The organism is Stackebrandtia albiflava, from assembly GCF_007994225.1.
In the GTDB taxonomy this organism is placed as follows: domain Bacteria; phylum Actinomycetota; class Actinomycetes; order Mycobacteriales; family Micromonosporaceae; genus Stackebrandtia; species Stackebrandtia albiflava.
In genome coordinates, this window is sequence record NZ_VLLL01000005.1 from 1,730,382 (window position 1) to 1,788,052 (window position 57,671).

54 protein-coding genes and 2 pseudogenes (2 of these 56 cut by a window edge) are annotated in these 57,671 nt (G+C 70.4%); 27 read left to right on the forward strand and 29 right to left on the reverse strand.

Going from position 1 to position 57,671, the window contains the following annotated elements:
• A protein-coding gene (locus LX16_RS08895) for an RHS repeat-associated core domain-containing protein (RefSeq protein ID WP_147135857.1) crosses the window boundary here: on the reverse strand, positions 1–6,803 show its 5' portion. 1,906 nt of this gene lie to the left of the window's left edge; 6,803 of the gene's 8,709 nt are visible here — the first part of the coding sequence; its start codon is at positions 6,801–6,803; its stop codon lies off the left edge, out of view.
• Positions 6,804–7,257: 454 nt separating this feature from the next.
• On the opposite strand from LX16_RS08895, the gene LX16_RS08900 reads away from it, so the two are divergent.
• Positions 7,258–7,827: a dihydrofolate reductase family protein gene (locus tag LX16_RS08900; protein WP_147135860.1), complete on the forward strand. Its 570-nt coding sequence runs from the start codon at positions 7,258–7,260 to the stop codon at positions 7,825–7,827.
• An 84-nt stretch (positions 7,828–7,911) separates the two neighbouring features.
• Entirely contained in the window at positions 7,912–8,814 is a 903-nt protein-coding gene (locus tag LX16_RS08905; protein WP_147135863.1) for an ATP-dependent DNA ligase, read from the forward strand.
• Here the strand turns inward: LX16_RS08905 and LX16_RS08910 are convergent.
• Positions 8,789–9,151, reverse strand: a complete 363-nt coding sequence (locus LX16_RS08910; protein ID WP_345740688.1) for a DUF3703 domain-containing protein — start codon at positions 9,149–9,151, stop codon at positions 8,789–8,791. The two genes, LX16_RS08905 and LX16_RS08910, sit on opposite strands and share 26 nt — an antisense overlap.
• A gap of 118 nt (positions 9,152–9,269) precedes the next feature.
• On the opposite strand from LX16_RS08910, the gene LX16_RS08915 reads away from it, so the two are divergent.
• The 5 genes from LX16_RS08915 (at position 9,270) to LX16_RS08935 (ending at position 13,273) form a co-directional block, all read left to right on the forward strand.
• Positions 9,270–9,608 (forward strand): ArsR/SmtB family transcription factor, encoded by a 339-nt coding sequence (locus tag LX16_RS08915; RefSeq protein WP_147135867.1) that lies wholly within the window; start codon positions 9,270–9,272, stop codon positions 9,606–9,608.
• Entirely contained in the window at positions 9,605–10,348 is a 744-nt protein-coding gene (locus tag LX16_RS08920) for a cation efflux transmembrane domain-containing protein (RefSeq protein ID WP_147135870.1), read from the forward strand. Before LX16_RS08915 ends, LX16_RS08920 begins: the two co-directional genes overlap by 4 nt.
• A gap of 35 nt (positions 10,349–10,383) precedes the next feature.
• Positions 10,384–10,908, forward strand: a complete 525-nt coding sequence (locus LX16_RS08925) for an HAD domain-containing protein (protein ID WP_147135873.1) — start codon at positions 10,384–10,386, stop codon at positions 10,906–10,908.
• A gap of 137 nt (positions 10,909–11,045) precedes the next feature.
• Positions 11,046–11,516 (forward strand): MerR family transcriptional regulator, encoded by a 471-nt coding sequence (locus LX16_RS08930; RefSeq protein ID WP_147135876.1) that lies wholly within the window; start codon positions 11,046–11,048, stop codon positions 11,514–11,516.
• Positions 11,517–11,776: 260 nt separating this feature from the next.
• Positions 11,777–13,273, forward strand: a complete 1,497-nt coding sequence (locus LX16_RS08935; protein ID WP_147135879.1) for a SulP family inorganic anion transporter — start codon at positions 11,777–11,779, stop codon at positions 13,271–13,273.
• 59 nt (positions 13,274–13,332) lie between these two features.
• Here the strand turns inward: LX16_RS08935 and LX16_RS08940 are convergent, their stop codons facing one another.
• The 3 genes from LX16_RS08940 to LX16_RS08950 all read right to left on the reverse strand — a co-directional run bounded on the left by LX16_RS08940 (position 13,333) and on the right by LX16_RS08950 (position 15,674).
• Positions 13,333–14,166: an SDR family oxidoreductase gene (locus tag LX16_RS08940; RefSeq protein WP_147135882.1), complete on the reverse strand. Its 834-nt coding sequence runs from the start codon at positions 14,164–14,166 to the stop codon at positions 13,333–13,335.
• A gap of 127 nt (positions 14,167–14,293) precedes the next feature.
• A complete protein-coding gene (locus tag LX16_RS08945; RefSeq protein WP_147135885.1) occupies positions 14,294–14,857 on the reverse strand; it encodes a hemerythrin domain-containing protein in 564 nt (187 codons plus the stop codon).
• Between the two features lie 76 nt (positions 14,858–14,933).
• Complete coding sequence (locus tag LX16_RS08950) at positions 14,934–15,674, reverse strand: SDR family oxidoreductase (RefSeq protein ID WP_147135889.1); 741 nt, start codon at positions 15,672–15,674, stop codon at positions 14,934–14,936.
• A 74-nt stretch (positions 15,675–15,748) separates the two neighbouring features.
• Here LX16_RS08950 and LX16_RS08955 point away from each other — a divergent pair, with 74 nt between their 5' ends.
• On the forward strand, positions 15,749–16,219 hold the full coding sequence (locus LX16_RS08955; RefSeq protein WP_147135892.1) for an RrF2 family transcriptional regulator: 471 nt from the start codon (positions 15,749–15,751) through the stop codon (positions 16,217–16,219).
• 146 nt (positions 16,220–16,365) lie between these two features.
• On the opposite strand, the gene LX16_RS08960 is transcribed toward LX16_RS08955, so the two are convergent.
• Both LX16_RS08960 and LX16_RS08965 read right to left on the reverse strand, forming a co-directional pair.
• Positions 16,366–18,621: a leucine-rich repeat domain-containing protein gene (locus tag LX16_RS08960; protein ID WP_147135897.1), complete on the reverse strand. Its 2,256-nt coding sequence runs from the start codon at positions 18,619–18,621 to the stop codon at positions 16,366–16,368.
• A gap of 89 nt (positions 18,622–18,710) precedes the next feature.
• On the reverse strand, positions 18,711–19,193 hold the full coding sequence (locus LX16_RS08965) for a hypothetical protein (protein ID WP_147135900.1): 483 nt from the start codon (positions 19,191–19,193) through the stop codon (positions 18,711–18,713).
• A gap of 229 nt (positions 19,194–19,422) precedes the next feature.
• On the opposite strand from LX16_RS08965, the gene LX16_RS08970 reads away from it, so the two are divergent.
• The 3 genes from LX16_RS08970 (at position 19,423) to LX16_RS08980 (ending at position 20,701) form a co-directional block, all read left to right on the forward strand.
• Positions 19,423–19,605, forward strand: a complete 183-nt coding sequence (locus LX16_RS08970; protein WP_147135903.1) for a hypothetical protein — start codon at positions 19,423–19,425, stop codon at positions 19,603–19,605.
• A gap of 131 nt (positions 19,606–19,736) precedes the next feature.
• Positions 19,737–20,120 carry a hypothetical protein gene (locus LX16_RS08975; RefSeq protein WP_147135906.1) on the forward strand — a complete coding sequence of 128 codons (384 nt, stop codon included), beginning with the start codon at positions 19,737–19,739 and terminating at the stop codon, positions 20,118–20,120.
• Positions 20,121–20,215: 95 nt separating this feature from the next.
• Positions 20,216–20,701: a hypothetical protein gene (locus LX16_RS08980; protein ID WP_147135910.1), complete on the forward strand. Its 486-nt coding sequence runs from the start codon at positions 20,216–20,218 to the stop codon at positions 20,699–20,701.
• Between the two features lie 85 nt (positions 20,702–20,786).
• Here the strand turns inward: LX16_RS08980 and LX16_RS08985 are convergent, their stop codons facing one another.
• The 3 genes from LX16_RS08985 to LX16_RS08995 form a co-directional block, all read right to left on the reverse strand.
• Entirely contained in the window at positions 20,787–21,377 is a 591-nt protein-coding gene (locus LX16_RS08985) for a Dps family protein (protein WP_345740632.1), read from the reverse strand.
• A 102-nt stretch (positions 21,378–21,479) separates the two neighbouring features.
• Complete coding sequence (locus LX16_RS08990) at positions 21,480–21,830, reverse strand: ribbon-helix-helix protein, CopG family (RefSeq protein WP_147135917.1); 351 nt, start codon at positions 21,828–21,830, stop codon at positions 21,480–21,482.
• Positions 21,827–22,102 carry a hypothetical protein gene (locus LX16_RS08995; RefSeq protein ID WP_158645536.1) on the reverse strand — a complete coding sequence of 92 codons (276 nt, stop codon included), beginning with the start codon at positions 22,100–22,102 and terminating at the stop codon, positions 21,827–21,829. Before LX16_RS08995 ends, LX16_RS08990 begins: the two co-directional genes overlap by 4 nt.
• 126 nt (positions 22,103–22,228) lie before the next feature.
• Here LX16_RS08995 and LX16_RS09000 point away from each other — a divergent pair, with 126 nt between their 5' ends.
• A complete protein-coding gene (locus LX16_RS09000) occupies positions 22,229–22,945 on the forward strand; it encodes a GNAT family N-acetyltransferase (protein WP_158645537.1) in 717 nt (238 codons plus the stop codon).
• A gap of 38 nt (positions 22,946–22,983) precedes the next feature.
• Here the strand turns inward: LX16_RS09000 and LX16_RS09005 are convergent, their stop codons facing one another.
• The 5 genes and pseudogenes from LX16_RS09005 to LX16_RS09020 form a co-directional block, all read right to left on the reverse strand.
• The gene (locus LX16_RS09005; protein WP_147135925.1) at positions 22,984–23,829 is read right to left on the reverse strand and encodes an alpha/beta hydrolase family protein; all 846 of its coding nucleotides are present in this window, start codon (positions 23,827–23,829) and stop codon (positions 22,984–22,986) included.
• The gene (locus tag LX16_RS09010; protein ID WP_147135928.1) at positions 23,826–24,518 is read right to left on the reverse strand and encodes a GyrI-like domain-containing protein; all 693 of its coding nucleotides are present in this window, start codon (positions 24,516–24,518) and stop codon (positions 23,826–23,828) included. The genes LX16_RS09005 and LX16_RS09010 overlap by 4 nt, the downstream gene beginning before the upstream one ends.
• Positions 24,519–24,598: 80 nt before the next feature.
• The gene (locus LX16_RS09015; RefSeq protein WP_211354357.1) at positions 24,599–25,276 is read right to left on the reverse strand and encodes a sigma factor-like helix-turn-helix DNA-binding protein; all 678 of its coding nucleotides are present in this window, start codon (positions 25,274–25,276) and stop codon (positions 24,599–24,601) included.
• 131 nt (positions 25,277–25,407) lie between these two features.
• Positions 25,408–25,512 (reverse strand): annotated as a pseudogene (locus tag LX16_RS28215) (sigma factor); the annotation flags it as partial.
• 20 nt (positions 25,513–25,532) lie between these two features.
• Complete coding sequence (locus LX16_RS09020) at positions 25,533–26,819, reverse strand: RNA-guided endonuclease TnpB family protein (RefSeq protein ID WP_170283853.1); 1,287 nt, start codon at positions 26,817–26,819, stop codon at positions 25,533–25,535.
• Between the two features lie 25 nt (positions 26,820–26,844).
• On the opposite strand from LX16_RS09020, the pseudogene LX16_RS09025 reads away from it, so the two are divergent.
• Positions 26,845–27,135: pseudogene (locus LX16_RS09025) on the forward strand (transposase); the annotation flags it as partial.
• 196 nt (positions 27,136–27,331) lie between these two features.
• On the opposite strand, the gene LX16_RS09030 reads toward LX16_RS09025, so the two are convergent.
• Entirely contained in the window at positions 27,332–28,357 is a 1,026-nt protein-coding gene (locus tag LX16_RS09030; RefSeq protein WP_483263572.1) for an MsnO8 family LLM class oxidoreductase, read from the reverse strand.
• Positions 28,358–28,470: 113 nt separating this feature from the next.
• On the opposite strand from LX16_RS09030, the gene LX16_RS09035 reads away from it, so the two are divergent.
• On the forward strand, positions 28,471–29,484 hold the full coding sequence (locus tag LX16_RS09035) for an Rv2578c family radical SAM protein (RefSeq protein ID WP_147135935.1): 1,014 nt from the start codon (positions 28,471–28,473) through the stop codon (positions 29,482–29,484).
• Between the two features lie 95 nt (positions 29,485–29,579).
• On the opposite strand, the gene LX16_RS09040 is transcribed toward LX16_RS09035, so the two are convergent.
• On the reverse strand, positions 29,580–29,975 hold the full coding sequence (locus tag LX16_RS09040) for an OsmC family protein (RefSeq protein WP_147135938.1): 396 nt from the start codon (positions 29,973–29,975) through the stop codon (positions 29,580–29,582).
• Between the two features lie 137 nt (positions 29,976–30,112).
• On the opposite strand from LX16_RS09040, the gene LX16_RS09045 reads away from it, so the two are divergent.
• The gene (locus tag LX16_RS09045; RefSeq protein ID WP_147135941.1) at positions 30,113–31,189 is read left to right on the forward strand and encodes an NAD(P)-binding domain-containing protein; all 1,077 of its coding nucleotides are present in this window, start codon (positions 30,113–30,115) and stop codon (positions 31,187–31,189) included.
• 51 nt (positions 31,190–31,240) lie between these two features.
• Here the strand turns inward: LX16_RS09045 and LX16_RS09050 are convergent, their stop codons facing one another.
• Positions 31,241–32,194, reverse strand: coding sequence for an alpha/beta hydrolase (locus LX16_RS09050; protein WP_147135944.1), 954 nt, complete (start codon positions 32,192–32,194; stop codon positions 31,241–31,243).
• A gap of 88 nt (positions 32,195–32,282) precedes the next feature.
• Positions 32,283–33,179: a sporulation protein gene (locus tag LX16_RS09055; RefSeq protein ID WP_147135948.1), complete on the reverse strand. Its 897-nt coding sequence runs from the start codon at positions 33,177–33,179 to the stop codon at positions 32,283–32,285.
• A 134-nt stretch (positions 33,180–33,313) separates the two neighbouring features.
• On the opposite strand from LX16_RS09055, the gene LX16_RS09060 reads away from it, so the two are divergent.
• Complete coding sequence (locus tag LX16_RS09060; protein ID WP_158645538.1) at positions 33,314–33,706, forward strand: helix-turn-helix domain-containing protein; 393 nt, start codon at positions 33,314–33,316, stop codon at positions 33,704–33,706.
• 5 nt (positions 33,707–33,711) lie between these two features.
• Here LX16_RS09060 and dnaN read toward each other — a convergent pair whose 3' ends face one another.
• Positions 33,712–34,812 carry a DNA polymerase III subunit beta gene (gene dnaN, locus LX16_RS09065; protein ID WP_147135953.1) on the reverse strand — a complete coding sequence of 367 codons (1,101 nt, stop codon included), beginning with the start codon at positions 34,810–34,812 and terminating at the stop codon, positions 33,712–33,714.
• Positions 34,813–35,245: 433 nt separating this feature from the next.
• Between dnaN and LX16_RS09070 the strand changes: the two genes are divergently transcribed.
• Complete coding sequence (locus LX16_RS09070; RefSeq protein WP_147135956.1) at positions 35,246–36,397, forward strand: hypothetical protein; 1,152 nt, start codon at positions 35,246–35,248, stop codon at positions 36,395–36,397.
• A 124-nt stretch (positions 36,398–36,521) separates the two neighbouring features.
• Here LX16_RS09070 and LX16_RS09075 read toward each other — a convergent pair whose 3' ends face one another.
• Both LX16_RS09075 and LX16_RS09080 read right to left on the reverse strand, forming a co-directional pair.
• Positions 36,522–37,157: an MBL fold metallo-hydrolase gene (locus LX16_RS09075; protein WP_147135959.1), complete on the reverse strand. Its 636-nt coding sequence runs from the start codon at positions 37,155–37,157 to the stop codon at positions 36,522–36,524.
• Positions 37,154–38,239, reverse strand: a complete 1,086-nt coding sequence (locus LX16_RS09080; protein ID WP_147135961.1) for an S-(hydroxymethyl)mycothiol dehydrogenase — start codon at positions 38,237–38,239, stop codon at positions 37,154–37,156. Before LX16_RS09080 ends, LX16_RS09075 begins: the two co-directional genes overlap by 4 nt.
• A gap of 154 nt (positions 38,240–38,393) precedes the next feature.
• Between LX16_RS09080 and LX16_RS27505 the strand changes: the two genes are divergently transcribed.
• Positions 38,394–38,645 (forward strand): hypothetical protein, encoded by a 252-nt coding sequence (locus tag LX16_RS27505; RefSeq protein WP_244615734.1) that lies wholly within the window; start codon positions 38,394–38,396, stop codon positions 38,643–38,645.
• Positions 38,642–39,100, forward strand: a complete 459-nt coding sequence (locus LX16_RS27510) for a peroxiredoxin (protein ID WP_147135964.1) — start codon at positions 38,642–38,644, stop codon at positions 39,098–39,100. Before LX16_RS27505 ends, LX16_RS27510 begins: the two co-directional genes overlap by 4 nt.
• A gap of 9 nt (positions 39,101–39,109) precedes the next feature.
• Here LX16_RS27510 and LX16_RS09095 read toward each other — a convergent pair whose 3' ends face one another.
• From LX16_RS09095 to LX16_RS09120, 6 genes are all read right to left on the reverse strand, one after another.
• Positions 39,110–39,547, reverse strand: coding sequence for an SRPBCC family protein (locus LX16_RS09095; RefSeq protein WP_147135967.1), 438 nt, complete (start codon positions 39,545–39,547; stop codon positions 39,110–39,112).
• The gene (locus LX16_RS09100) at positions 39,544–40,569 is read right to left on the reverse strand and encodes a YihY/virulence factor BrkB family protein (RefSeq protein WP_211354359.1); all 1,026 of its coding nucleotides are present in this window, start codon (positions 40,567–40,569) and stop codon (positions 39,544–39,546) included. The genes LX16_RS09095 and LX16_RS09100 overlap by 4 nt, the downstream gene beginning before the upstream one ends.
• A gap of 34 nt (positions 40,570–40,603) precedes the next feature.
• On the reverse strand, positions 40,604–41,005 hold the full coding sequence (locus LX16_RS09105; protein ID WP_147135973.1) for a DUF3618 domain-containing protein: 402 nt from the start codon (positions 41,003–41,005) through the stop codon (positions 40,604–40,606).
• A complete protein-coding gene (locus LX16_RS09110; protein WP_147135976.1) occupies positions 41,002–41,421 on the reverse strand; it encodes a phage holin family protein in 420 nt (139 codons plus the stop codon). The genes LX16_RS09105 and LX16_RS09110 overlap by 4 nt, the downstream gene beginning before the upstream one ends.
• A 108-nt stretch (positions 41,422–41,529) precedes the next feature.
• Positions 41,530–42,450, reverse strand: a complete 921-nt coding sequence (locus LX16_RS09115) for a hypothetical protein (protein WP_147135979.1) — start codon at positions 42,448–42,450, stop codon at positions 41,530–41,532.
• The gene (locus LX16_RS09120) at positions 42,341–43,186 is read right to left on the reverse strand and encodes a helix-turn-helix domain-containing protein (RefSeq protein WP_211354360.1); all 846 of its coding nucleotides are present in this window, start codon (positions 43,184–43,186) and stop codon (positions 42,341–42,343) included. Before LX16_RS09120 ends, LX16_RS09115 begins: the two co-directional genes overlap by 110 nt.
• A 112-nt stretch (positions 43,187–43,298) precedes the next feature.
• Between LX16_RS09120 and LX16_RS09125 the strand changes: the two genes are divergently transcribed.
• Positions 43,299–44,687: a glycoside hydrolase family 16 protein gene (locus LX16_RS09125; RefSeq protein ID WP_147135982.1), complete on the forward strand. Its 1,389-nt coding sequence runs from the start codon at positions 43,299–43,301 to the stop codon at positions 44,685–44,687.
• Positions 44,688–44,929: 242 nt separating this feature from the next.
• Here LX16_RS09125 and LX16_RS09130 read toward each other — a convergent pair whose 3' ends face one another.
• Complete coding sequence (locus LX16_RS09130) at positions 44,930–46,411, reverse strand: diguanylate cyclase (protein ID WP_158645539.1); 1,482 nt, start codon at positions 46,409–46,411, stop codon at positions 44,930–44,932.
• A 322-nt stretch (positions 46,412–46,733) separates the two neighbouring features.
• On the opposite strand from LX16_RS09130, the gene LX16_RS09135 reads away from it, so the two are divergent.
• The 7 genes from LX16_RS09135 to LX16_RS09165 all read left to right on the forward strand — a co-directional run.
• Positions 46,734–47,846 (forward strand): sensor histidine kinase, encoded by a 1,113-nt coding sequence (locus LX16_RS09135; RefSeq protein WP_147135989.1) that lies wholly within the window; start codon positions 46,734–46,736, stop codon positions 47,844–47,846.
• Positions 47,837–48,496: a response regulator gene (locus LX16_RS09140; protein WP_147135992.1), complete on the forward strand. Its 660-nt coding sequence runs from the start codon at positions 47,837–47,839 to the stop codon at positions 48,494–48,496. The genes LX16_RS09135 and LX16_RS09140 overlap by 10 nt, the downstream gene beginning before the upstream one ends.
• Before the next feature lie 387 nt (positions 48,497–48,883).
• On the forward strand, positions 48,884–51,286 hold the full coding sequence (locus tag LX16_RS09145; protein ID WP_147135995.1) for a type I polyketide synthase: 2,403 nt from the start codon (positions 48,884–48,886) through the stop codon (positions 51,284–51,286).
• The gene (locus LX16_RS09150; protein WP_147135998.1) at positions 51,283–56,688 is read left to right on the forward strand and encodes a non-ribosomal peptide synthetase; all 5,406 of its coding nucleotides are present in this window, start codon (positions 51,283–51,285) and stop codon (positions 56,686–56,688) included. The genes LX16_RS09145 and LX16_RS09150 overlap by 4 nt, the downstream gene beginning before the upstream one ends.
• A 115-nt stretch (positions 56,689–56,803) precedes the next feature.
• The gene (locus LX16_RS09155; RefSeq protein ID WP_147136001.1) at positions 56,804–57,343 is read left to right on the forward strand and encodes a hypothetical protein; all 540 of its coding nucleotides are present in this window, start codon (positions 56,804–56,806) and stop codon (positions 57,341–57,343) included.
• The gene (locus tag LX16_RS09160) at positions 57,327–57,647 is read left to right on the forward strand and encodes a hypothetical protein (RefSeq protein ID WP_147136004.1); all 321 of its coding nucleotides are present in this window, start codon (positions 57,327–57,329) and stop codon (positions 57,645–57,647) included. The genes LX16_RS09155 and LX16_RS09160 overlap by 17 nt, the downstream gene beginning before the upstream one ends.
• A gap of 10 nt (positions 57,648–57,657) precedes the next feature.
• Positions 57,658–57,671, forward strand: the 5' end (the start) of a protein-coding gene (locus LX16_RS09165) for a hypothetical protein (protein WP_147136008.1). Its footprint extends 958 nt past the window's final position; 14 of the gene's 972 nt are visible here — the first part of the coding sequence; it begins with the start codon at positions 57,658–57,660; its stop codon lies off the right edge, out of view.

Sequence of the window (57,671 nt, forward strand, 5' to 3'; positions counted from 1 at the left end):
TAGCCGAAGGTGGTGGTGGACTCGGCGGTGGCGCCGTCGACGCCGTAGCGCACCTCGGTCTTGCGGTCCAGGACGTCGTAGTCGAACTCGGTGACCACGCCGGCCCGGGAGGTGTGCACGGCGAGGTTGCCGTTGCCGTCGTACTCCAGGGTCTCGGTGGCACCCAGCGGGTCGGTGACCGAGTCGACCCTGCCCATGGCGTCGTACGTGAACACGGTCTGTCCGCCACGCGGATCGACGACCTTCGTGTTGTTACCGATGGCGTCGTACTCGTACGAGGTGGTCCGCCCCAACGGGTCGACCACCTCGCTGATCCGGCCGAGTACGTCGTAACCGGTGGTGGTGGTCGCGCCGAGCGGGTCGGTGACCCGGACGGGACGTCCGGCCGCGTCGAACCCGACACGGGTCGTCTCGCCCGCCGCGTCGGTCGCCGCCACCGGGTCACCCAGCAGATACGTCGTCGTGGTCGTGTTCCCCGCCGCATCGGTGGTCTCGGTGACCTGACCGTGGCCGTTGACGGCGAACGTCGTGGTGTTCCCCAACGGGTCGGTGATCGCCGACAACGCACCGTCGGCCCCGTAGTCGTACTCGGTCACCGCACCGAAGTGATCGGTGTAGGACGACAACTGCCCGAACGGCCCGTCCCGAGGCGACGACTCCGTCCGCGCCTCCGAGGTACCGGCCAGCACCGTGGTCGACACCACCTCACCGAACTCGTTGTACTCCAACTCCGTACGCCGACCCAGCTCATCCACATACGCGGTCGGGAGGACACCGGAGTCGTCGCGCTCGATCGTGGTGGTCTGCGCCAGCGACGTCCCGTACCCGAAGGTCTCGGAGGTGGCCTGGCCTTCGGCGTTGAACGTGTACCGGTCGACGTCGCCTTCGGGATGGGTCACGAGGGTTTCGACGATGGCACCGTCGGCGTTCTCGGTGTAGTCGAAGGTGTAGAGGCCCTCGTCGACGACGGTCTGTTCGGCGACCCGGCCCTGCGCGTCGTAGACGTTGGTGAGGAACGTGACACCGCGGGCGTCGGTGATGGTGGTCATCAGGCCGTTGGCGTCGTACGTGTAACCGGTGACACCGCCGTCCGGGTCGGTGACGCTGATCAGGTGGCCCTGATCGTCATAGTCGTACAGGACGGTACGGCCGAGGCTGTCTTCCGCCTTGGTGATGACCTGGTCGAAGTTCGGGTCGTCGTAGGAGAACCTGATCCACTTGCCGTTCGGCGACGTGACCTGCGTCACCTTGCCGTGAGAACGCAGCCTCCCGTCGGAGTCCGGTGGGATCCACTCCCGCGTGACGGTGACGGTGTTCCCGTAGCGGTCCCGGATCGACTGCAGCGGCGCCTCGTCCCCGAGGACGTACACGGTGCCGTCTCTGAGTGTGATGTCCCAACCGTGTCCGTTCCAGGCCATGGTCGACCCGGAGAACATCGTCGGTGTCGGATCGGCGGCGAACGCGGCGTTGACGAACGATCCCGGCCCCTCCCCCGGCGTGATCCGTTCGTAGTGGACCCTGCTGCCGTCCGGCGCGTAGAGGTCCGCCTCCAGGTAGTCGAAGTCGTCGATCTCGCCCGGCGACCACGGGAAGTAGTTGTAGGAGAAGTTCATGCCGACCCCGAACGGCCGCACCTCCACGTCGCCCTGCTGGTAGGTGCGGGTCAGGTCGAGCGGGATCACGTCGTCGAGGAACAGGTCGGTGGACTCGTCCACGAGTAGGCCGGTGGCGACGTCGACCGGGTCGCCCACCTTGACACCGCCCGGCGCGGGCGACCGCACCGGCGGGTTGATGCCGGGCACGGCGGTCATGGCGCCGGTCAGCCGGTAGAACTCCGTGTCGGCGTCGGGCACGACCTGCTTCCCGTCACCGGTGACGGTGCCCTTGCCGTAGATGTGCCAGCCCTTGTTCTCCGGGTCGTAGAACCAGAAGTCCATCCGGGTGCCAGGGGCCTGGTCGGTGTAGTTGGGGTAGACGATCCGGCCGCCGGCGGGGAACAGCGAGCCGCCACCGGGCTGGACGGTGAAGTAGATCGGAACCTGGCTGGCCGGCAGCGGGAACGGCGGCCGGTCGATCGGTATCGGCGTGATCGACAGCTCGGTCGCGACGTTCCCGTCACCGTCGCGGACGGTGGTGCCCGCCGGAATGTGCACCTCCAACCCCGGGATCGCCGGAGTGGTCAGGACGACGTCCTCGGTGGTGGGCGACTCCACCGTCACGGTGGTCTCGGTGTCCAGTTCCGGCAGGTACACGGGGTGGTTCATCCGCCGCGTCTCTCCCCGGGAGACGTCGACGCCGATGTCGAACACCCCGTACGAGGCGCCCTCGGCGTCCGCCGTGGAACCGTCCACGTGGACCACACGCCGGCCCGCCGGGACGTCGGTGACGAGGAACCTGCCGAAGGCGTCGGTCCGGACCGTCTCGTTCTCGACCGTGACGGTCACCCCGGCCAACGGGGCACCGTTGATCGCGGTGACCTGACCGGATACGGCGGTGACTCCGGCGGGCGCGTCCGGGCCGAGGTCGGCGTCGGTGGCGGGTCCGTAGTCGGTGACCCAGTCGGCGCCGTCGAGGTGGTCGGTGTCCGGCTGCCAGCCGTCGGGGTCGCGTGTCCGGACCGAGGACGGCGTCTCACCCTCACCGTCCTCCTCCTTCGGGGGGACACAGTGGGTGGTGAGTTCGGGCAGCACCGCTCCCCATTCGAGCCGCTCGACACGGTCCGGGACCGCCGTCGGTTCCCCCGTTCGGGCGTCGCACGTCGGAACGACCACGTCTCGGGTCTCGGCGGCGACGGCGGTGGTGGCGACACCGACCGAGACGCCGCCGGTGGCCGCGTAGTCGGGGTCGATCACAATGCGGTACGTGCCGTCGCCGGGGAGGGCCGGAACGGGGATCGGTGTCTCTCCGCTGTGGAAGTCGTGGTCGAGTAGCACCGTGCCGTCGGGCGCGATGAGACTGACGTAGTAGTACCGGCCGGTGAAGGTCGGCGCGGCGAAGGTCAGCTCGACCGTGTCTCCGGCGACACCCGTGAACTCCACGACACCGTTCTGTCCGGCGCGGTCCAGTCGCACGGCGACCGGATCACCGTCGACCGTGGCGGTTCCGGCTGCCGACTCGGTGGACAGGTACACGCTCAGCGAGGTGATGTCCGCCAGTGCGGGGTGGAGGGTGACCCGGTACTCACCGGTCTGGGGAAGTTCCGGCAGGTCGGCGTTGGCGTTGCGCTGGTTCAGGAGCTCCGTACCGTCGGGCGCGGTCACCACCACGGAGACGTTCCCGTTGGTGTAGATGTCGTCGGTGCCCAGTGAGAGGCGGTCACCGGCCGCACCGTCGAACGTCAGGTGCACGTTCTGCCACGGATGGGCCAGCGGCACGACCGACGGGTCGCCGTCCACCGCGAGGCTTCCGGCTTCGACGTCGGTGGACAGGTGCACAGTGGCGTGGCCGGTGGCCGACCCCGCCGTCAGCAGCAGGCGGTACGTGCCGTCCAGGGGCAGTTCCGGGATGTCACCCGTGCCGCCGATGGAATCGGTCGCACCGTCCGGGTGGACCAGGGTCGCGCCGGGCAGGTAATCCGTTCCGTCGTACGACAGGTCGGTGTCGCCGTACCCGAGTCCCAGTCGTTGTCCGGTCTGGCCGGTGAAGTCGATCGCGACCTCGCGACCGGGCCGGTCGAACTGCGCGACGACACCGGGACCGTCCACCGTCGTCTCGGTCGTGGTACGGCTCGACAGCCACATGGCCGCCGACGCGGGTTGCCCGTCGACCGTGCCGATGCGGACCCGGTACCTTCCCGCGGACAGTGTCTCGAACGGCAGCGTGTACCGGGGTCCGGCGACGCTCCACGACAACAGGGTGGCCCCGAACGGCTCGAACACGGTGACGCGGTAGCTGTCGTAGCGGTCCGATTCGGCGTCGAAACCGAAGCTCAGCGCCTGTTCCTCGGTCGCGGTGAAGAAGAACTCGTTGTGTTGCCCCGCCCGCGTCACCTCGAAGGCGGCGGCGGCACCGTCGACGTCGAGGGTGCCGGTGGCCGTGGTGGACAGGGTCGCGGTCATCGAACCGGTGAACAAGGAACCCGCGTCGACGACGACCTGGTACACGCCGTCGGAGGGCAGCGGCTCCATGCCCATGGCCATGTTGCGGCCCGACAACTCCTGAGGCTTGTCGTATTCGTTCCTGGCGAAGGTGCCACCGTACGGGTTGAACGTGAAGACCTCGGCGTTCAGCCACCGGTCGGCGGTCAAGCCGAGACTGAGCCGGTCGCCGGCCTCACCTTCGAACCAGAACATCACCGCCCGGCCCGCGGTCGTGAAGGGCAGTTCCACGCCGTCGCCGTCGACGGCCACCCGGCCCGCCGCGGTCAGTTCCGCAGCGCTGTATCCACGTGGCGCGATGGCGAGGTCGGTGTCGGTGACGGCGACTCCGCCGGGGGTGCGCACGGTGACCGGGCCGGTCACGGCGGCCTCCGGGATCTCCACGGTGATGCTGTCCGGGGTGATCGCGGTGATCAGGCCCTGGGTGCGGTGCAGCAGGACGCTCGTGGCCGCCGGGTCGGTGTCGAACCCGCTGCCGGTGACGGTGATCGAGGCGCCGACGTCGGCCGTCTGGGCGGAGACCCCGGTGATCACCGGTTCGGGGTGGAGTTCACCGAGTACGAAGTCGTTGGGGCCGTCCGCCGAGACGTCGGATGCGGTGACGGTCACGGGGCCGGTGGCGGCGTCGGCGGGTACGACGACGGTGAGCCGGTTGGCGGTGGCGGCCGTGACTTCGGCGGCGGCTCCTCCGATGGTGACGGTCTGGCCGGTGGGGTCGGTGGAGAAGCCGGTGCCGGAGACCGTGATCTCGCTGCCGGCCGGTGCCTGTAGCGGCACCGTCGACAACACCGACAGGTCGCCGGAGTCGTAGGTCTGGGTCGACAACAGGTTGCCGGCGGCGTCGTAGCGGTACCGGGCGGTGAGTCCGTCGGGCTGCGATATGCCCACGAGTCGACCGGCCGCGTCGTAGATCAGCTCGTGCGGGCCTCGTGTGATGATCGCCGTGGTGGCGTCGACGGTGAAGGAGCAGTAGTCGCTCCACACTCCGACGGCGTGGTCGTCGACGGTGCGGACCCGCCAACGGTAGGTGCCGTCCGCCAGCTCGGCCGGGGGTGTCCACGACTGCGTGGTACCCGTCGCGGCCGGTTCACCGGTGCCCTCGGCGAGGAGAGTCTCGCCCTGGTACAGCTCGTGCTGCAGCGCCCCGGTTCCGTCGGCGTCCGATACGGTCGCCGACACGATGGGGCTTCGTGTGTCGACCTGGAGGGCGGTGGTGCCGCAGGGCTGCCCGTTGACCGCGGCGTCGGTGGTGGCGCCGGGAACGGTGTTGTACAGCACCTCCAGGGTCGCGGTGGTGTGGTCGTAACGCTTCCACTGCGCGACGGTGGTCTCGTCGACGGCGCGCATGCCGAGACTCACGCTGTAGTTGCCGCTGTCGGCGGCGGCGGCCACCATGGACGTCACGTCGAAACCCACGTCGCCGTATCCGCCGCAGGTCGCCCCGAAGTTGGCGCCGGTGGTGCTGGTGGCCTCGTGCCCGAGCCATCCCGGCTGGTTGTTCCAGGTGTGTTCGGGCTTGATCTGGTAGGAACGCTCCACCAGGGCCTCGGCCTCGTAGCCGCTGCCCGGGCACACCCAGGAGTGCTTCTGCCGGACGGTGAAGTCCGCCGACAGGACCTGGGTGTCGCGGACGCCCTCGGTGTCCAGCCGGTAGTACGTGCGCACGGTCGCCGGCTCACTGACGCAGGTCATGCCGGTGGATTCGTCACAGACCATGCCGACTCCGGCGTCGCCGTACGTCGCGGTGTCACCGACCAGGCCGCCGTCCTGCCAGTAGGAGTCGTCGGGGAAGTTCGACCACACACTCGCCCAGTGCCCCGAACGCGTACCGGCCGTCCAGGTCGGATCGATGGTGACCGGGTAGACGGTCGAGTCGGCGGTGAGGAGTTCCCGGTCCGGCGTCAGGATCAACGTGCCGTCGTCGACGGTGGTGGCGACCCGCGCGGTGGATGAGGAGACCATCGGTTCGGCTCCGGGTACGTCCTGTGAATCGGTGACGGTCGCCGCGGAGTCCCACATCCTGGCGGCACCGGTGGCGAGGAACTCCTCGCCGGTATCCGCGTCCACCACCGTCACGCCCCCACCGGGGTGGACGTCGGCGGTGAGACCGTCCAGAACCAGTCCGAACTCGACCGTGGACAGACTCTCGGCCGCGTCCCGTTCCCGGACCCGCAGTGCGTGCGAGAAGCCCGACGCGGTCGCGGTAACCGTCAGGTCCACACCGGGCAGGACGTCGGCGTACACCGCCGTCGCGCCGCTCAACGTGGGTTCCGGCAACGGTTCCGGCCAGTGCATCTCGAAGCGCCGGCCGGTCGCGGTGACGCTCACCAGTGGTGTGTCACCGCCTTGGGAGAACACCACGGGCGGCGACGTGTTGCCCGGTACGACCCCGTCGGGGGTGGACCGCAGATCGAGGTCGATCGGCGCCCACTCCCCGTCCGCGTCCCGTGCGCGCACCGGCGTGACCCGGGTGACCGACCGCATCCGGCCGTCGGGCTGGGCGTAGACCTCACCGTAGGCGGTACGGGAGGCCAGCACCTCGACGTCCCTGCCGCATTCTCGGGCGATCGCCGCCGCGCCGGCGGCGTCGGCGGCCTCCGATACGCCGGAGGCGCACGCGTCCGGCCGCGCGGACGGCATCGTGGGTTCGTGGAAGGGCAGGGCCAACAGGCCGGCGACCATGACGAGCACCAGGGCATGGCGCACGACAAGGGAGCCTCGGGCAGACCGGGGCATGACGATCTCCAAAATGGGCGTTACATATCCGTGTACCTAAACAACTATCAGTAAGCGCGCGTTTTGCCAAGGCCCCCAGGCGAAGTAGCCCCTTAAGTCGACAATGCACCGGTTGGGTGGAATCGGGCGCTTGGTGGAGTTCGTTGCGGTCCGCCCCGGTCTCGACGGCGTCGGGGCACCCGTCGGAAGGCCCGGAGGACGACGCGACCGACTCCGGCGAAGAACGGGCGCCGGGCGAAGGACGGGCATCGGGGGACGTCGGTGTTCACCGAGTCGATGTCCGTTCGGCGTGTTCGCCCACCCCGTGGGGTGGGCGAACACCGTGGTTCGAAAAAATCGCGTGACCATGTCGATTTCGAGGTCTCCCGTTCGACGTGGTGTCGCAGGATCGAACAACACCCACCACACAGACGGGAAGCGACACATGCGCACTCTGATCGTCACCGCGTTCGTCTCACTCGACGGGGTCATGGAGGCCCCCGGCGGGGAACCCGGTTACCGCAACTCGGGCTGGACGTTCAAGGACATCGAGTTCGACCCGGCCGCCTACGAGATCAAGGAGCGCGAACAGGAGGAGGCGGGCGCGCTGCTGATCGGCCGCCGCTCCTACGAGGCGTTCGCACCGGTGTGGCCGACGATGACCGAGGAGTTCGCCGGATACAACGCGATGCCTCGTTACGTCGTCTCCACGACGTTGGAGGCCGAGGACCCCCGGTGGCCCGCGACCATCCTGCGGTCGACCGACGAGGTCGCGCGGTTGAAGGAGGAGACCGAGGGCGGCCCGATATCGGTGCACGGCAGCGCGACCCTGGGGAAGAGCCTGGCCGACGCCGGGCTGGTCGACCGCTACCACCTGCTGGTGTTCCCGAAGCTGCTCGGCGCCGGGCGACGGCTGTGGAGCGAGGCCGACATGGACGCGGTGAACCTCAGGCTGGTCGAGCACGAGGCGTACTCGAACGGCATCCAGAAGCAGGTCTTCGACGTGGTGCGGTGAGTCACGCACCGCGTCCCGACCACCCCCGGCGTGCCGGACGCCGACCGGCGTCCGGAGGCGACGGCCTTCGGTAACGTCACCGCCATGGCCGGAAGGGTACGGCCGATGTCGGCCACGACCGCCGAGACGGCACCGCGAGGCGGCGAGTGGGTGTACGAGGTCGGTTGGGGTGGTGTGCGGGTACTGGTGTCCACCGACGGTGGGGAACCGACGGTTCTCACCAGGCGAGGGAGGGACGTCTCGGCGTGGTTTCCGGAGTTGTCCGGGTTCGCCGAGGCGGTCGCCGGCGCCGTGCCGGTGACGCTCGACGGCGAGCTGCTGGTCGTGGACGGCACCGCGACCGATCCCGGTCCCGTCGAGGCGAGGTTGCGGATGTCCGCGGCGACGGCGGCACGCGAGGCGCGGCGCCGTCCCGCCACCTTCACCGTCTACGACATCCTGTGCCACCGGGGGCGTGACACCCGCGGCTTCGCGTGGGAGCACCGCCGGACGGTGCTGGAGCGGCTCGACCTGTCGGGTCCGGCGTGGGGCACCGCACCGGTGGCGGACGATCCGGACGAGGCGCGGCGACTGTCCGACGAGTACGGACGTGACGGGATCGTCGCGAAACGACGCGCCTCGACGTACCACGACCGGCGCACCCGCGACTGGGTCGCCGTGAGGCATCGGCACGTCGCGCAGTTGGTCGTCGGCGGCTGGTGGACCGCGCCGGAGGGCACCGCCCTTCTGGTCGGTGAACGCACCGACGACGGACTGGTCCACAGGGGATCGGTACGTCGGGGCGTCGACGCCGTCCCCGACCTGGCGGTCGCGCTCGACGGCCTCGACCGGACCGAGTCGCCGTTCCGTGGCCGGAAACCGTCCGGAGTAGGCCGTGCCCACTGGGTGGATCCGCTGTTGCCGGTGGAGGTGCGGCACGGCGGGATCGACCCGGGCGGCCTGCTCACGGATCCGGAACTCGTCAGGGTCCGGATCGATCTGTTGTAGTGGCGCGGCCCGGTGTGTCGTCGTCCGCGGGTCCCAGTCGGACTCCTGCGTCGGCGAGCAGGGCCGCGATGTCGGCCGGCACGGGCATGGGGGTGCGGATACCGACGCGAGCGCGCCCGGTGTTCCCGTCGGGGTACCGGCCGGTCAGGGAACCGGGAGCCGCGACCACCAGACGGACGAGTTGGCCGGCGATCTCGACCAGGTCGCGGTCACGCATCGCCAGACGGAGCATGACACCGTGGGTGCGCGTGTGGCGCCACGGCCAGGGCTGCGACAGGATGTGGGCGCGTTCGGCGGCGGCCCGGCGTTCGGGGGTCGGGCCGGTTGCGGTGGCCATCGCCGAGTCGAAGGTGGCACGGAACCACCCGTTCATGGTGGGGCGGCGGGACATGGCGGTCCTCCCGGAGCGCAGGTTCACGACTTCCTGAATTCAGGAACATGTGTATCATGACGGCATGTTGACCGCCGCCACCGACATCGAAGTGCTCACCCGCTTCGGCCGGGCCCTGGCCGACCCGATCCGCTGCCGCCTCCTGCTGGCACTGCGGCGATCCCCGGCGCACCCGGCCGACCTGGCCGACCTGCTGGGCATCTCCCGCACCCGCCTGTCGAATCACCTCGCCTGCCTCCGCGACTGCGGCCTGGTGGTGGCGGTGCCGGTCGGGCGGCGGACGAGGTACGAACTGGCCGACGCCCGGCTCGGACACGCACTCGACGGCCTGGCGACGACGGTGCTGGCCGTCGCCGCCGACCGCTCGTGCGTGGAGGCGGACGAGAAGGGTTGCTGCCCATGACGACCCCCCTCCCCCTGACGTCGGGCGTCGTAGCCGCCGGGCCCGATCCGGCGCGACGGGCACGGCTCATCCGGATCGTCCGGCTACTGGTCGCCGCGACCATCACCTACAACGTCGTCGAGGCGGTCGTCGCGATCACGGCGGGAACGATCGCCTCGTCCACCGCGCTTCTCGGCTTCGGGTTGGACTCCGTCATCGAGGTGTCCTCGGCGGCCGCCGTGGCATGGCAGTTCTCGGCCCGCGACCACGCGGTGCGCCAGACCCGGGAGAAGGCGACGTTGCGGATCATCGCGGTGTCGTTCTTCGCGCTCGCCGCCTTCGTCACGGTCGAGGCGGTCCGCACCCTCGTCGGCGCCGAGGCCGCCGATCACTCCACGGTGGGCCTGGTACTGGCTGCGGTGTCACTGGCGGTGATGCCGGGGTTGTCGTACGCGCAGCGCCGCGCGGGCCGGGAACTGGGATCGGCGTCGGCGGTCGCCGACTCCAAACAGACGTTGCTGTGCACCTACCTGTCCGCGGTCCTGCTCGTCGGCCTGGGCGTCAACAGCCTGTTCGGCTGGTGGTGGGCCGATCCGGTGGCCGCATTCGTCATCGCGGCCGTCGCGGTCCGGGAGGGGATCGAGGCGTGGCGCGGCGACGACTGCTGCGCGCCCAACGCCGCCCTCGCCGGCCTGCACCCGACCACACCGACCGAGGCCGACGCCTGCGGCTGCGGGCGGGACTGCGACTGCTGCGGTTGAACCACGCGAGAGCGGCACCGGATACGGTTCGTCCCATGGCCACCGACCCGTCCCGACCACTGCTGTTCCTCGACGTCGACGGAACGCTGCTCCCCTACGGCGGCGCCACACTGCCCTCCTCCACGGCGGAGTGGGAACGTTGGCAGCACCACGCGAATCCGCAACTGGCCAAACTGGTCCCCGCGCACGGGCCACGGCTGCGCGACCTGGGGTGCGAACTGGTGTGGGCCACGGCGTGGATGCACGACGCGAACACCGTGATCGCACCGCTCCTCGGCCTACCGCCGCTGCCGGTCGCGGACCTTCCCGACGCTCCGGAGGTGGATCTGCCGGACGTGCTGCACTGGAAGACGCGGTCCCTGGTCGAGGCGGCGTCCGGTCGGCCGTTCATCTGGCTGGACGACGAGATCGGCCCCCTCGACCGGGAGTGGGTGCGATGGGAACACCCGGGACCGGCGCTCCCGCACCGGGTGGACGCCTCCGTGGGGGTCACCGACGCCGACTTCACCGTGATCTGCGCGTGGCTCGACGAGGTCGGCGTGCCCGAAATGATCACATAGGACGGACCGGTGCGTAGAGGCGGCGGATTCGGCCCACGTCGTGACACTCGCCCCGGATCATGTGGCGGAAGTGGTGGCGGCCGCCGCCGGCCCTGATCGCCGTTACCATTGCCGCCTATCCGGAGGGGCGGTGGCGAATGACCGAAGACGGTCTGATGCAGATCGGTGAGGTGGCGGAACGCACCTACCTGAGCCTGCGCACGATCAGGTACTACGAGGAGATCGGTCTCGTCGTGCCGTCCGCCCGCAGTCAGGGCGGGTTCCGGCTGTACACCGGCACGGACGTCAGGCGACTGTGGTTCATCCGCAGGCTGAAGCCCCTGGAGTTGACTCTGGAGCAGATACGCGACCTCATGGCGGCCGTCGACGCGTGCCGGGGCGGGGAGTATCCGGGTGGGGAGGCCGCGGCGAGGAACACCTTGGCGGCGTACCTGTCGGTGGCCCGGGCGCGCCGGGAGACGCTTCGCGACCAGCTCGCGGGCGTGGAGGAGTTCACGGAGGACCTGTCGGATCTGCTGGCGGAACCCTCGAGCGCGGCGGCGCCGACCGTTCGGGAAACGGGCGAGCTCAAGAGTGACGTCACGTCAGGGTCTCCGGATCCCGGGTGAGCGTGCCGGGCGATCCCCCGATCGCACCGGGCGGCCGATGCGCCACACGACTCCGCGACCGGTACCTGGCCCGACCGAATCCGCAATTCCGGCTGGTGCATCGTGATATTCCGATTCATCACTCTTGTGACCTTCGGCATCTCCGCGTTCTTCTCTTCCGTTACGTGAGGGTTCGGCCGGTAGGGTGAGTGCGTCGCTCGCGCCGCCCGCCGTTGTCGTGGCGCGTCCTCTCCCCCGTACCATCGCCCGAACGGTTGTGCATGTCTTCATTCACCCCGACCGAGCCCATCCGTGCCCGGTTCCGTATGCCCCGGCCACTCGTACCGTTCCTCCGGACCGAGCTGTTGGCCGGCCTGCTGGTCGCCCTGGCGTTGATCCCGGAGGCGATCGCGTTCTCGATCATCGCCGGTGTCGAACCCCAGGTGGGCCTGTTCGCCTCGTTCACGATGGCGGTGTCGATAGCGTTCCTGGGCGGACGGCCCGCGATGATCTCCGCCGCCACCGGGGCGATGGCCCTGGTCGTGGCGCCCCTGGTGGCCTCGCACGGAGTCGGCCACCTGTTGGCGGCGACCGTCGCGGCCGGTGTACTGCAGATCGTGTTGAGCCTGTGCGGTGTCGCCAGACTGATGCGGTTCATCCCACGCAGCGTCCTGACCGGGTTCATCAACGCCCTCGCCATCCTGATCTTCCTGGCCCAGCTCCCCCACCTCATCGGCGCGGCATGGCCGGTATGGGCGTTGGTGGCGGGTGGGCTGGCCGTCATCGTGCTCCTACCCCGGCTCACCAAGGCGATACCCGCCCCGCTGGTGGCGATCGTGGTGCTCAGCGTCATCACCGTCGCCGGGGGCGTGAACGTCCCCACCGTGGGCGACATGGGAACCCTGCCGGACGGTCTGCCACTGCCGGGGCTGCCGGACGTCCCACTGGACCTGGACATGCTGGCCACCATCGCCCCCTACGCACTGGGGCTGGCCGCGGTCGGGCTGTTGGAGTCGCTGATGACCGCCCAGGTCGTCGACGACGCCACCGACACACCCTCCGACAAGACCCGGGAGGCGCGCGGACAGGGCATCGCCAACATCGTCACCGGCTTCTTCGGCGGCATGGCGGGCTGCGCCATGATCGGGCAGACCATGATCAACGTCAAGTCCGGCGCACGCAGCCGGTTGTCCACCTTCGCCGCCGGCGTCTTCCTACTGGTTCTCATCGTCGTCCTGGGTGACGCCGTGGCACTCATCCCGATGGCCGCACTCGTCGCCGTGATGATCTTCGTGTCGGCGGTCACCTTCGACTGGCACAGCATCACTCCCGGGACATTGCGGCGGATGCCGATCGGTGAGACCGTCACCATGGTCATCACCGTCGCGGCCGTGGTCGCCACCCACAACCTCGCCATCGGCGTCGTTGCCGGGGTCGTCGTCGCCGCGATCCTGTTCACCCGGCGCGTCGCCCACATCGTCGACGTCACCGGCGTCACCGACCCCGACGGCGGCACCGTCGTCTACGCGGTCACCGGCGAACTGTTCTTCGCCTCCAGCAACGAACTGGTCACATCGTTCGATTACCACGGCGATCCCGGACACGTCGTCATCGACCTCACCGACGCCCACGTCTGGGACGCCTCGGCCGTGGCCGCGCTCGACAGCGTCACCACCAAGTACGCCAACCGCGGCAAACACGTCGAGATCGTCGGGCTCAACCCGCCCAGCGCCGACCTCCACACCACGTTGAGCGGCGCGGCGACCGGTTCGCACTGAGGGCCGGCTTCCGGTCCGTCCGGTACCCGCGTGGGATCACCGGACGGACCGGCTCGCCGTCAACGGCGGAAGGCGTCGGCGTTCTCCCTCGCCCAGCGGGCGAAGTCGTAGGCCGGGCGACCGGTCAGCCTCTCGACGACGGCGGCACCCTCCAGCGGATAGGGCTCGGTCGGCAACCCGCCGAACACCTCGATCTTGAAGTCGATCATGTGGCGCGGCACGCCGTTCTCGACGTCGCGTCGCCGGGACTGCTCGGGCGTCAGCTCCACGAACTCGATGTCCTGCCCGACGGCCTCGGCCAGCACACGCACCTTCTCCCGCATCGATATCGACGTGGGCGCCCCGATCTGGTAGGTCTGGGCGTGGTGGCCGTCGCCGGTCAACGCCACCGCGGCCACCGCCGCGATGTCGGCCTCGTGGCTCATGGGACTGTGGGCGTCTCCGAAGGGCTCGCTGATGCGGCCGGTGGCACGCACGGTCTCGGCCCAGTCGCGCGCGTTCGACATGAACTCGCCCGGCATGAGGCGGGTCCACTCCAGGGTGCTCGACTCCACGGCCTCGTCGACGCTTCCCCGGTCCCAACCCGACAGCAGGGTGACCTTCCGGACGCCGGACGCGACGGCCAGTCTCACGATGTCATCGCCGTTGGGGAGTATCGCGTAGTCGTCACCACCGAAGTTGATGAGGTGGGCAGCGGTGACCCCCTGGAACGCGGTGGTCAGTGTCGCGGTGTCCGCGAGATCGCCTTCGACGACGTCCACACCGCGCGGCAGGCGGGCGGCGGCCCGTCCGGCGTCACGCGTCAGTGCCCGCACCGGGTGGCCCGCCTCGTGCAGCTCCCTGACGAGATGGTGTCCGACGTTGCCGGTGGCTCCGGTGACGAGAATGGTCATGGTGTCGCTCCTTCATCCGTTGTCGATGTCAGAGACGACGCTACGGACGATCGAGGACGATTCCGGTCCTCGATCACGCGGGGTCGGAAGTGATGCCGACCACCGACGACGGGCGGCCGGCGTCCGGTCAGTCGCCGGCCCGGTCCGGCAGATGCGCGCGGATCCGGTCGATGAGGCCGGGTCCGGCGTCGACCCGCGTCGGTGCCGAGCGGGGCGGCTCGGGGAAGTCGGGGTGGGGCGGCACCGACACGTGTCGCTCCGTCTCCACCACCTTCTCACCCAGCTCGTCCAGTCGTTCCGGACCGCAGGCGGCCGACAGTTTCGGCAGCACCTCGGTCTGCTGCTCCTCGATGTGACGCCGGACCATCCGGGCGAGTTCGGCGAGGATGTCGTCGAACCGGGGGTCGGTCGCGGGCATGTCCTCCAGTTGCCGCATCAGTTCCTCGGCCCGGGCGACCTCGGTGTGCTCGTGCTCCGCCAAGTCGTCACCGGCGGCCATGTGCCGCCGCACGGCGGGGTACAGGTACAGGTCCTCCACGACCGCGTGCGTCACCAGCAGCCCGATGGCGTGATCGAGCAGCTTCCGCCGACGGTCCTCGTCGTGGTCGCCCTCGGCGGTCAAGCGCGCGAACACCGCCTCGATGTCCCGATGCCGCTCGGTGATCACGTCCACCATGTCGGTGTAACCCATCGCGCCCCCTTCGTGTCTCCACCGTCCTTACCCGGGGCGCTCCGGGATCACACCGGCGCGCCACCACCCGGCGGTCTCACAGTTCCGCCAACCACCGGTCGAACGTCGTCGGGCAGATCCGGGCGTCCGGCCCGGGCAGTAGCACCTCCCCCGCCATCGCCGAGTCGAAGACACCCGACCAGGTCGGCACCAGCCGCACCGTGCGTCCCCGGGCCAGATGGGTGCGCCGGGCCATGTCCACCAGATCCTGTGTCTCCGGGCCGGCGATGTCGACGTGGCGGCCACCCGGCGCCCCGGCGGCCACCTCGGCCAGCACGTCCGCGACGTCGGCGGGCGCGATCGGCTGGAGCAGCAGCGGTGCCACGGTGGCGGCACCGTCCTGTTCGGTCCAGCCGGCGACCATCTCCGCGAAGTCGTGGAACTGGGTCGCCGGAACGATCGTCCACGGCACGGGACCTTCGGAGACGAGTCGTTCCTGCTCGCGTTTCCCGAGATAGTGGGCGTTGCCCTCCACCCGGTGTATGCCCACGATCGACAGCAGGACGTGGTGCCGGACCCCGGCACGTGCCTCGGCCGCCAACAGGTTGGCGGTCGCGGTGCCGAAGAACGCGACCGCCTCGCCGCGGTCGACGGCCGCGGAGTTGGTGACGTCGACGACCGCCTCCACACCCGACAGCGCGTCGTCCAGCCCGTCACCGGTGATCAGGTCGACGCCCAGCCCCCGGCTCATTCTCACCACCTCGTGGCCGGCACGCTCCAGCGCCGCCACCGTCAGTCCTCCTATGTTGCCGGTCGCCCCGGCCACCGCGATGCGCATGACTTCTTCCCTTCTTCGCCGAAAACTCATCTCGGACTATACACATCCGGGATGTCTACGATAAGGTGGAGGGCGTGAAGCTTCCGACGAGCACCGAATGGGCACTGCACTGCGCGACGACCCTGGCGCAACTGCCGGCGGAACAGACGGTCTCCGCCGCGCAACTCGCCGCGTACTACGACCTCCCCCCGGCCTACCTCGCGAAGCAGATGCAACTACTCGTCAAGGCGGGTGTCCTGACCGCCACGACCGGCCCACGCGGCGGATTCCGGCTCGGACGCCCACCGGCGCGGATCAGCCTCCTGCACATCGTGGAGGCCGTCGACGGCACCTCCCCGCCCTACGAGTGCCGGGAGATCAGACAACGCGGACTCGGGGCGCTGTCACCCGAGGAGTGCCGGAACACCTGCATCCTCGCCGCCAAGATGGCCGCCGCACACCGCGCGTGGCGTGACAGCCTGGCAGGGGTGTCACTCGCCGACATCCTGGCCGAACTGCCCGCGCACGCACCGGAACGGACCCGCGACAAGCTCGCCGGCAGGTGAGCGGTCGACGCGACCACCGCCGGCCCGACGGTCCGCACCGGTCACTCAAGGACCGGGCGGGCTCCCGACCCGCGGCCGAAGCCCGACACCTGACCCTCCAGGCCGAACCATGCCTCAGGTCATGGCCTTCCAGGCCGAACCATGCCTCAAGACTCGGCCTTCCAGGCCGAGTAGTGCTCATCGAACCGCAGGTCCTGGAGGTCGTCGAAGTCGGGATCGTGGGTCAGGACACGGTCGAGGAGGGTGTAGGCGGCGTCGGTGTCACCCATGTGGAGAAGCACCCGGATGCGGGTGTCGTAGATGAAACCGTGTTCCGAGGGGTCCGCCACCGCCAGGCCACGCTCCAGTTCGGACAGGGCGTCGTCGTAGCGCCCCTCCTCCATCGCGTACCAGCCGAGCGCGTTCGAGGCGTGACGGGTCGCCTCCTCCTGAAACGCGCCCTCGTCGGTGTAGTGCCAGACGGCTTCCGGTTCGGGTACCGACTCCAGTACCGCCCGGGCGTGATGCCGGCACCGCTCCACGACCTCGGCACGGCGGTCGCCCTCGGTGCGCTGCGCGAGCCTGCCCAAGGCGCCGATGAGGCCGTAGCGGGCGTAGAGGGCGTCGTACTCGGAGAAGATCGCGGTGTCACCGCACCGTTCCAGGGCCGACTCCAGTAGCCCGATCGCATGGTCGTCGTCGCCGACCAACGCGGCGGCCCCCTCTGCGACCAGCCGGTGTACCTCGCGCCAGTTCGGATCGTCGACGTCGAACCGGGTCGTGACGTTGCGTAGATCGACCCTCACCTTCGGAAGTTCGGCCCCGAGCCGATCGACGGCGGCCCGGTCGAGATGGGTGTACTCCAGGTTCAGGTACGCCAACTCCGGCAGCCGGTAGAGCGACTCCGGCAGCGAGCTCAGCTCGATGAACGACAGGTCGAGGCGACACAGTCTCGGCAGGCCGGCGAACAGGTCGTCCGGCAGCGACGTGAGTGCCGGTCGCACCTCCACGTGGTCGTCGACCGTCGGGTCGTATGCGGTCTCCCGCCCGAACCGGTCGGCGTGCAGCTCGGTCAGGCCCGACATCCGCCACACCGGGGCCAACAGGTCGAACGACGGATACCGATTGCCCGAGGCGGTGAGCCCGTTGAGTTCCAACCGGGTGAGGCGTGGCAGTCCGGTCAGCGCCTCCAGGTCGGGGAGGAACGTCAGTGCCGAGTCCAGCCGCAGGCGCTCGAGGAGCGTCAGGCGAGCCAGCTCGTTCGGGAGCGCGGTGAACCGGGTGGCGGTGAGGTCGAGCGAGGTCAACCCGGTCAACCGCGTGAGTACCATCGGGAAGGGGTACGGTTCCGCGTCCCGGCGCCAGTACGAGAGGTCCAGTTCCGCGAGCCCGTCCAGGGCGGCCAGCGAGTCCGGAAGGGCGCAGTCGAGCATCGACAGGTTCAGCACGCGCAGACGCGTCAGGTCGCCGAGTGCCTCGGGCAGGCACGTCAGGTTCCCCAGGCCCTCCAGTTCCAACGTCGTGAGCGCGTCGAGGCGTCCGATGTGGTCGGGCAGGGTCTCGAATGCGTTGTGGGAGAGGTTCAGGTGTGCCAGCTTCGTGAGTCTCGTCGACTCCACGGGCAACACCGTGATCTCGTTGTGCGACAGGTCGAGTCGCCGCAACTCCGTCAACTCGAACACCTGCGGCGGGATCTCGGTGAGCCGGCGGTGCGACAGGTCGAGTTCCGTGACACCACCCTCCGCGACCAGTGCGTCCAACTGCTCCACGGTGAGGGCGTGGAGGGTCTTGACGCCTTGACGGATCACGGAGCGACCGTCCCGCAGCGCCTTCGCCAGCTCCACCACTTCGATGGAATCGCCGTCCAGGAATTCGGGCAGGATCACCCGGACGGCCTCCGCCTCGTCGAAGTCGACCGGGCAGTCGATCCGGTCGGCGTCGGCGACGACCAGGCCGTCCGGTTTGTCCCCCAGGGTCATTCCGAAGTACATGGTGGCTATGGTCAGCGGCGCGGTCGTGGTGCCGTCGACGAGGAGTTCTCCGCCGTCGTCACCGTGGAAGCCGAGGATCGCCCCGGAGACGGAGAGGTCGCCGTACACCGCGACGGTGGGGCAACCCTGCAGGAACACGTTTCGCGCCCGCACGTTACCCGTCACCAGCAGGAAGTTCCCGTTTCCGTAGTCGTGCCAGTCGATGTCGCCCGCCACGATGAGGTCGCCGTCAACGACGGTGTTGAAGGGCACCCAGTCCACCTCGGACGGGCTCGCGAAGTCTCCGGAGACGTGGAGGTCACCGTCGTAACAACGGATCTCCTGCTCGTCCGCGAACTCGTCGAAGGGATAAACGACGCGGGCCGAGACCCGGAACCGGCGTTCGGCCGTCTCGGCGTCGATGAGGCGATAGGCGGGCTGTGCGTCTGTCACAGCCGTGCACGATAGCCTGCCGGTCGGACATCGGCGCGAGGTGAACCCCCAGGTGATCGCGTCCGCAAAACAATTTGCACGTCAGAGTGTCACCCGAGTGCCGTGAACCGATGTCGCGAATCGTTCGGATGGTCGGGATCCCCGTTCAGCCACAGCACGCGATCACCCACCTCGCCGCCCAACCTGACGCCGTTCGACGAGTCGACCTCCTCGGTCCGGCCGCCCACCACGACCGTCTCCGCGTGCAACTTCAACCGGGCGAACCCGTGCCGGACGTCGCCGTCGCATTCAGGACCGGTCGCGTTCCCGCACGTTCGCCACCGGCCGTACACCGACACGTCAACAGAGGCGGAGAACTCCGAACTCCAAGCGTTCCCGGGAGCGCTCGACAGGTTGAACTCCCCGTCGGACCGGAAGTGGAACCAGGCTCCGGTACCGGAGACCCACACGCCGACCAGTTCGCCGCGCGACCACTCCGGGACGTTCCGCCGGTTCTCGTCCAGGATCGCGGCGCCATGGAGGAGGAGGCCGAGCAGGATCAATCCGATCACCGTGCCGACCACGGGCTTCACGCGAAACCTCGGCACGAGATCGTCGAGAGACGACGGGATCACGTCCCGATCATGCCTCGTGCCGTTCCACGGCGTGCGACCCGGACACCCGTGACCGCGGCACGTCCCGGCCCCTGGGGGCGGCACGCACGGCGGGCGGTGACGTCATTGGCCATCGACGCCCTTCCATGTCCGAGGGCTGCCAGGATGGCGGGGACACGTCGAACCGGGATGGACGAAGGGAATCGACATGACCTCACGACTGCGCACACTCGCCGACGCGGTACTCGACCGGATGGTGACCGGCGGCCGCGCACAGGCCGGCGCCGACTGCTGGAAGGCCCCGTGCCGCCTGCGGACCGGCCGCTGTGAGCAGACCTGCTGCCGCAACGGCGACGGCACGGTCACCTGCGACAACGACTGCGTCTGCTGAACCACCGGCCCGGCGCGCCACGTCGCGCCGGGCCACACACGGGCTCCGGCTCCCCTGATGGTTCGATGGCCGTCGAGGGAGGACGCCTTGGGAGCCACCGGCTGGGAGTAGTCACAGCTCATCGGACGGACGTGTCCGCGGCGCTGCAGGAACTACGGCGGGCCGTGCTCGCCTCCGGCGCCTACACCTGGGCGTCGTCCGCGCCACGACCGGATTCCATCGAGGCGTTGGCCGCCTGCCGCGACCCCGACGTGTGGGAGACGGGATTCCACTCCATTCTCGACGTGTTCACCGTCGTCGACGCAGACACTCCACCCGACGACGCCGATTCCTTCGGCGCGGTACGGCCCGTGACGGCCGACGAACTCGACACCCTCGGTCTCGTCATGCCGACCGAGGCGGACACCGCGACCCTGTTCCGGCTGGCGACCACGCGCCAATGCGGGCGGGTCGCGACGCTGTACCGCGACGGTTCGCCACACCTGCTGTACTTCTTCGGCTTCCCCGGGGACTGACGGCGTCACGGCTGTCACATCATGTGGGCGGGTGTCCGGTTCGGCCGTGCGGAAACCGCATTGCCGGTAGCGTCGCCGGGAAGGAGGTGCGAACGTTGAGCGCAGCACGCGATGAGGAGTTCTTCTCGGCAAGCGAGGAAGGCGAGATGGACATCGTCGACGACGATGCCATCTCCGAGGACGAGCTGGAGGACGAGATCCTGTTGGCCGACGGCTACCGGGCGGCCAACAGTTACGGCACCACCCCCGAGGAGGCGCGGGAGGGCGAGAGCCTCGACCGGCAACTCGCCGCCGAACGACCCGACACCCCGGACACCTGGGTGGACGACGAGTGGCGGGACGGCCCCAACCCCCGGGCCGAACAACTCGTCGCCGACGGCGAGGACGCGGCGGTGGAGACCGGCGGCGAGGACTACACCGACCCCGACGCCGAGGAGACCGCCGTGCACATCCGGGGCCAGGACGCCGACCAGGACGCGGAACTGGGCGACGCCACCCCGAAGGAGTCGTTGGCCGAGGCGGAGGAGTACACCGATCTCGACCAGAGCCGCGACGGCGGACGGCACGACGACTACCGGTGAGCCGCACCGGTTCCCCGGTCAGGACATGACCGTGCCGGGCCGTCTCGGAGGCGGCCCGGCACGGTTCACCGTCGTTCTGGGCGGTTCACGCACGCACCAGTGGCGTGTCCACCAGGTGCTCGGCCAGGAACCACGCCTGCAGTTCCCCGGTGCGGATCACCTCGGACACCAGCAGGTCGTTCGTGCCGTCGTCCCCCATCTCGTCGGCACGGGCGGCGGCGTCGTGGCAGGAGTTGAGGATGGTCTCGTGAGCCTCCAGCAGCCGGGAGATCATCGCGGGCACCTCCTCGGCGCCGTCCGGTGGCCTGGGCACGGTGGTGATCTCCGCGACGTGCCGGGGGTCGCCCACCGCGATGCCGCCGAGGGTCTGGATTCGCTCGGCGATGGTGTCGATGAGGGCGACCTGTTCTCCGGCGTGCTTGTCCAGCAACAGGTGCAGTTGGTAGAACGTCGGGCCGCGCATCAGCCAGTGGTGCTTCTTGTACAGTCCGTAAAGGATCTGGGTGTCGGCGAGGACCTGGTTCAGCCGCTCGCACGAGTACATCCGGGTGTCGTGCGACAGGCCCACCGGGAACTGCCGCACCGTACCGAACTGCTGAATCTCCGCCCCCGTCTGGTGCAGCCACGGCTGGCTGCCCGTCGGCGCGTGTTTACGATCGCCGGATTTGGTCACCAAGGCCGATCCCCCCATTGCACTCGGTATGTCACAGGTACTGACCGTGCCCGATGCTATCCGCCGCGACGGGGACCGCGACCCGAAATGTCCGAATCCGCCGGTTCAGGCGGCGTGGGGAAGTCCGCCACCGAGGCCGCGCATCGGACGCAGCATCCGCAGCAGTTTGACGGCCTCCGCCTTGGAGATCGGCTGGTCCTCCTCCTCAAGCGACTCCAGTTCCAGCTCGATCGCCTGCCGCATGAGTGTCGAGGCGGGTATACCGCGTCTGTCGGCCACCGCGTTCAGGCGCCGGTGCAACTCCACGGGCAGCCGCAGTGATCGGACGACCATCGGTTCGCCCGGTTCGGGAGGCGGGGCCGTGCCGGCCTCGGCGTGGATCAGGTCGGTGAAGTCCTCGGCGGCCACCGACTCGGCCATGTCGACCCAGTCGTCGCCGGTACGGTCGCGGTTCATGACTGTTCCTCCTCCCAGGCCCGGTGGGCCTGCGCCTCGCTGGTCGTCGCCTCACGCGCCCACAGGATCTGCGAGTCGAAGCTCGGCCTCGGCCGGATGATCACCAGCAGTATCCGGCCCTCCCTGGTGCGGCCGAACACCAGCAACAGCCGGGCGCCCTGCCGCTCGACGGGGATCGCGTGCAGCGGTCGGCCGTTGAGCACCTGATGCACCTCGGCCGGCTCGACACCGGTCAGCCGCGCCAGTGCGGCGGGGAGCCATTCCATCGGCACGTCTCCCATCGTAATACGCGCGTAACCCGTCGGCAAGCGCTCGGCGCGGATCACCCAGGGATGCCTCCCCCGCCGGTAAGCTGCGGCGGTCCGTACCACCGCGACCGGTACCAGGGGGAAACACCGATGGACTTCGTGACGGTCGATCCGACGACGGAACTGTGGGACGAGGTGTATCGAGAGCTGCTGCGGCCCTCGTTCCCCGACAACGAGCTGAGTCCCGCCGACGTCCTCGCGCAACGTCTGCAACACGAGACGGCCGCCGCCACCGCCGCGGTGGATCCCGACTCCGGGAAGCCGGTCGCGGTGGCCCTGGGCGAGTGGTCGGAGCGGAGCCGGGTGCAGTTGCTGTCCTACCTGGCGGTGTCCCGGGGGCAACGCGGAACCGGCATCGGCGGCAGGCTGCTGACGGCGGTTCGGGAGGACTGGCGGGAGCGTTTCCGGCCGTGTGCCGTTCTCGCCGAGGTGGAACATCCGTCCGATCACGACGGATCGCGCGCGCACGGCGATCCCGACGCGCGTGTCCGGTTCTACGAACGACAGGGCGCGAAGGCACTGGAGTTGCCGCACTTCCAGCCCGCGCTGAGCGAGGCGACCCCGCGCACCTACGGGATGCTGTTGTTGTGCCTGGATCTGGACTCCGCACTGCGGGGTCCCGAACCGGGCACCATGGACCCCTCGGCGCTGCACGAGTTCCTCGCCGAGTACCTGCGGGAGAACGAGGGCGAGGTCGGCGACGACAAGCCGACGAAGGCGTTGTTCAAGGCGCTCGACCGGGAGTCGGGCATCCCGTTGCGCCCGCTGTCGGAGATCGAGTCGATTCCGCGCTCGGCGAAGCCGTGACGTCACCGCCCGAAGCCGGGGGTCTCGGCGGATACGGGTCAGGTCAGGTGGGTCGTGAAGAAGGCGACGGCGTCGGCGGCGACCTCGGCCCGCACGGCCGCGCCGACGGGTTCGGTGTGCAGGAACCAGTAGTGCCCGACCTCCTCCCCCACCTGCCGGCCGTCGGCTCCCGGGATCAGGTTCGCGTACAGTTCGGCGTTCTCACCGGCCGGGGTGACGTCGTCGGCCCCGCCCCACCGCACCGCGACCGGGCGGTCGATCTCCGTGAGGCTCCGCGGATCCAGGAGCGGGCCGATCGCCGGTGCCACCAGGAAGGCCGCCGACACCCGGGCGTCGGATTGGTCGCCCTCGGCCGAAGTGGGCCATCGGGCGCGCACCGACTCCGGCACCTCGGCGTCGACGGCGGCGACCAGGTCCGGCAGTTCCGGTGTCGGTGGTACCGGAACCGTTCCCGACAGCATGACGGCGAACCGGTCGCGGTCACCTCGCGCACCCACCAGGGCGGCGGCGGTGTATCCGCCGATCGAGAAACCCGCCGCGCCGATGCGGCCGACCGGTCCGGTCTCGGCCAAGTGGTCCATGACGACGGTGAAGTCCCGTGGCCGGTCCCAGAAGGCGGCGAATCCGCCCGCCCGGTACCCGTCGACGTAGTTGTTCCCGTGGTGGTCGACGGACACGGCGAGGAAACCGGCCCGGGACAGCGTCTCGGCGAGCCAGGTCATCTGCTCCGCGGCACCACCGGTCCCGTGCGATACCAGCACCACCGGAGCATCCGGCAGCGGTCGGGCGGGCCGCCACAGGTGTACACGCACCGGTCGCGCCCCGGGGCCGTCCCAGCGGGTGCGGGACGGGTCCGACAACTGGACGACTTCTTTACGGATCACGTGTCCATCCTATGGCGGCCCGGCGACTCAGAGCTCCTGAATTGTTGGCGTCTGATCAGGGAGGGGCGCATCAGGTGGATGAATGGCAAGGCGGAGGGTCTTCTGCGTACCGGTGTTGTACGCGGAAGACCCGACAACGCCGCCAGTCGCCGCCTGAGCGTTCCGAGCCAGACAGTCCAATGATTCAGGAGCTCTAATAAGTCGGCCAACCGGTACGCCACCTCGGTACGCCACTCGTCGAGGTCCGGTGTGACGGCGGGATCGGTGTGGAAGAACTCGAAACGGCCGCCCCAGTACTCGCGCCCGTCCCGAACCCGCACGTCCCAGCGCCGGCCCTCCCCTGCGGCGGTCTCACGGAGTTCCGCCTCGACACCGAACAGACCGTCCGGGTGGCCGTGGTGGGTGGCGACGACGTACCGCCCCGCCGGGATCTCGGCCACGACCACCTCACCGTCGGGTGCGACGTCGGCGGTGACCGATACGCCCACGTGGACCTCGTACTCGCCGTCCCCCTCCGGGACGCTCAGATACCGGTACAGCAGGGGCCCGGCCGGGCTCACACCCCGCTCGTCGAGCCAGCCGAACACCCGGGGCACCAGCGCGTTCACCACTCCCCACTCGGCCAGCCGCACCCACGCCGGGATACCGACGTAACGGCGGGCGTCCCATCGCCGTGTCTCCATCTCCATGTGTGCGTCCTCCTCGGTTCGATGTCGCACGTGTCGGGAGGGGTTACGACGGAGCCCGCCGGAGACGACCGGTGTGTGAGTCACGTCACGGCGGACAGTCGGTCCGGCAGGCCGAAGTCGCCGAACCGGTCCGTCATGTCGAGGAAGGTCACCACCTCCGCGATTCCGCCGTCACGTATCCCCAGTACGACGAGCGCCCATGGAACGTGACCGCCCTCCACCGGGTCGGGCCGGTACTGTCCGAAACCGGGCGCGCCGTTGACGGCGGCGGGTACCAGCCGGGCGTTCCGGCAGAACTCGGTGCCGGCCACGGCTTCGGCGATGAGCCGGCCGCCGCGCCACCACGCGGCGAACGGCGGCATCGACATGACGGCGTCGTCGCGCAGCAGTCCGACCAGCGACTCGACGTCGTGCGCGGTGAACGCGGCGACGTAGTCGTCCAGCAGGCGGCGTTGCGCCGGGTCGAGCGGCATGGCGGGTTCCACGGGGAGGTCGCGGTACCGGGCGAGCGTCTGACGGGCACGCCGCAGCACGCCCGCCACGGCGGTCGAGGTGGTGGCGAGCAGTCCGGCGATCTCGTCCGTGCGCCACGCCAGTACGTCGGCGAGGATGACGACGGCACGTTGCCGTGCGGGCAGGCGCTGAAGCGCCGCGACGAACGCCAGGGTGATCGACTCCCGTGCCGCCACCGCGTCGGCCGGATCCCGGTACTCCGGCAGTACGGCAGTACGGCGGAGTCCGGCACCGGCGTGATCCACCGCTCCGGCGGTGCGGGGGCTCCCAGCGGTGCGTCGAGGGCGACGGGACCGCCCAGGTCCACCGGACGTGCCCGCCTGCCCCGGCGGCGCAGCACGTCCCGGCTCAGATTCGTCGCGATGGCGAACAACCAGGTGCGGGCGGAGCCGCGCAAGGGCTCGAAGTCGGCGTGGCGGCGCCACGCCCTGGTGAACGTCTCCTGGACGACGTCCTCCGCGTCGGGAAGTGAACCGAGCATCCGTTGGCATCCTCACTGCCCTATAGGGCGGTGGTTCCTACGGTGTCTTCGATGCGGGTGTCGGCCCGGTTGTCGAGGTCACTTCGGTGGGTTCCTGTTTCACGGCGCGGTGCCGGAATGTCCGGTCTTATCTGCGCTCCACAGGCGTTTAGGCTCTCCGCCTGCCCGGCGGCGAGGTCGGCGAGTATGCGCCTGCCCTCGTTCCTGATGTTGATCTGGGCGTTGACATCCCGGTCGTGGTGTGTCCCGCACGGGCATGTCCATTGGCGCACCGACAGTCCCGTAAGACCCTTCGGCCCGGTGATGGCCGCGCACGCGCTGCACATCCGGGTGGAGGGGAACCACCGGTCGACGCGGGCGAAGCCGCGCCCGTACCGGGCGCACTTCGTCTCCAGGGCGCGCAGGAACGCGCCCAGGGCCTGGTCGTGGACGGATTTGCCGCGCCTGCCCTTTCTGGTGGCCATGCCCTTGACGTTCAGGTCCTCGACATAGACCGCTTGGTTCTCACGGACTATCGCGGTGGTCGCCTGCTCGATGAAGTCGCGTCGCCGGTTGGCGATGCGGGCATGCACTTTAGCGAGCGTGACACGGGCTTTCGCGCGGTTCTTTGAGCCTTGCTGCTTGCGTGACAGTTCGCGGGACGCTTTGCGAAGTTTCCGTTCGGCCTGCCGGAAGAACTTCGGGGACGTGATGACACGGCCTTTAAGGACAGCGAAACTGGACAACCCGAGGTCGATACCCGTGTCATCAGCGACGTCGGGCAACGGCTCGGGTTCACCGATGTCGACCACGAACGAAGCGAAGTACTTGCCGGTGCTGTCCTTGACCACGGTCACACTCGACGGTTCGGCCGGAAGCCGACGCGACCACCGGACGTCCAGGTCACCGATCTTCGGCAGACGCAGCCTCTTGTTGTCCAAGACCCGGAACCGGGCGTTGCGGGTGAACCGGATCGACTGCCGGGCCGAGCGTTTCTTAAACCTCGGCGGACCCAGTTTCGCGCCCTTACGCTTCCCCTTCACCGAGTCGAAGAAATTCCGGTGCGCCCTATCGCAATCGGCCAGGGCCTGTTGCAGCACCACGGCCGACACCTCTGCCAAGAACTCCCGACCAGGTGTCTTCTTCGCCTCAGTGATCAGCTTCTTCGACAGCTCACCGGTAGTCGGGTACGGCGACCCGGACCGGTACGCCTGCTTGCGTGCCGCCACCGCGTCGTTGAACACCACACGGGCACACCCGAACGCCTTGGCCAACGCGATGCGCTGCCCCGGCGACGGATACACACGGTACCGGTAGCGAAGCTGCACAAGACACAATGTAAACCCTTGGTTAATGCCCGAACACTCCGACATACGTACAGGCCGTCACCGTGCAAACCTCACACACGCCCACTCGGTAACCGTCACGAAGCACCGACACCAAGATATTCACCGACACCCACCTGTCCCGGATGCAAGACATCACACGATACGTGTGCGCCGATATAAAGGAGTGTCATCCCGCCGCTTGCGTCAAGAGTCCCCCGACCTCATACGACACTACTGGCGCGCCAAAAGCCTCCGGCCGGGATCCTACTTCGCCGCATCAGTCGACGGCGCACCAATATCCAACGTTCAGCAGTACATCGAACAACAGAACCATCCCACCCAGCCCCTAGACCCGTCCCACCACCACCCTAAAGACAGTGCACTACGGCAGAAGTCGGTAGCAGTAGCCCAGCAGTTCACGCCGGTGGGCCGCCGTCCAGCGGCTCACGTCGTCCGCAGCCCGTGTCGTCACCCGTCCGATTCTGGCCGAGACCGGTGACGTTTCCGGTGGTTCAGGCGGACGTGGGCAGGTCGGCGGCGAGGTCGACCAGGCGGGCGTGCGAGTCCAACTGGCGTTCCCGGTCGAACGCGGCGGTGGTGATCAACAGTTCGTCGGCCCCCGAGGTGGACACGACGTCGGTGAGTGCCCGCCTCACCTGGGCCGCCGTACCGGCTATGCCGCCCCGCATCGCCTGGTCGAGGTATCGCCGTTGCCGTTCCGTCATCCGCACCGCGTGGACGTCGGCGGGGTCCCACAGGGGCGGGAACTCGCCACCGGTGCGGGACGTCGCGGTGGACCACGCCTCCGAGATCAACAGGTCACGGGCTCGGGTCTCGGAGTCGGCCACCGCGACCGACGCCGAGACGACGACGTGGGAACGGCTCGACCAGTCCGACGGCACGAAGGCGGAACGGTAGGCGTCGATGTGTTCCCGCATGGCGGACGCGCCCCGTACCGGCGCGATCACCAGCGGCAACCCGAGTTCGGCCGCCAGTGCGGCACCGGCGCCGGTGGCGAGTAGGAACGGTCGCGGCCGGCTGCCCTCACCGGGGCGGGCGCGGACGCCGGGGAAGGCGGTCTGGTCACCGCGCAGGTAGCCGAGGAGTTCGGTGACCCGTTCGGCGTGGTCGTCGGCGTCGGTGCCGCGCAGCGCGGCGCGGACGGCCGGGGTGAAACCGGTGGACCGGCCCAGGCCGAGGTCGATCCGGCCCGGGTACAGGGCCTCCAGTACGCCGAACTGTTCGGCCACCACCAGCGGCGAGTGGTTGGGGAGCATGACCCCTCCGGTGCCGACCCTGATCCGTGAGGTGCGCGCGGCCACGGCGGCGGCGAGCACGGTCGGTGCCGATCCGGCGATACCGGGCACACTGTGGTGTTCCGACACCCAGAACCGGTGGAAGCCGAGTCGTTCGACGGCCTCGGCCATGGCGACGGTGGCGCGCAGTGCGGCCTCGGGTGTCTCTCCGGCACGCACGCCCGAACGATCCAGTATGGAGAGCGGAATGGGGGTCACATCGACGACAACGTCCCGCCGCACGGCCGAATTTCGGCCGGTGTCGGTCGTCACCCGCGCACTGCGGCACCAGGTCTCCCCCGCGGCGTGGTCGGCACCACGATGCGGAATGCGAACACGTGTTCTACACTCGGGCGATGCGTTGGGAACAGTTGAGCCCGGTCGAGGCCGATTCGGGCCCCACGCCGCCGCTGATCCCCCGAGCAGCGGTGGCACGTACGTTCGACACGCCTGAGTTCGCCGGCCTGACGTTCTACGAGATCCACGCCCGCTCGATCATCAACCGGGTCCCCGCCGAGTCACGGATGCCGTTCCGGCACACGGTGAACCCGTATCGCGGTTGCAGCCACGCGTGCCGCTACTGTTTCGCCCGCAACACTCACCGATACCTGGATCTTGACAGCGGCGCCGACTTCGACTCCAAGGTCGTCGTCAAGGTCAACGCGGCGGAGTTGCTGCGCCGCGAACTGCGGGCACCCCGGTGGCGCGGTGAGCACGTCGCCATGGGAACCAATGTGGACTGCTATCAGCGGGCCGAGGGCCGGTACCGGCTCATGCCCGGGATAATCTCGGCGCTCACCGAAGCCGCCAACCCGTTCTCCATCCTCACCAAGGGGACGCTGATACTGCGTGACCTGCCGCTGTTGACCGAGGCCGCGATCCGCACCTCGGTGCACACCTCGGTGTCGGTCGGCTTCCTCGACACCGAGGTGTGGCGGCAGGTGGAACCGGGGACGCCCCGTCCCACCGCCCGGTTGGACGCGTGCGCGAGACTCACGGACGCCGGCGTGGAGTGCGGCGTCCTCATCGCACCGGTGCTGCCGTTCCTGACCGACTCCGACGCCCAGCTGCGCGAGACGGTCGCGGCCTGCGCCGAGGCCGGAGCCACCAGCGTCACCGCGATCACGCTCCATCTGCGCCCCGGCGCACGCGAGTGGTACCTGGCATGGCTGCGCGAGGCGCACCCCGACCTGCTGCCGCGCTACCGGCGGTTGTACTCCGGCGGGTCCTACGCCGCCGCGAGCTACCGTCGCCGCATCTCCGACACGGTCAGGGAGCTGGCCGAACGGCACGGCGTCCGCCGCCGGCCCCATCGCGGTACCCCCGCGCCGCCCGTGGTGGCGCCACCGGCGCAGCCCAGGCTGTTCTGACCGTCTCCGGTTTCGACGCGTGAGAGCCGCCTCGGGTGGCCGGCGAGCCCGGAAGGCGTGCACGGGCCCGGACCACCCGAGACGGGAAGGGCGGGTCACGTGACGATGCCGACCTCGGTGCCCTGTGACAGCGACCGGCTCACGGTGCACGCACGGGTGTGCACCCGCTCGGCCACCGCCTCGTACACCGCGGCGGCCTCGGGGTCGTCGGCCGGGAGTTCGACGTCGTAGTCGACGGTCACCGGCCCCAGCAACGTCGGTGCGACCTTCTCGGCGGTCACGTCCATCGCCAACCGGGTCAGCCGGTGGCCCCGTTGCGCCGTCAGCGGTTCGACGGTGACGATGTTGCAGCCGCCGACCGCCGCGAGCAGCAGCTCCACCGGGGTGAATCCACCGGGGAGGTCCGTGCCTCCGATCACGACCTCACCACCCCGGTCGTTGCGCGCGATGAAACCGCCGTCGTCCGTCCGTTCCACTCGTACCGAGGCCATCGGCCCGCTCCTTCTGTCGATTCAGGTGAAGACGTCGGCGGAAACCCGGCCGCGTCGCCGGGTATTCCATTCCCGGCGCGGACCAGTGTCACACCCGTCGGCGGAATCCCCCGCGCGCGCCGACCGTTGTGCCGGACGTGAACCGTGACGTGGACGTGGTGGTGGTCGGAGCCGGGCAGGCCGGGCTCTCGGCCGCGTACTTCCTGCGCAAGGCGGGTCTCGTCCCCGATGAGGACTTCGTCGTCCTCGACCGCTACAACGGGCCGGGCGGTGCGTGGCGCCACCGGTGGCCGTCGCTGACCTTCACCACGGTCCACGGGATCCACCAGCTCCCCGGCATGGCCGTTCCCGAACCGGATCCGGCCGAGTCGGTCGCGCCGGTGGTGTCGGCGTACTTCGGTGAGTACGAACGCCGGTTCGCGCTTCCGGTCCACCGGCCCGTCGACGTCCGTGAGGTCCGTGACCTCCCGGACGGGCGGCTCGTCGTGACGACCGACGACGGGGAGTGGCGGACCAGGGCACTGGTGAACGCCACCGGCACGTGGGAGAAACCCTTCTGGCCGTACTACCCCGGGCAGGAGCGGTTCTCCGGCCGCCAACTCCACACCGCCGATTACCGGGACCGGGAGGAGTTCCGCGACCGGCGGGTCCTGGTGGTGGGCGGAGGGGCCTCCGGTATCCAACTGTTGATGGAGATCGCGGAGGTCGCCTCGCGCACGTACTGGGTCACGCGGCGGGAACCGGTGTTCGTCGACCGGCCGTTCGACCGGGACTGGGGTCGGGAGGTCGTGGCACGTGTGGCCGACCGCGTCAGCCGTGGACTGCCTCCCGAGAGCGTCGTCAAGGCCACCGGATACCGGCTCACACCACAGATCGAGGCCGCGCGCCGAGACGGTCCCCTGCGCCGGCTCCCGATGTTCGACCGGATCGAACCCACCGGCGTGCGGTGGCGGGACGGCCGCTTCGCGGAGGTGGACGTGATCCTGTGGGCCACCGGCTTCCGCGCGGCGTTGGACCACCTCGCGCCGCTGCGGTTGCGCGGGCCGGGCGGCGGGATCGTCATGGACGGCACCCGAGTCGCCGCCGACCCCCGGATCCACCTGGTCGGATACGGCCCCTCCGCCAGCACGATCGGCGCCAATCGGGCGGGACGCGATGCGGTCCGGGAACTGCGGAGGTTCCTGGCGCGACGGCCGCAGCCGGTGGCCGCCTGACGGGCTTCGGCCGAACGGTCTCACCACAGTGGGAACGGCCGCCCGGCGGGTCTACCGCGACGGCATCAGTCCGTGCCGGCTGAGCCACGCGTCCATCTCGGCGAAGAACAGCTTCCGCGCCGGTAGCTGTGACAGAGCCAGATCGTGACGGCCACCGCGTATCCGGACCACCTCCACGTCGTCACCGATCCGGTCGGCCGCCGCCACGATGCCGTCGGCGTTGAGCACGGCGTCGGCGGTGTGGGCCGACTCGTCCCAGCCGGTCTGGGAGTAGGACTCCGTCGCCGCGGCGACCAGCACCGGCACCCCGACGTTCAGGCCGCGCCTGACGAGTTTCTGCGCCCGGTCGACGGCGCGCAACCACCCCAGTCTCACCGGGGTGCCCTCCAGCGGTTTCCACGTCATGTCGAAGTCCCACTCGCCGTAGTGGTCGCGGTGGAGGCTCTGCACGTTGATTCCCGGCCCACCGCCCGGAAGGGCGTGCTTGGGGGCGAACAGTCCGGCGATGTCGAGCGGCGGCGAGGTGACCAGGTACCCGAGCCGGTCGATGTTCATGGCGAAGAACGGACTGTTGAGGATGAGACCGGTCAGCCACGGGTGCCGGCGCATCCGGTGTGTCCACAGGGTACCGGTCAGGCCGCCGGTGGAATGTCCGTAGAGGATGACGGAGTCGTGTCCACGGTCGCGGACCGCTGTCGTGGCGGCGTCCAGGTCGGCGAAGTACTCCGGGATGTGCCGCACGAAGTGCGGCGTCTGGTGCGGCCGGAGACTGCGACCGGCCTTCCGCAGGTCCACGGCGTAGAAGCCGAACCCGCGCTCGACGAAGAAGTCCGCGACGTGCGGGTGGAAGAAGTAGTCGGAGAACCCGTGGACGTACAACACCGCGGGGCCGTCGACCGGTGCGTCGACCCGGCTCACGAGCGTGGCGACGACCTCGCCCTCGTCGTCGGCACCGAGCGGGATGGTGCTGCGCCGGTACTGCTCACCGAGCAGATCAGGTTCCATAACGACCATTGATACCGCACGCGGCGGCGGATCCCGGGTGACCCGCCGCCGAATGTGGCGTATTACCCGCCGGTAGCAACCGGCCGGGTCACTCCTCGCCGAACAGCTCCTCGCCGACCTCGTCGAAGACCTCGCCCAGCACCATCCCACCGACGACACCGGCGGCGGCACCGGCGACCACGCCGCCCATACCGCCGTGGTGGCCTCCGTGGTGCGACTGGTGCGGGATCCGGTCCGCCAGTTCGGAGACCCAGCCGCCCACGAGCGACGGCCAGTCGGCGGACTCGGCCTCCTCATGGGACATCCGGAATCGGCCGAAGGCGTCGCCGCCGCTTCGGCCGTCGGCCTCCAACACGACCTCGATCTCACGCGGATCGGCGACGAAGGTCAGCTCCACCTCGCCGACCCGCCCGCGGTACTGCGACGGCGCGATGTACTCGATCTCCTGGTAGAACGGCAACTGCTGCGCCACACCGTGGATCCTGCCGTGTTCGAGGTCGGCACTGCGGAACTGGAAACCCAGGCCCTCGAAGGCCTCCAACACCGCCTCCTGGCAGCCCAGCGGATGCACGTTGACCGGGTCGAGGTCGCCCTTGTCGACGGCCTTGGCCACGGCGAGCTCGGTGCGCACTCCCACGGCCATGCCCCGCAACGGCTTCCCGTAGAACATGGTCACCGGGGTCTCCCACGGCACCGGCAACTCGAAGTCGATGCGGCGTTCCTCGCCGGCGGCCAGGCCGAACTCGCCGGACACGACCGACCGGGCGAACTCGACCACCGCGCCGCCCTCGGCGTCACCCATCTCCACCTCGGCCCTGGTGACCAGCGACAACACCACCTCCTGGATCACCACGTCGTGGTCTCCGCCGGTGATCTCGACCGTGCCGGTGAGCGTGCGTCCGGGCTGCGTGTCGGCACGGTGGAGGACCGTGTCGACGCCGGGGCCGCCGACGCCGAACGCCCGCATGAGCTTCTTGAAGACCAAAGGACACTCCTTGTTCGAAGAGCCGGAGACACCCGCACGAGACCACGCCACTGTGGACGGCGGCGCCAAAGGAACGACAGACTATCACGTGGCACTGTATGGTTACCGTTCTGCCGGACACGGAGGAGACACGGATGGCGGTGGAACTGCTGAGAATCGGGGAACTGGCAACCGCCGCCGGAGTCAGCCCCCGCACCGTCGACTTCTACACACGACTAGGGATCCTCACCCCGGCGGAACGTACCCGGGGCGGATTCCGGATGTACGATCGCCGCGCGGTGGCACGGATCGCCGCCGTGCGACGACTGGAACAGTGCGGGATCGGCCTGGGCGTGATCGCCGCCTCGCTACAGGCCGGGGAGACCTCCCCCACCGCCGTACTGGCGGGCATCGCCCGCGACACCGAGGCACTGGAATCGGCCGCCCCCACCGGGGACCCGGCGACGGACCGGCTCATAGTGGCCGTGTTGGAACGCTCTCATCACCTGATCACCACCGCCGCCGAACTGATGGGCGTCCTGTCCTGACCGGTTCACCGCAACGGCTGCAGGACATACCGGAAACCGGTCGCGTCGGCGGCGTCGGTCAGGCACACCCGGCCGCCGACCGGGTCCACCGAGATCCGGGTGACCGCCGACCCGACCGCCCGCAGGCCGTCCATCACGTAACCGGAGTGGAAGTCCATCGAACCCTCGCCTCCGGTCGATCGGACCGGAATCGACTCACGCGCACCCGCCGCGTCACCGCCTCCCGCCGAAACCGCGAGTTCGCCGTCCCGGCAGGCGAGTGTGATCCGTGAGGTGCCACCGGCCACGAGCGACACCCGCCGTACCGCCGACGCCAGATCATCGGTCCGGGTGTCGACCAGGGGCAGATACTCCGCCGACAACAGCGGCTCCACCGGTGGCGGCCGCCCGTCCAGCACCCGGCACACCATCAGCCGCTCCGACACCGTCAACCCGAAGCCTCCCGTCTCCCTCGGAAGACGCAACTCCATCTCCCGGGCGGGGTCGTCGACCGCCCGGGCCGCCGCGTCGAGGGATCCCGCCGGTACGACCACGTCACCTGGCGCGCGGCCGGATCCGGCCCGCCACGGGACACGTGCGACGGCGAGGCGGTAACGGTCGGTGGCGAACAGGGTCACCGCGTCCGCGTCGAATCGGCACCGCACTCCGGTGAGCACCGGCACCGCGCTGTCACGAGCCGCCGCGGGCACCACCCTGGCTACGGCGGCGGCGAACGGACCCGCCGTCACCGTTCCGGCGACCTCGGGCGCCCGAGGAACGGCCGGATAGTCCGCGGCCGGCATGGTGGGCAGCAGGAAGCGCGCGGCGCCACAGGTCAGCTCCACCAGCGGCCCCGTGGCGGTCACGACGACCTCGGAGGCGGGGAGCGCCTTCACGATCTGACCGAGCAGCCTGCCGGACACCAGCGCGGCACCGTCGCGGTGCCGCCGTACCGGATGCGACGCCCTGGCGAGTACGTCGTGGTCGTAGCCGGTGACGTGCAACCGGCCGTCCGACACCGTCAACAGGACCCCCGCCAGCACCGGCACCGTCGGATGGGTGGCCACCCCCTGCCCCGCCCAGGTCATCGCCGCGGCCAGTTCTCGGCGGTCGATGGTGAACTGCATGGTGCCTCCGTCGCGGTGCGGTACGCGGCCGTGGACGCCGTCCCGGCGCGGTCGGTGGCGCGTATGGGACGGCCACCGGCCGTGATGTCACCGTATGGGGCGGGTGTGACGGTTTCGGTGCGCCGGTACGGCTACCGGCCTTCGGACACACGCCACGACGTGTCCAAGCGGGGAATCCGCTCCCAACGAGGGGGTCATTGCCTATTCTGGAACTGGCCGCTCCCCGCCGACTCGAACGAAGATCGAAATGTATTGTCGCTGGTTTGGTACACCTCGGTTTCACAGATCGGCCCCCGCCCGTCTGACCGGTCCGGACCCGTCCGCCACGTGGGCGAGACGGCGGCCACCGCGTTGCCGTGATGTCACACATCGGCTATTGTCCGCCGCGCAAGGTGTCGATACAGTCACCCTGGGCGACCAACGGGAGGGCGACATGGTTGATCCCGACGATCTGGACGGGGCACTCGCCGCGTGCCCGGCATGCGACGGCCTGGGCATCCGGCTGTCACGGTGCTCCGGGTGTGCCCCCGTACCCGACGGCGGCTGCGGAGACTGTGGTGGCACGGGTTACTCCCAGGCGATGTGCGACACCTGCGACCACACCGGCATGGTGTGCGCGCAGTTGGTCATATCCGTCATCAACGTGGACCTCGCAACGGTCGCGTCCACTCAGGTCGTCGCCGGGGCGCATCAGCCCCGGCGGTTGCCGCACGGCGGGTGGGGCATCGACTGCGCGGCGATCGTCGCGGACCTGGCCAGCCAGGTGAGCGCGCCCGGCCTGAGCCCGGCCGACTCGATCACCGAGGTGATCCCGCTTCCCTCCGACTACCACCCGGAACTGCCTGCGGCGGTCCGGTGGGAGATGGAGGCCAACGCGATCGCGGTGGCGGCCGGGGAGTCGCGTTGGCGGGTGCTGCGCGGTGCGTCGTTGGCGACGCAGGTCGCCGCCCACACCATGGAACGGCCCGGCTGCGACTGCGCGGGCTCGGCCCCGCCGACCGGCCCGGCACCACACGACACGCTGTGCGCGCACTGCCGCGACCAGAGTGGTGGCGCACCGGCGATGACGATCCCGTCCGGGCGGCGCCCGGCCGTGGGACCGGCACGGCACGGCACGGGACGCTGGACGGTGGGGCACCTGACCCAGCTCGGCTTCGGACTGGGCCTGGCGATCGACGTCACCTGCCGGGCGGTGTCCCCCACCTCCGCGGAGGTGAAGACCCTGTGGAGCGTCACCTGGACGGCCCCCGACGCCCCGCCTGACACCGAGGCCGAACCGCTTCCGGAGTTCGAACAGGCGGTGGCGGCGGCGGCCGACCGGCTCGCCCACATTCCGGGGCGCCTGTACCCGGCGGGAGAGATGATCCCAGTGCCGCGACAGGCCCTGCCTCCGGTGGTCGGGCTGGCCCGGATGGAGCCCACGCTGTCGGCCCTGACGTCGTACCTGTCGTCCTCCGTCGACACGACCGTGCGCTGCAGGGTCGAACCGGGCCGTTGCACGATCCACCTGTGTGCCGACGGCCGCCGCCGGCAGCTCGCGGACGGCACCGACTTCGAGTCGGCGATGGCCGCCATCGGCCTGTAGGAACACGCGGGCGTCCCCCGGCCACCACCTTCGCGCCGCGGAACCGAGCCCCGGGCCCGACGAGTCGTCCGGTTCGTGGTGTGCCGCCGCCGGCCGCGGAACCCCGTGCCGGGCTTCGGCGGTGCTATCCGGACGTTCCGAGGGCGGCGGCCTCCGCGGCGATGGTGGTGTCCGGCCCGTGTCCGGTGTGGACCACCGTGTCACCGGGAAGCGTGAACAGTACCCGCCGTATCGAGTCCACGATGGTGTCGTGGTCGCTGTAGGACCGCCCGGTGGCACCGGGACCGCCCTGGAACAGGGTGTCGCCGGTGAAGACCACTCCCGCGGCCGGGACGTACAGGCACACCGCGCCCGGCGCGTGGCCCGGCGTGTGCAGGACCCGCACCTCCACACCGGCGACCGTCAACACCTGACCGTCCGCCAGCTCCGCGTCGGGCGCCCGGTCGGGGTGGGTCATCCGCCACAGCACCAGGTCGTCGGGATGCAACATGACCGGGGGCCGCGCCCCCTCGCGCGCGGCGAGCTCCGACAACCGCGGCGCGGCGTTGACGTGGTCGTTGTGAGCGTGGGTGGACACGATCGCGGTGACGCGGCGCCCGGCCAGCGCCCGAAGGATCGCCTCGGCGTCGTGGGCGGCGTCGACGACCAGCACCTCCTCGTCGTCGCCGACGAGCCAGACGTTGTTGTCGACCTGCCAGCTTCCGCCGTCGAGTGTGAACTCGCCGGAGGTCACGACCCTTTCGATGCGAAGCCCCGTCACAGCAGCACCACCGATCGCAACACCTCGCCGCGCGTCATCCTCCCGAACGCCTCCTCCACAGCGGACAGCTCGATCGTCTCGGACACGAACGCGTCCAGGTCCAGTCTGCCTCGCAGATAAAGGTCGATGAGCATCGGGAAGTCGCGCGACGGCAGGCAGTCCCCGTACCAGGAAGACTTCAGCGCCCCGCCCCGGCCGAACACGTCCAGCAGCGGCAGCTCCAGCCGCATCTCCGGTGTGGGCACACCCACCAGGACGACCGTCCCTGCCAGGTCACGGGCGTAGAACGCCTGCCGGTACGTCTCCGGACGGCCCACGGCCTCCACCACCACGTCGGCGCCGAACCCACCGGTGAGGTCCTTGATCGCCTCCACCACGTCCGCGTCACGGGCGTCGATCACGTCGGTGGCGCCCAGCCGCCTGGCCCATTCCAGCTTGCGCGGATCGACGTCCACGGCGATGACCGGCGCCGCGCCCGCCAACACCGCACCAGCCACCGCCGCGTTGCCGACCCCACCGCAACCGATGACCGCCACCGAGTCGCCCCGGGACGCCCCGGCGGTGTTGAGGACGGCTCCCAGGCCGGCCATCACCCCGCAGCCCAGTAGTCCCGCCACCGCCGCCGGTGCGCGTGAGTCGACCTTGGTGCACTGTCCGGCCGCGACGAGTGTCTTGGCGGCGAACGCGCCGATGCCCAGTGCCGGCGTCAGCGGGGTGCCGTCGGCAAGGGTCATCCTGCCCGTGGCGTTGCGGGAGTCGAAGCAGTACCACGGGCGTCCACGTGCGCACGCCCGGCAGCGACCGCAGACCGCGCGCCAGTTGAGGATCACGAAGTCCCCCGGCGCCACCTCGGTCACCCCCGGGCCGACCGCCTCCACGACACCGGCGGCCTCGTGGCCGAGCAGGAACGGGAACTCGTCGTTGATGCCGCCCTCCCGGTAGTGGAGATCGGTGTGGCAGACGCCACAGGCGCGCACCGCGACCAACGCCTCGCCCGGACCCGGGTCCGGGACGCCGATGGTCTCCAACCGGACCGGTTCGCCCCTTCCCGGCGCCACGATCGCCTGAACCTCATGCACCATGCCGGCTCCCTTCCGCGTGGTATGCGCGGGCCCCGCACGTCGTGAGACGGCGGTCACACCGCGCCGGTCTCGACCCTACCCACGAACCGGCCGTCGCGGAAGCCCACCCGTCTCCGTCATGACGGGGGTGGCGGCGGGATGGCAACATGGAGGGGTGAGCGACGCACCGGACACCCCCAACGACGACGGCGAATCGCAGGGCGGCGGGAATCCACGCCTGGCGACGGGCATCTCGATGGGCCTGTCACTCGGCCTCGGCCTCGGCATCGTGTTCGGCGTGACCCTGCTCGACGATCTCGCGCTGGGAATGGCGCTGGGAATGGCCATGGGCGTGGGCATCGGGGCGGCGCTCGGATCCGTCAAGCCCTCCGCCGGCGCCGACGAGCGGACGGAGGAGTCGCCGTGACCCTCGCGGTCGGCGACACCGTCCCGGACTTCACGCTTCCGGATCAGACCGGTTCGCCGCGATCACTGAGCGGCCTCCTCACGAACGGGCCCGTGGTCCTGTTCTTCTACCCGGCGGCCATGACCCGGGGTTGCACCGCCGAGAGCTGTCACTTCCGTGACCTGGCGGCGGAGTTCGCCGAGGCCGGTGCGCAGCGGGTGGGAATCAGCCGCGACGACGTCGCCCGGCAGCGGGAGTTCGCCGACCGTTACGACTTCGACTACCCCCTGCTGTCCGATGTGGCCGGCGAGGTCGCCGGACTGATGGGGGTGAAGCGGTCGCTTCCGTTGGGACCGTTGGCGATCCGGCGTACGACCTTCGTCATCGGGACCGACCGGAGGGTCCTGGCGGTCATCCGCAGCGAGCTGAACATGCGACAGCACGCCGACGAGGCACTGCGGGTGCTCCGGGGCTGACGACCGTCGTCACCCCTCCGGCGGGGGCTGCCGCAACAGGCCCTCCACGTGCCGCTTGAAGTCCTTGAGGTCTCGTTTGACCCACAAGCCGATGATGCCGAAACGGTCACCGACGTTCTCGAAGAATCCGGTGGGTTCGAGCACCAGTGCCGCGGTGACCCGGGTCGTGGTGGCGTCCAGGGGCTCGAACTCCATGACACCCACGTGTCCGGCGCCCTCGACCGCCCGCCACGTGATGCGCTTGTTGGGCACGCGGTCGACGACCTCGGCCTCGAAACTCCGTGTCACACCGGCGATGTCGACCGTCCACCGGGAACGTTCGGGGTCCAGCCTCTCTATCGCCACCACGTTCTCGGTCACCTCGGGCAGCCGCTCGTACCGCTCCCACTCGGTGAAGGTCGTCTGCACCGGCGCCTCCACTGTGACGGATTCGGTGATCGTGCTCATCGGTTCGCTCCCTCGCGTGACGTGGCGGGACCACCGGCCTCACCGGCGGCCGGCTTCTTCGCGGTACTCCGCAGCGGGGTGAAGGGCTCCACGTCCGCAGGGTGCCCTCTCACGATGGCCCTGCCACGCGCCACCTCGGCGTCGAACTGCGCCCCCAGCAGGACGGCGATGTTGCTGATCCACAACCAGACCAGGAAGACGATCACACCGCCGAGGGTGCCGTAGGTGCGGTTGTAGGAGCTGAAGTTGGCGACGTACAGCGCGAACCCGGCCGAGGCCAGCGCCCACAGGACCACCGCCAGAAGGCCGCCCAGGCTCGGGATCCTGAACCGGCCCACGACGGCGTTGGGCGCGCCCCAGTACAACAGGGCGAGGATGAGACTCACCAGGACCACCAGAACGGGCCATTTGGCGACGTCCCACACCGACGCGAACGTGCCACCGGCACCGATGAACCGGCCGAGTGCCTCGGCGAGGCGGCCGGTGAACACCACCAGGAAGCTGCACACGATCAGAACGACTCCACTCACCACGGTCAATGCCAGTCGTACCGGCCACACCCACCAGAACGGACGGCCCTCCGGGACGCCGTACACGACGTTGGACGCCCGGATGAAGGCGCCGACATACCCCGAGGCCGACCACAGTGCCGCCGCCACACCCACGATCGCCACCAGCGAGGCCGACGACCGCGACTCCTGCAGGTTGCGGATTCCGTCGGTCAGGATGTCCCCGACCGCTCCGGGGGCCAGTGTGGTGATCTGGTCGACGAGGGCGCGCGTGGTGTCCTGGCCCAGCATGCCCAGCACCGACACCAGCACCAACAATCCGGGGAAGATCGACAACACCGCGTAGTACGTCAGCGCCGCCGCCCAGTCGAGCAGGTCGTGCGCCAGGAACCGCGTGACGGTTCGGCGGAGCACCGCAGGCCAGGCCAGTTCCCGCAGCCGCACCTTGCGAGGCGGGTCCTGCGCGTGGGACCCGGGCTGGTGAACCGGGTCGGGGGCACGGTCGGTGTGCACGTCATACCTCCGGAGAGCGAACGGCGCCGGAGGCTCAGTGGCGGCACCCGGCGGAATGGTGTTCCCGGCGGGCATGCCAGAGCAACAGCCCGGTCAGAGTGATCGACACACTCGCCAATACCGCGATGAGCGGTCCACGACGGCGGAGGGCCACACGCGACAACTCCGACATCCGTTGCCGGGCCCGGTCGGCGGCCTCACGGGTGCGGGTCGCCGGGTTGACGCGGTCGGCGAGCAGTTCCACGGTGCGGCCGAGCGCCTGCCGGGTCGCGAGTATGTCCGCCCGGATCGCCGCCTGGTCGTCCTTGGCCGGCGGTTCCACCGGCAGCGCCGCGGGAACCGGGTGCTCGGTCTCGGGCGGCCCGCCGGGTGAGGCGACCGTCGAGGCCGCCGCGCCCGCCTCCACCGCGCGCGCCCGATCCTCCTTGAGTGTCATCGCTGCATCGCCCTCCTGACCTCTGCCACGTCGGCCTTGAGACCGTCGACCGTCTCCTGCCCGATGGGGCCGCCGGCGCGCCGCATCCGCGACCTTCCGGCGAGCGCCAACACGAGCGCGACCAGCAGCAGGACGCCCGCCACCACGAGAGCGGCGGCCCAGCCCGGCATGATCAACGCCAACGCGATGACGCCGGCGGTGACGAGGCAGCCGAACGCGAAGAAACCGAGGAACGCCGCCCCACCGAGCAGCCCGGCCCCCGAGGCGGCCTGTCTGCCCTTGGCGGTCAGTTCCGCGCGCGCCAGCGCGATCTCGTCACGGACCAGCCGCGACGTCTGCTCCACGGCACGGTGAACCAGCTCCGCCGTGGAGGGCTTCACCGGCTCGACGACGGCCTTGTCCATCAGCCCGGTCATGCGGACAACCTCCCTACGGGTCGTGGCGTGGCTTCTACCCTGACGGGCTTCGACTCAAACATTCCACAGTCACCGGAGGTTCGTGCCGGTTCGCCGGATCCGAAGCGCTCAGCCCGGATTGGTCCCCAGCACCCGGATCGCCCGCAACGTCACGACGCCGCGCCATTCCAGGACCGACGCCCCGTGCGGCGGCGTCCAGGTGAGCGGCCAGCCGCCGTCGTCCTGCTGGGTGTCGAGGAGCCGGCGCAGGTGGGCGGTCACCGCGTCCTCGGGGAACAGCGCGCGGTCGGGATGCCCGGCCTCCGGTGCGAGGTCCAGCGGGGTGACGCCGTAGTCGTCACCGGGCCGGAGCTGGAAGTACGGCATCTCCGGCCACCGTTCGACCAGTGCCGCGCGGATCCGTCCGGCCCAGGCGGTGTCGGGGTGGTCGGCCAGGAAACGCAGTATGTTCCCGGCGGTGTGCCCGTCGAGCCCGTCGTCGGCCGCCAGGCGGTCTATCCCCTCGACGCAGAACCGTTCCGCCGACTCGAACCAGCCGGCGTCGGCTCCCAGCCGCCGCAACCGGGCCAGTATGCCCGCGGTCGGGTTGAGTCCGGGCGGGAAGTCGCCGTCGCCCCAGTGGGCCGCCCGGGGATACCGGGCCACGCTCGGCAGCACGATGGGCAGGCCGCCCGAGGGTGTCACGTGCGCGGCGAGGTGGTCGGCGACGCCCTGCGCCAGCGCGGTGAGCCGGTCGGCGACCGGCGGCAGCCCGCCCACGCGTGTGTCGGCCAACCGCTCGGCGATCTCCAGGGCGAAGTCGGCCGCCAGCGGTTGGCTCTCCGGTGTACGTGCGTCGGGTTCGAGCGCCCATCCGAAGCCGCCGTCGGGGTTGCGGTGGCCGCACAGCGCGTCGATCACCGCGAGCACGTCGGCGGTCTCACCTCCGCCGAACCACACCTGTGCGAGTCGCCGTTCGAGGATGCGGGCGTTGCCGGTGATGAATGCGAGTCCGCGCCGGACGGCCGCCTCGTGTAGGTCTTCGGTCATCCGGGCAGGTTAACCGGCCGCCGGGGACGCCGGATTGAACGAAACGGTCGGCGAGCAGGACGCGGGGGGTCTGTCCGGTGAGCACGCGGCACTCCCGGGTCAGGTGCGCCTGGTCCGCGTACCCGGCGCGGAATGCCAGCTCGGCGAGTCCGTATCGGCCGGGTTCGGCCAGCCGCAGGAACCTCTGGAGTCTGGCCACCCGCCGGAACCGGGCCGGGCCGTAGCCGACGGCGGCGGTGAAGCGGCGGCGCAGTTGGCGGGGCCCGAGGTCGCTGTCGGGTACCGGTGCGCCGGACTCCAGGGCGGCGGCCAGGCGGCGGACGTCGACGTCGAGTCCGGGCCGCAACCGGGCTCTCACCACGTCCAACGGGCCGGTCTCACCGGCGAGGAGCCGTTCGGTGACGTCACGGCCGGGTACTCCCCACAGCGCTTCGAGGTCGGGCCGTAGGTCGGTGATCCGGTCGGCGGGCGTTCCCAGTACGGCGGGCGCGGCGCCGGGATGGAATCGGACACCGTGGACGGGGCCGGGACGCCGGGGACCCGAGGGCCGGTAGGCGACGGTGTCGGCTCCGGCGACGAAGACGGTGTCGGGCGTCAGGATCAGGTCCAGGCAGCCGTCCGGGAGGATGGCGCGGCCGCCGGTGGCGTCGGTCCGCCATACGCAGCGGACCACGCCCGACAACTCCGGTGGCGGTGGCTTCTCCTCGTACACGCGGTTCACCATGCCACGAGACACGTCATATTGACCTCCTTCAATTTAATTGAGAGAATCGAGCCACTTACCGACTCGTCAGTAAGTGATTCGGCGGTCGCATCGCGACCGTCCTCAGCCCGTGAAATGGGGAACCATGACCATCACGACACCCGTCACCCGATCCGGCACCCGGCCGGCCCGCCGACTCCTCGGCCTCGCGACCGCCGCCGCCCTCGCCGTCGGCCTCCTCACCGCCACCGCACCCGCGGCACAGGCGGCGATCCCCGACCGGCCGGAATGGACCCTCCAGTTCGGCGACGACTTCGACGGCGCGTCCGGCACCCTTCCCGACACCGCGAACTGGCGTTTCAGCATCGGACACGGCTACCCCGGCGGCCCCGCCAACTGGGGAACCGGTGAGATCGCCTACCACACCGACGATCCCGCGAACGTCAGCCTCGACGGCACCGGCAACCTCCGCATCACCCCCCGCCGTGACGCGGCCGGCAACTGGACGTCGGCCCGCATCGAGACCAACCGGCAGGACTTCCGCCCACCCGCCGACGGCGTCCTGCGCATCGAGAGCCGCCTCCAGATGCCGAACGTCACGGGAGAGGCCGCCATGGGCTACTGGCCCGCGTTCTGGGCACTCGGATCACCGTACCGGGGCAACTGGTGGAACTGGCCGGGCATCGGCGAGTACGACATCATGGAGAACGTCAACGGGATCGACTCCACCTGGGCGGTGCTCCACTGCGGAGTCGCACCGGGCGGGCCGTGCAACGAGAACAACGGAATCGGTGCCAGCCGCACCTGCCCGGGAAGCCCCTGCCAGGGGAACTTCCACACCTTCACCTTCGAATGGGACGCGTCGAGCTCGCCACAGGAACTGCGCTGGTACGTCGACGGTCAGCAGTACCACTCGGTCGATCAGTCCCAACTGCCGGCCGACACGTGGTCGCAGATGACGTCCCACGCCGGATACTTCATCATCCTCAACGTCGCGATCGGCGGCGCGTTCCCCGACGGCGTCGCGGGCCGGGTCACCCCCACGGCGGCCACCCGGCCCGGCCACCCGATGGTGGTCGACTACGTCGCGGTCTGGACCCGCCCCGGCGACGGCGGCGGCGACCCCGATCCGGGCGACCCGCAACGCGACGCCTACTCCCCCATCCAGGCCGAGAGCCTCGACGGCCACCGGGGAGTGGTCGTCGAGGGCGGTCACATCGGTTACCTGGCCTCCGGGGACTGGGCGCGCTTCGACGGCGTCGACTTCGGCGCCACTCCCCCGGTCGACTTCCTCGCCCGGGTCGCCTCCGGAGCACCACCGGGAGTGAGCGGACTCGTCGAGATCCGGTTGGACTCACCCGGCAACCCACCGATCGGCGCGTTCGCGGTCGGGACGACGGGCGGGTGGACGTCCTGGCGTGACATCCCCGGCAACGTGTCGGCGGTGACCGGGGTCCACACCGTCTTCGTCACGTTCACCAGTGGACAACCGGCCGACTTCGTCAACCTCGACCGGTTCCACTTCAGGAGGTGATACGGGGACATGCCGAGGGCCGGTCCTGGGAGACGTGGCACCACCCAGGGCCGGCCCTCGCCCCCCGATGATTCGCCGCATCCGACACAGGTGGGTAGTCGAATGACTGCGAACAGTGACGACACTAGCGGCCGCCCGCCGGTTTCGCACCGGTTCGGGCGAACTCGTCCGCTCTCGGTGGTTTCCGCTCCCGTCCGCGAACGCTCCGGCAGCCGTCGCGGGTGAGTCCGAGACGCCGGTACTCAGTGCGAACAGGGCTGCCGGCGGGACCGCTTGACCCGGTACATCGCCTGGTCGGCCTCGTGAAGGGCATCCGCGACCCCCACGAACCCCCGCTTCAGCGGCGCCCATCCGATGCTGATGGACACCGGGATGTCGATGACCATGCGCTGCCAGTCGTCGCCCATGACCGCCTGATTGATCCGTTCCCCGATACGACCGGCGTCGGCGAGACTCGTCTCGGGCAGGACCACGACGAACTCGTCACCCCCGGCCCGGGCCAACAGGTCACCGATGCGCACGTTACGGGCGAGGATGCCGGCGACCCGCTGGAGCACCTGGTCTCCGGTCGCATGACCGTAGGTGTCGTTTATCGCCTTGAAGCCGTCGAGGTCGAGGACGCCCACCATGGCTTCGGAGGATCGTGCGGCCAACTCCCGGATGAACCGCTCCAGCCGCCGCCGGTTCGGCAGGCCGGTCAACGGGTCGGTCATGGCGGCGTCGGCGTAACGCGCCACCGTGCGGCGCAGGTGCTCGTGATCGAGCAGGGCGCCGACGCTGTCGAGCAGCAACGGCCGCAGCCGTTCGCTCTGCCGACTGATGTGACTGGCCGCCCGCCGCTCGGCCTCCAGGGCCTCGGCGAACCGGCCCAACCCGCTCAACGCCAGCGAACGGAGCCGCAACGGCTCGGCGGCGCCGGCCGTCTCCACGCCCACCCCGGGACCGTCGAGCAACTTCAGCGCGGCGCGTTCCCGGCGCGCGACGATATCGGCGCACACCCGCGACAGGATCCGCATCTCCCGGAACACCGGCAGGTCGATGTCGGGAGCGGTCGTCGGCGCCGGCTCGGGTCCCCCCAACACGGCGCGGCGGTGGGCCGCGAACCGCAGCCACGCGACGGCGGCGGGTTCCAGGTCCGGTGCCGGCGGGACCCCGATCAACAGGTCGTCGAGCATCTTGCGGCAGGCGTCGCCGTCGCCCCGATGGTCCAGGGAGACCGCGTGCCGTACCACGGCCTGTATCCGGCCCTTCTCCCAGATCGAGGAGTCCGACACCGTCAGGACCCGGTCGAACGCCTCCCGGGCCTGCTCGTGGAAACCGAGGATCGTGTACGTCAGGCCGAGGTTCCCCCAGGCCGTGGCGGCCGGTTCCCCGGTCTCGGTCATCTGGCTGAGTGCCCGCTCGCTGGTGATCAGATGGATGCCGCAGTTCTTCAGCGAGCCGGTCTGGTGTGCCGACCATGCGGCCAGGGCGTGGAAGTTGCCCACCAGCCGTGGATCGGGGCAGGCCTCCAGGGCGTCGGACGCGCGTGCCAGGGCCGCCGCGACCCCCGGTCGGTCCCGCAGGTTCATGTTGGCCGCGAGGATGAACTGCCGCGCCTGCGCCACGCGCATCGGATCGGCGACCGCACCGGCGATCTCCTCGCCCGCCTTGATCACCTGGTGCGGAGTGCCGGACTGCATGAGGGCGCGGAGCCGCGCGTAGTCCTCCTGCCATGTCGGCACCGAGGTACCTTGCTGCGATGACGGCATCTCACCACCCTGCCAGTCCGCTCTGCACCGCTGTCGCCGCGCGATCACGCGACTACCCACCATAATCCGTCGCAGCGCCGGGGGAAAGCCGACGAGTTCCGTCGCGGCACGTACAGACGTCAATCGATGTGATCATAGCCACGCGCTACGAGGTCGAACGTGGGAGTGGTGCTCCCCGCCCGCCGTCCAGGTGTGGCCGGAAGCCCTGGGGCGCACCGAGAACGCACGGAACGGCCGCCGGCCGCCACCGAATCGGCTCCGGCGTTCCGGGACCCCCGCGGCTAGAGTGGCCTGCGTGTCCGACCCCCGGCCGATCACCGTCGCCGCCCGCGGCCTCGCCGGCCTGCTGGCCGGTGCGGCGACGGCGGTGCCTCAACTGTGCGGTCTCGTCGTCACGGCCGTGGTGCCCTCCTCCGGGTGGCGCCGCCGCACGGTCGAGGCCGGCGCCCGGCTGCACGTGGCCAGGATGCGATGGGCTCGCCCCGGTTGGGAGGCCGGTGCGCCACGCCGCCCGTTGTTGTTCCTGTGGGTGGTCACCGCGCTGGGACTCATGACGACGGCGATCGTCGTCCTCATCGTGGCCGGGGCGGGCGTGTCGCTGAACGCCGGAGTGAGCTGGGCCATGGGCCGCACGATCGACGACATACCTCCGTCTCCGGGCAACATCGCCTATCTGGGGCTGCTGGCGGCGGTGCTGGCGTTCCTGGCGGTACAGGGTCTGGTGGGGGTGGCGGCCCTGGAGTACCGCGTCGGCGACCGCCTTCTGAACCCACATCCGGACCGGGTGCTGCGGGAACGGATCGACAGCCTGACGTCGAGCCGGGCGGCCATCGTGGCGGCGGTGGACGCCGAGCGCCGCCGCATCGAACGCGACCTGCACGACGGAGTCCAGCAGCACGTTCTGGCACTGGGGATGCTGATCGGCCGCGCGCGGCGGCGCGGCGGGACGGACGACCCGGTCCTCGCACAGGCTCAGGAGACCACCGCACGGCTGCTCACCGAACTGCGGCAGGTGAGCTGGCGGGTGTTCCCCGCCGAGTTGGACGCCGCGGGCCTGGCGGCGGCGCTGGAGGGTCTGCGGGACCGCGCGGCCGTGGACGTGGTGCTGCGTCACCACGCGACCGGCGAGCTTCCCGACGCTGTCGAGACGGCCGCGTACTTCCTGGTGAGCGAGGCGGTCACCAATGCGGCGAAGCACTCCGGCGCCGACCGTGTCACGGTCACGGTCGACCGCGGTGACGGTGAACTGGTGGTGACGGTGGTCGACGACGGGTGTGGTGGCGCGGATCCGGCGGGCGGCGGCCTGGCCGGGCTGGCGCGCCGGATCGCGGCGTTGGACGGTGAACTGGTGGTGGACAGCCCGGTGGGGGGTCCCACCACGGTGGTGGGGAGGATCCCGTGCGACTGATGCTGGTGGACGATTCGGTGCTGCTGCGGGAGGGCCTGGCCCGCCTGCTCGCCGACGAGGGGCACGAGATCGTGGCGTCGCTGGGCGACACCGAGGGGCTCCCCGACCGGGTCGCGGCCGTCCGGCCGGACGTGGTGGTCCTCGACGTGCGGATGCCCCCCACTCACACCGACGAGGGACTCCGGGCGGCGACGGCGATCCGGGAGCGACTGCCCCGGCAACCGGTCATGGTGTTGTCCCAGTACGTCGAGCGGCGGCTGGCCGGCGAACTGCTCGGCGACGACGCGTCCGGTGTCGGTTACCTGCTCAAGGACCGGGTGATGCAGGTGGACGACTTCCTCTCCGCCCTGCACCGGGTCGCCGAGGGGGGAAGCGCGCTGGATCCCGAGGTGGTCCGGCGGTTGCTGGACCGCCGGGCCGACCCGCTGGCCCGGTTGTCCGGACGGGAGCGGGAGGTGTTGGCGTTGATGGCCGAGGGCCACACCAACGCCGGGATCGCCGCCTGCCTGCACGTGTCGCGAAGCGCGGTGGAGAAGCACGTCGCCTCGGTGTTCGGCAAGCTGGGTCTGTCCCAGGTGGACGGATACAGTAGACGGGTACTCGCGGTGCTGCGGCACCTGGCGGCCGCCGACTCATCCACGATGGAGTGACGTCGGGCACGCCCTCCGCAATCGCTTACCCACTGGTCGGATCGCCGTCGCCCCGTCGCGCACGGTGACCGTCGCGGCGGACGGACGGCGGCGAGGGCAGCGGGCTACCATCACGCTCGTGGTGCGGCGGACCGTCCGACCGAGGGCGGTGCCGGCATCACACGGCCGACCAGGTTGAGTCGTCCCCCCTCGCGAAGGAGGCCACCGTGATCCTGCACGCCCGCAAGGCGACGGAATGACCGCCTTCCGGTTCCTCGACACCGTCGCCGCACCGGGCACCTCCGGAACGCGGCCGATCCGGTTCCGCCGCCGGGCGACCCGTATCGCGCCACACGGGTGCGCCCGCTCCGACCGGCGTGTCACCCGGTGCCCGGGCGGAGGCCGCGGATGAGCCATGAGGACGCCATCGCGATCATCGGCATGTCGGTGCGCCTGCCGGGTGCCGACACCGTCGCCGACTACTGGCGGGACGCGTTCCACGGCACCGTACACATCAGGCGATTCACCGCCGCGGAGCTGGTGGCGGCCGGCATCCCGCCGGAGGACGCCGCCGATCCCGCGTTCGTCGCCGCCACCGCGCCGTTGGACGACGTCACCGGTTTCGACGCGGCGGCGTTCGAGATGAGCCCACGCGAGGCCGCGATCACCGACCCGCAACACCGGCTGTTCCTGGAGGTATGCCGTCACGCGCTGGAGGAGTCCGGCTACTCCGGCGCCGACGGCCGCGTCGCGCTGTACGGCAACACGGGATACCACCTGCATCCCCTGCAGGGCTACCTGCGCCGGCGACTCGACGGGCGGGTGTTCGACGACGCCTTCCCCTACAACGCGGTCAACGGCCTTCAGGTGGCGTTCGGCAATCACACCGACTTCGTCGCGACCCGGGCGGCGTTCCGGCTCGGGCTGACCGGCCCGGTGATGACCGTCCAGAGTGGTTGCTCAAGCGGCCTGGTGGCCGTACAGGCCGCCGGACACGCCCTACGTGCCGGCGAGGCCGACCTGGCGGTGGTGGCCACCGCAGCCGTCCACATTCCACAGATCATCGGCCACCGTCACGTACGGGGTTCCATCCACTCCCGATCCGGCGTGTGCCGGGTGTTCGACGCGGAGTCCGACGGGATGGTGACGGGCAACGGCGCGGCGGCGGTGGTGCTGAAACGGCTCGACCGCGCGCTCGCCGACGGCGACACCGTCGACGCGGTGATCCTGGCGACCGCCGTCAACAACGACGGCGACCGCAAGTCCGCCTACCCGGCACCGAGCGTGCCCGGCCAGGTCGAGGCCGTCACCTCGGCCCTCCACGCCGCCGGGGTCTCGGCGGACCGCATCGGCTATGTGGAGGCCCACGGCACGGGCACCTTCAAGGGCGATCCGATCGAGTTCGACGCGCTCACCGAGGCGTTCCGTCGCCACACCGACCGGATCGGGTACTGCGCGCTCGGTTCGGCGAAGGCGAACATCGGACACCTGGACTCCGGTGCCGCGCTTCCCAGCCTGATCCGCGCGGTCGGGGTGGTGAAGAACGGTCTGATACCGCCGCTGGCGGGTCACACCGCGCCCAATCCGCGTCTGGCGCTGGACGAAAGCCCGTTCTACCTGCCCCGCGAGGTCACGCCCTGGCCGGGACCGGGGCCGCGGCTGGCGGGCGTGACCGCCCTCGCCGTGGGCGGCACGAACGCGCACCTGGTGTTGTCGTCTCCGCCGCCTCGTCCCCCCAGACGCCCGTCCCGGCTCGCCCCCGGGCCGCTCGTCCTGTCGGCCGCCGATCCCGCCGGGCTCAGGGCCACGGCGGAGGCGTGGCTCCGACGACTCCGCCGGGTGCCCACACCGGACCCGGCGAGGACGGCGATGACCGCGGCACGGGGGCGTCGCCACCACGCACACCGACTGGCGATCACCGGACGCACCGTCGCCCGATGGCGGGACGGGCTGGCCGACTATCTCGCCGGCCGGCCCGGCGGCTACGTCTGCACGGACGTGACGACGCCGACGACGGTCGACGATCCCCCGGCGACCCGATACGTCGACGACGGCACGACCGACTGGGCGGCCGCCGAGTCGGGACGGGAACGGCTGCCGGGATACCCGTTCCGGCGTTCCCGCCACTGGATCGGCCCACCACCACACGAGACACCCGAAACGCACGATCACGATCGAGGAGGACACATGCCGGCCCCGGGCGTACTGACCCACATCCAGGAGGCGACCGCCGCGAGGCTGGGACACCCCGTGGAGGCGGTGGCCCCGTCCGCCACCTTCCTCTCACTGGGCGCCGATTCACTGTCCATGGTGGATCTCGCACGTTCCGTCGAGCAACGGTTCGGCGTCAGGATCTCCATGCGGGAACTCTTCGAACAGGGTGACACCCCCGCGGGTCTCGCCGCGCTGGTGGCGGACCGGCTGCCGGAACCGACGCCGACCACCGCCGGGCACGCGGTTCCGGATCCGCAGGCCGCTCCGGCGGCACCGGCGGCCCAGCCCGCTCCGGCTCCGGCGCAAACGCCCGTACCACCCCCCGTTCCCCCCGCGGCGCCATCGAGCGCTGCGGCTCCGGCCCACCTGCCGCCGACCGTGCCGCCTCCGGAGGCGTCGGCGCCCGCGTGGCACGCCGCGCCGCCGTATCCGGTGATGCCGTACCAGGTGCCGGTCGCCGATCCCGGATACGAGCACCGCACCGTCGCGGCGCTGACCGGTCAGATCCAGCAACTCATCACCATCAACCAGTCGCTGGTGAACCAGGTGGCGCACCTGACCGCCCTGCTGCACGCGAGAGACGGCGGCGCCCGATGACCGCCGTCAACCCGCCACCGGACTTCGGGCTGTACTTCTTCGGGGACTACCCCGGCGGCACCGGTGCCGCCGACGCCTACGACACCATGCTCACGGCGGCCCGATTCGCCGACCGGCACGACTTCTCGTCGGTGTGGATACCCGAACGGCACTTCCACTCCTTCGGCGGCATCTTCCCCAACCCCTCGGTGCTCGCCGCGGCCCTGGCACGCGAGACCCGGAACGTACGGATCAACTCCGGAAGCGTCGTACTCCCGCTGCACGACCCGATCCGGGTCGCCGAGGAGTGGTCCGTCGTGGACAACCTCTCCGGCGGCCGGGTGGGCATCGGCTGCGCGAGCGGCTGGAACTCCAACGACTTCGTCTTCTACCCCGACCGGTACGGACGGCACCGGGAACTCATGTACGAGCAGGTCGAGGAGATACGGCGGCTGTGGGCCGGCGCGTCGACCACCCGCACCGGCGGAACCGGAGAACCCACGACGGTCTCACTGCACCCCCGGCCCGTCCAACGGACCGTGCCGATGTACACCGCCGTGGTGGGACGCCGGGAGTCGTTCGCACTGGCGGCCCGGCACGACCTGGGCATCGTCACCAACCTGATGACCCAGGACATCGACGCCCTCGCCGACAACATCGCCTACTACCGGGCCGCCCGCGCCGAGGCCGGGCTGGACCCGGCGGCCGGAACGGTGACCGTGTTGGTGCACACCTACCTGGCCGCGGACGCCAGGCGGGCCCGCGAGGCCGCGTTCGGTCCGCTGACCGGGTACATGCGCGCGTCGTTGTCGCTGTTCGGGCAGGTCACCAACAGTCTCGGCTTCAACATCGACCTGGCCGAGGCCGACGAGGACGACCTCACCTACCTGTTCTCCCGCGCCTACGACCGCTACTGCGACTCGCGCGCCCTCATCGGGTCCCCGGAGTCGTGCGCCGAGACCGTCGCGCGCCTGCGCGACGCCGGTGTCGACGAGATCGCCGCCCTGGTCGACTTCGGAATGCCCGCCGACCTGTTGACGGCGGGACTGCCCCACCTCGACGCGCTACGCCGCCGCAGCCTCACCGCCACCGCCTACCCGGTCACGCCCGGACAGCGGCGCATGTGGTTCCTCGAACGGCTCTCCCCCGGTGACTCGCAGAACGAACCCAAGGCGATCCGGCTCACCGGCCCCATCGACCACGCGGCCCTCCATCGCGCGGTGCGACGGCTCGGAGAACGGCATCCCGGCCTACGCAGCGTGTACCGGGAAGCCGACGGTGACGCGATACGCCTCGTCCAACCCCATCAGGCGATCCCGGTGGAGGTCGGCGACCACACCGGACAGGACGAGGCGACCGTGGTCGCGGACGTGATCCGGCAGGAGAGTCACCACCGGTTCGACCTGGCCGAAGGCCCGCTGTTCCGGATACGGCTCCTCCGGCTGGCACCCGAACACCACGTGCTGGTGTTCTCCCTCCACCACATCACCGTGGACGCGGCCTCGGCCACGATCCTCACGCGTGACCTGTCGGAGCTGTACCGGGCCGAACTCGCCGGACGGACCCCACGGCTGCCCATGCTGCCCCGACGCCCCGCGACGCCGGTCGCCGAGACCGACGCCGGCCTCGCGTACTGGGTCGAACGGCTCGGCGGTGAACCACCGGTACTGCGCCTGCCCGCCGACCGTCCCCGGCCGGCGGTGCAGACCTTCGCCGGCCGTGCCCGCTTCGACCGGCTCGACGCCGAGGCCACCGCCGCCCTGGTCCGGCTCGGCACCGACAACGGCGCGACACTGTTCATGACACTGCTGACCGGACTGGCCGCGACGATCCACCGGATGTCGGGACAGGACGACATGATCGTCGGCGTTCCGGTCTCACAGCGGTCGCCGGGACAGCGGGACGTCGTGGACTTCCTGGTGAACACGCTGCCGCTGCGGTTCGACACCTCCGGCGACCCGACGTTCGGTGAGTTGCTCGGGCGGGTGCGATCCGTCACGCTCGACGGTCTCGACCACGCGACCGTACCCTTCGAGACCGTCGTCGCCGCCGTCTCACCGCCGCGCGACACCTCACGGACCCCGGTCTTCCAGATCATGGCGGAGTTCAAGCCGGGCGAGGCGTTCACCCTGGACCTCCCCGGGGTCGTGGCCACACCGTTGGACGCCGGACGGGACGTGTCGGTCACCGACATGTCGCTGCACCTGCTCCATCGCGACGGCGAGGTGGTCGTCCACCTGGAGTACAACACCGACCTGTTCGACGACGCGACCGCCGCCCGGTTCTCACGGCTGTTCCTCGCCGTCCTGGCCACCGCCGGACGTCGCCCGGCCGCCCGGTTGTCGGAGCTGCCGTACGGCGACGACACCGACCGGGACCTGAACCAACGGTGGGGAACCGGCCCGGCCGCCAACGACACCGGAACGGTCGTGGACGCGATCGAGGCCCACGCCGCCGACGCCCCGTCGGCGGTGGCGATCGTGGACGAGGACGGGGAACTCGACTACGCCGGGCTGGTCGCGGGCGCCCACCGCATCGCCGCCGCGCTACGGGCGGCGGGAATCGGACGGGACGACGTGGTCGCCACCTGGCTGCCCCGCGACCGGCGCGCTCCCGTGACCTGGTTGGGCGTCATGCGAAGCGGCGCGGCCTACCTGCCGCTGGACCCCGCACTGGGAACCGCGCGGGTGGCGACGGTCCTCGCCGACAGCCGGGCCGCCGCCGTGCTGACCACCCGGGAGCTGTCCGAGTCGCTCCCCTCGGGACACGACGTCCCGGTGCTCGTACTGGACACGTCGCCCGGCCTCGCGGAGGACACACCATCGCCACCGGTCGAGGACGACGCGGCCTACGTCGTCTACACGTCCGGGTCGTCCGGCCGGCCCAAGGGTGTGGTCATCGGGCACCACGGCCTGACCGGACTGTGCGGTTGGTTCGGGCGGCGATTCCGGTTCGGGCGTGCGGGCCGTGCCGCCGCGGTGTGCGGTCAGAGCTTCGACGCGTCGGTCGTGGAGCTGTGGCCCACGCTGTACGGGGGCGGGAGTGTGGCGATCGCCCCCGAGGAGGTCCGCCGGGACCCGGCGGCGCTGGCGGCCTGGTGTGACAGGACCGGTGTGCGCTTCACGCTGTTGCCGACAGGTCTGGGCGAGGCCGTGCTGGAACTGCCGGCAGACCGCCGGCCGAGTCTGTCGGTGCTCATGATCGGTGGTGACGTCCTGCGGCGGCGCCCCGCCGCCGACGTCCCGTTCGAGGTCGTCAACGCCTACGGCCCCACGGAGGGCACGGTACTGGTCACGACCCACCCCGTCTCGGCGGACGGGCCCGCCCGGATCCCGATCGGATCACCGATCGACGGCGCCGTGTTGAGGGTCTGCGACGCGGAGGGGCGGCCCCGCCCGGTGGGCGCGGTCGGCGAACTGCGTATCGGAGGCCGGCCACCCGCGAAGGGCTACCTGCACGATCCCGGCCTGACGGCGGAACGCTTCGTCGAGGACGCGGACGGGAACCGGTGGTACCGCACCGGGGACCTGGTCCGGTGGACGAACGACGGAGTCCTGGAGTTCCACGGCAGGATCGACGACCAGGTCAAGATCAGGGGTTTCCGGGTCGAGCCCGGTGAGTCGGCGGCCGCGTTGCGCGGTCTCGACGAGGTCGCGGACACGGCGGTCCTGGCCGTCGCCGACGGCACCGGTGAGCGGCGGCTGGTGGCCTATGTAGCGCCACGGCCGGGTGTCGCCGTGCCGGGTCTCGAGGACCGGCTCGTAGAGCGACTGGCCGGCATCCTCCCGGAGTACCTGATACCCACCGGCTGGGTCTGCCTGGACCGGTTGCCGTACGACGCGAACGGAAAGGTCGACCGGGCGCGACTCCCGGAGTGGCGCCCGGTCGTGTCCGAAGTCTCGGCGCCGGACTCGGCCTCGGGGCCGCGGACGGCCTGGGCCGAGGCGCTGGGCATACCGGTCGAGAAGGTGGACGACTCGGTGTCGTTCTTCGAGTCCGGTGGCCACTCCATCACCGCGATGCGGCTCCTGAACCGGCTCCGCGCCGAGTTCGGCATCGAGACGTCCATGATGGACTTCTATCGGGAACCGACCCTTCGGGCGGTGACGACCGGCCCCCGCCCCGCGGACCTGACGGAGGGGCCGGCGTCGTACCAACAGGCCGGAATGGTCGGCGGCGGGATCCGCTCGGCCCCTGAGGACTGGAACATAGTGCTGCACGTGGACATGCGGGGAGACCTCGATCGCGAGGCGCTCGCCGAGGCCGTCACCGCGGTGACCGTCCGGCACGAGTCGCTGCGCACCGGATTCGTCCACCGGGACGGCGAGTGGATGCAGCAGGTCCTCCCGGCCGCCCCGGCGTCCCTGCCCGAAGTGGATCTGACGGGCCTGCCGGCCGAGGAGTCCGCGGCCGGGATCGACGCCGAGAGCCGCCGGCTCGCCCAGACCGGCTTCGACGTCGGGGCGGGCCACCTCGTCCGTTTCCGCCTCCTGCGCGCGTCCGCGGACAGATGGAGACTGGTGGTCGTCGCCCACCACGCCGTCTGCGACGGGTGGGGGATGTCCGTGCTGCTGGCCGATCTCGCGAGCGCCTACCGGCAGGCGGTCACCGGTGGCCCGGTGTCGCTGCCCAGGGCGGCGCAGAGCATCGAATACGCCCGGTGGCAGCGGGAGAACTGGAGCGACCGGATCTTCGACCGGCGGATGGAACACTGGCGGGAACGGCTCCGTGGCACCGACCTGACGGCCGGATTCCCGCCCACCGTGGCACGCTCCGAGGACACGCCGGGGGTGTTTCTCCGGCGTGAGATCCCCACCGAGCTGGTCGCACGGGTCGCGGACTTCACGGCGGCCCGGGGATACACCCCCTTCGCCGCGTGGGCCACCGCACTCGGTGTCCTGGTGGCCCGCCGGACCGGCGTGACCTCCATGGCCTTCGGAACCCCCTACGCCGCACGCGAGGACGCCCGGCACGACAGCCTCATCACCAGCGTGGCCATGGTGATGCCACTCGGCGTGCACGTCCCCTCCGGCACCGGTTTCGGTGACGCGTGCGCCCGGACCATGGCCGACCACGCCACCGCCGTCGACCACCTGATGCCGTTCCGGAAACTGTGCGAGGGGCTGGTCACCGACCGGGCCGGTCTCTCGAAGATGTTCCCGGTCCTGTTGGCGTACCAGAGTTCGGTGCGGTTGGACCTCGACCTGCCCGGCCTGGAGACCACCGTCGACGAACCGCACAACGGACGCCCCCACCGGCGGACCGCGTTCTTCGTGGAGCCTGGCCGGTCGCGGTGGCGATTCGGTGTGCTGTGCGACGGCGCCCGATACGACGAGACCACCGCCGGAGAATGGCTCGACGCCTGGATCGAGGCCCTGGCCGAAGGGATAGGCGACCCCGACACACCACTGCGGCTCACATAGCGCCGGGATCGCCGCGCGGGCGGGCGTCTCCCGCCCGCGCGGCGATCCCGAACCCCCCACCTAGCTCGGACCTAGCCGACCCCGAGGATGCTGAAACCGTGGAGCGGAGGCGGACGTGATCACGGTCGAGGAACTCATGCGGGACGTCACCGTGCGGGCGGTCTCGCCCGACAGGTCGGTGGGCGCCACGATGACGATGCGGGACGGGATCACCGTCCGGTTCGCACCCGGCTGCCGCGACCGCCACACCCCCGCCGGGCTGGCGGTCCAGGTCGAGGCCGCCGTCAATCAGGCGCGGGACGGCTACCGTGCGGCCGAACGACAGCGACTCGATCGCGCGCTGGGCGAGGGGGAACGCCGGCGACTGGAGGAGTCCGAGACCGGTCGGTTCCTGGCTCCGTTGTTCAAGTCCTTCGACACCATCGACGTGACCGCGACGAGCCCGAAGAACGTCGTCAAGATCCGCTGGACCGGCGACCGGCTGCACGTCGGTTACCGCCTCACCGGCCCGCTGCCGCCCGAGGTCGTGCTGACCGAGGAGACCGACGCGGCACTCGCCGCCGTGGTCGCCGCCTACGGCAGACGGGCCGTCGCACTGTACGAACGTTTCATGGCGAACGACCCGCTGGAGGACCTACGTGGTCGAACTGAGTAAACAGGAGATGGCCGCGATGGCCGAGGCGGCCGAGGACATCGAGGAGAAGGCCCGCGACGCCGGACGGGCCGTGACCGGCGCCGCGATACCGCAGCTTCCCGGTTTCGCGCTGCAGGGCGCCATCACCGACGTCCAACAGGCCTGGCGCGAGCAGGCGCACCTCACGGCCGAGAGCTGGCGGGGGTTCGCCGCCGCGGTCCGACAGACCGCCGCTCACATGGCCGAGACCGACGAACTGGTGGCGTTCGATCTCCACTCCACGGGTCCGACGTCACTCCGCGGCCTGATGGGCCTGGGCGACTGAGGGGAAACGCGTGAAGGTCAGCGA

Coding starts and splice junctions, on each gene's coding strand:
- LX16_RS08950 (WP_147135889.1), bottom strand. CDS start 15,674: ATGCGCATCGCGGTGGCCGGGGCGACCGGCAACATAGGAGGACTGACG.
- LX16_RS09040 (WP_147135938.1), bottom strand. CDS start 29,975: ATGGCCTCGGTACGAGTGGAACGGACGGACGACGGCGGTTTCATCGCG.
- LX16_RS09150 (WP_147135998.1), top strand. CDS start 51,283: ATGACCGCCGTCAACCCGCCACCGGACTTCGGGCTGTACTTCTTCGGG.
- LX16_RS09110 (WP_147135976.1), bottom strand. CDS start 41,421: ATGACCGGGCTGATGGACAAGGCCGTCGTCGAGCCGGTGAAGCCCTCC.
- LX16_RS08990 (WP_147135917.1), bottom strand. CDS start 21,830: ATGAACCGCGACCGTACCGGCGACGACTGGGTCGACATGGCCGAGTCG.
- LX16_RS09080 (WP_147135961.1), bottom strand. CDS start 38,239: ATGGTGCATGAGGTTCAGGCGATCGTGGCGCCGGGAAGGGGCGAACCG.
- LX16_RS08945 (WP_147135885.1), bottom strand. CDS start 14,857: ATGGGTTACACCGACATGGTGGACGTGATCACCGAGCGGCATCGGGAC.
- LX16_RS09105 (WP_147135973.1), bottom strand. CDS start 41,005: ATGACACTCAAGGAGGATCGGGCGCGCGCGGTGGAGGCGGGCGCGGCG.
- LX16_RS08905 (WP_147135863.1), top strand. CDS start 7,912: ATGGCCGGAAGGGTACGGCCGATGTCGGCCACGACCGCCGAGACGGCA.
- LX16_RS08910 (WP_345740688.1), bottom strand. CDS start 9,151: ATGGCCACCGCAACCGGCCCGACCCCCGAACGCCGGGCCGCCGCCGAA.
- LX16_RS08900 (WP_147135860.1), top strand. CDS start 7,258: ATGCGCACTCTGATCGTCACCGCGTTCGTCTCACTCGACGGGGTCATG.
- LX16_RS08915 (WP_147135867.1), top strand. CDS start 9,270: ATGTTGACCGCCGCCACCGACATCGAAGTGCTCACCCGCTTCGGCCGG.
- LX16_RS09115 (WP_147135979.1), bottom strand. CDS start 42,450: ATGACCGAAGACCTACACGAGGCGGCCGTCCGGCGCGGACTCGCATTC.
- LX16_RS08940 (WP_147135882.1), bottom strand. CDS start 14,166: ATGACCATTCTCGTCACCGGAGCCACCGGCAACGTCGGACACCATCTC.
- LX16_RS08920 (WP_147135870.1), top strand. CDS start 9,605: ATGACGACCCCCCTCCCCCTGACGTCGGGCGTCGTAGCCGCCGGGCCC.
- LX16_RS09035 (WP_147135935.1), top strand. CDS start 28,471: ATGCGTTGGGAACAGTTGAGCCCGGTCGAGGCCGATTCGGGCCCCACG.
- LX16_RS09010 (WP_147135928.1), bottom strand. CDS start 24,518: ATGGAGATGGAGACACGGCGATGGGACGCCCGCCGTTACGTCGGTATC.
- LX16_RS08935 (WP_147135879.1), top strand. CDS start 11,777: ATGTCTTCATTCACCCCGACCGAGCCCATCCGTGCCCGGTTCCGTATG.
- LX16_RS09000 (WP_158645537.1), top strand. CDS start 22,229: ATGGACTTCGTGACGGTCGATCCGACGACGGAACTGTGGGACGAGGTG.
- LX16_RS08970 (WP_147135903.1), top strand. CDS start 19,423: ATGACCTCACGACTGCGCACACTCGCCGACGCGGTACTCGACCGGATG.
- LX16_RS08930 (WP_147135876.1), top strand. CDS start 11,046: ATGACCGAAGACGGTCTGATGCAGATCGGTGAGGTGGCGGAACGCACC.
- LX16_RS09095 (WP_147135967.1), bottom strand. CDS start 39,547: ATGAGCACGATCACCGAATCCGTCACAGTGGAGGCGCCGGTGCAGACG.
- LX16_RS09060 (WP_158645538.1), top strand. CDS start 33,314: ATGGCGGTGGAACTGCTGAGAATCGGGGAACTGGCAACCGCCGCCGGA.
- LX16_RS09070 (WP_147135956.1), top strand. CDS start 35,246: ATGGTTGATCCCGACGATCTGGACGGGGCACTCGCCGCGTGCCCGGCA.
- LX16_RS08925 (WP_147135873.1), top strand. CDS start 10,384: ATGGCCACCGACCCGTCCCGACCACTGCTGTTCCTCGACGTCGACGGA.
- LX16_RS09125 (WP_147135982.1), top strand. CDS start 43,299: ATGACCATCACGACACCCGTCACCCGATCCGGCACCCGGCCGGCCCGC.
- LX16_RS09145 (WP_147135995.1), top strand. CDS start 48,884: ATGAGCCATGAGGACGCCATCGCGATCATCGGCATGTCGGTGCGCCTG.
- dnaN (WP_147135953.1), bottom strand. CDS start 34,812: ATGCAGTTCACCATCGACCGCCGAGAACTGGCCGCGGCGATGACCTGG.
- LX16_RS09050 (WP_147135944.1), bottom strand. CDS start 32,194: ATGGAACCTGATCTGCTCGGTGAGCAGTACCGGCGCAGCACCATCCCG.